At 67.1% G+C, this 54,695-nt stretch carries 53 protein-coding genes, 1 tRNA gene and 1 riboswitch; of the genes, 31 read left to right on the plus strand and 23 right to left on the minus strand.

Features of this window, described 5'->3' with window-relative positions; all coding sequences use genetic code 11:
• Positions 1-504: 504 nt before the first annotated feature.
• The 7 genes from carB to FHD67_RS14960 all read right to left on the minus strand — a co-directional run bounded on the left by carB (position 505) and on the right by FHD67_RS14960 (position 7,188).
• Positions 505-3,843 carry a carbamoyl-phosphate synthase large subunit gene (gene carB / locus FHD67_RS14930; RefSeq protein ID WP_139599161.1) on the minus strand — a complete coding sequence of 1,113 codons (3,339 nt, stop codon included), beginning with the start codon at positions 3,841-3,843 and terminating at the stop codon, positions 505-507.
• A gap of 139 nt (positions 3,844-3,982) precedes the next feature.
• The gene (locus FHD67_RS14935; protein WP_176695146.1) at positions 3,983-4,756 is read right to left on the minus strand and encodes a DUF1217 domain-containing protein; all 774 of its coding nucleotides are present in this window, start codon (positions 4,754-4,756) and stop codon (positions 3,983-3,985) included.
• A 7-nt stretch (positions 4,757-4,763) separates the two neighbouring features.
• Positions 4,764-5,168 carry a flagellar biosynthesis repressor FlbT gene (gene flbT / locus FHD67_RS14940; protein ID WP_045982339.1) on the minus strand — a complete coding sequence of 135 codons (405 nt, stop codon included), beginning with the start codon at positions 5,166-5,168 and terminating at the stop codon, positions 4,764-4,766.
• The gene (flaF, locus tag FHD67_RS14945) at positions 5,165-5,530 is read right to left on the minus strand and encodes a flagellar biosynthesis regulator FlaF (RefSeq protein ID WP_176695147.1); all 366 of its coding nucleotides are present in this window, start codon (positions 5,528-5,530) and stop codon (positions 5,165-5,167) included. The genes flbT and flaF overlap by 4 nt, the downstream gene beginning before the upstream one ends.
• Positions 5,531-5,616: 86 nt before the next feature.
• The gene (locus FHD67_RS14950; protein WP_045982357.1) at positions 5,617-6,459 is read right to left on the minus strand and encodes a flagellin N-terminal helical domain-containing protein; all 843 of its coding nucleotides are present in this window, start codon (positions 6,457-6,459) and stop codon (positions 5,617-5,619) included.
• A gap of 169 nt (positions 6,460-6,628) precedes the next feature.
• The gene (locus FHD67_RS14955) at positions 6,629-6,946 is read right to left on the minus strand and encodes a hypothetical protein (RefSeq protein ID WP_046000601.1); all 318 of its coding nucleotides are present in this window, start codon (positions 6,944-6,946) and stop codon (positions 6,629-6,631) included.
• Positions 6,943-7,188: a rod-binding protein gene (locus tag FHD67_RS14960; RefSeq protein ID WP_046000600.1), complete on the minus strand. Its 246-nt coding sequence runs from the start codon at positions 7,186-7,188 to the stop codon at positions 6,943-6,945. The genes FHD67_RS14955 and FHD67_RS14960 overlap by 4 nt, the downstream gene beginning before the upstream one ends.
• Positions 7,189-7,292: 104 nt before the next feature.
• Here FHD67_RS14960 and fliK point away from each other — a divergent pair, with 104 nt between their 5' ends.
• Positions 7,293-8,555, plus strand: a complete 1,263-nt coding sequence (fliK, locus tag FHD67_RS14965; protein ID WP_139599164.1) for a flagellar hook-length control protein FliK — start codon at positions 7,293-7,295, stop codon at positions 8,553-8,555.
• Positions 8,556-8,564: 9 nt separating this feature from the next.
• Positions 8,565-9,233, plus strand: a complete 669-nt coding sequence (locus FHD67_RS14970) for a flagellar hook capping FlgD N-terminal domain-containing protein (protein ID WP_045982334.1) — start codon at positions 8,565-8,567, stop codon at positions 9,231-9,233.
• A 117-nt stretch (positions 9,234-9,350) separates the two neighbouring features.
• On the opposite strand, the gene cbbR is transcribed toward FHD67_RS14970, so the two are convergent.
• Positions 9,351-10,283, minus strand: coding sequence for a LysR family regulator CbbR (gene cbbR, locus FHD67_RS14975; RefSeq protein WP_139599166.1), 933 nt, complete (start codon positions 10,281-10,283; stop codon positions 9,351-9,353).
• Between the two features lie 98 nt (positions 10,284-10,381).
• On the opposite strand from cbbR, the gene FHD67_RS14980 reads away from it, so the two are divergent.
• From FHD67_RS14980 to FHD67_RS15015, 8 genes are all read left to right on the plus strand, one after another.
• Positions 10,382-11,260 carry an FIG domain-containing protein gene (locus FHD67_RS14980; protein WP_139599167.1) on the plus strand — a complete coding sequence of 293 codons (879 nt, stop codon included), beginning with the start codon at positions 10,382-10,384 and terminating at the stop codon, positions 11,258-11,260.
• 7 nt (positions 11,261-11,267) lie between these two features.
• Positions 11,268-12,140 (plus strand): phosphoribulokinase, encoded by an 873-nt coding sequence (locus FHD67_RS14985; protein WP_046000597.1) that lies wholly within the window; start codon positions 11,268-11,270, stop codon positions 12,138-12,140.
• Between the two features lie 21 nt (positions 12,141-12,161).
• Complete coding sequence (locus tag FHD67_RS14990) at positions 12,162-13,622, plus strand: form I ribulose bisphosphate carboxylase large subunit (protein ID WP_218062322.1); 1,461 nt, start codon at positions 12,162-12,164, stop codon at positions 13,620-13,622.
• Between the two features lie 12 nt (positions 13,623-13,634).
• Complete coding sequence (locus tag FHD67_RS14995) at positions 13,635-14,054, plus strand: ribulose bisphosphate carboxylase small subunit (protein WP_045982330.1); 420 nt, start codon at positions 13,635-13,637, stop codon at positions 14,052-14,054.
• Positions 14,055-14,128: 74 nt separating this feature from the next.
• Positions 14,129-15,055 (plus strand): CbbX protein, encoded by a 927-nt coding sequence (gene cbbX / locus FHD67_RS15000; protein WP_425467276.1) that lies wholly within the window; start codon positions 14,129-14,131, stop codon positions 15,053-15,055.
• 28 nt (positions 15,056-15,083) lie between these two features.
• Positions 15,084-15,767, plus strand: a complete 684-nt coding sequence (rpe, locus tag FHD67_RS15005) for a ribulose-phosphate 3-epimerase (RefSeq protein WP_046000595.1) — start codon at positions 15,084-15,086, stop codon at positions 15,765-15,767.
• A gap of 138 nt (positions 15,768-15,905) precedes the next feature.
• Entirely contained in the window at positions 15,906-16,685 is a 780-nt protein-coding gene (locus FHD67_RS15010; protein ID WP_045982353.1) for an SDR family oxidoreductase, read from the plus strand.
• Positions 16,686-16,749: 64 nt separating this feature from the next.
• Positions 16,750-17,829, plus strand: a complete 1,080-nt coding sequence (locus FHD67_RS15015) for an ABC transporter ATP-binding protein (protein WP_139599168.1) — start codon at positions 16,750-16,752, stop codon at positions 17,827-17,829.
• Here FHD67_RS15015 and FHD67_RS15020 read toward each other — a convergent pair.
• Positions 17,826-19,535 carry a glycosyltransferase family protein gene (locus FHD67_RS15020; RefSeq protein ID WP_139599169.1) on the minus strand — a complete coding sequence of 570 codons (1,710 nt, stop codon included), beginning with the start codon at positions 19,533-19,535 and terminating at the stop codon, positions 17,826-17,828. The genes FHD67_RS15015 and FHD67_RS15020 overlap by 4 nt on opposite strands.
• Positions 19,536-19,682: 147 nt before the next feature.
• Positions 19,683-19,772, plus strand: a riboswitch (glycine riboswitch).
• A gap of 158 nt (positions 19,773-19,930) precedes the next feature.
• Here FHD67_RS15020 and gcvT point away from each other — a divergent pair.
• The 6 genes from gcvT to FHD67_RS15050 all read left to right on the plus strand — a co-directional run bounded on the left by gcvT (position 19,931) and on the right by FHD67_RS15050 (position 26,861).
• Positions 19,931-21,046, plus strand: coding sequence for a glycine cleavage system aminomethyltransferase GcvT (gene gcvT, locus FHD67_RS15025; RefSeq protein WP_139599170.1), 1,116 nt, complete (start codon positions 19,931-19,933; stop codon positions 21,044-21,046).
• A gap of 11 nt (positions 21,047-21,057) precedes the next feature.
• Positions 21,058-21,417 (plus strand): glycine cleavage system protein GcvH, encoded by a 360-nt coding sequence (gcvH, locus tag FHD67_RS15030; protein WP_084693814.1) that lies wholly within the window; start codon positions 21,058-21,060, stop codon positions 21,415-21,417.
• A gap of 97 nt (positions 21,418-21,514) precedes the next feature.
• Positions 21,515-24,349: an aminomethyl-transferring glycine dehydrogenase gene (gene gcvP, locus FHD67_RS15035; protein ID WP_139599171.1), complete on the plus strand. Its 2,835-nt coding sequence runs from the start codon at positions 21,515-21,517 to the stop codon at positions 24,347-24,349.
• Positions 24,350-24,482: 133 nt separating this feature from the next.
• Positions 24,483-24,842 (plus strand): hypothetical protein, encoded by a 360-nt coding sequence (locus FHD67_RS15040; protein ID WP_139599172.1) that lies wholly within the window; start codon positions 24,483-24,485, stop codon positions 24,840-24,842.
• A gap of 5 nt (positions 24,843-24,847) precedes the next feature.
• On the plus strand, positions 24,848-26,725 hold the full coding sequence (locus tag FHD67_RS15045; protein WP_139599173.1) for a pyrroloquinoline quinone-dependent dehydrogenase: 1,878 nt from the start codon (positions 24,848-24,850) through the stop codon (positions 26,723-26,725).
• Between the two features lie 60 nt (positions 26,726-26,785).
• A tRNA-Ala gene (locus FHD67_RS15050) sits at positions 26,786-26,861 on the plus strand.
• A gap of 16 nt (positions 26,862-26,877) precedes the next feature.
• On the opposite strand, the gene FHD67_RS15055 is transcribed toward FHD67_RS15050, so the two are convergent.
• The 12 genes from FHD67_RS15055 to FHD67_RS15110 all read right to left on the minus strand — a co-directional run bounded on the left by FHD67_RS15055 (position 26,878) and on the right by FHD67_RS15110 (position 40,868).
• Positions 26,878-28,107, minus strand: a complete 1,230-nt coding sequence (locus tag FHD67_RS15055) for a calcium-binding protein (protein ID WP_139599174.1) — start codon at positions 28,105-28,107, stop codon at positions 26,878-26,880.
• 148 nt (positions 28,108-28,255) lie between these two features.
• The gene (gene argC / locus FHD67_RS15060; RefSeq protein WP_139599175.1) at positions 28,256-29,173 is read right to left on the minus strand and encodes an N-acetyl-gamma-glutamyl-phosphate reductase; all 918 of its coding nucleotides are present in this window, start codon (positions 29,171-29,173) and stop codon (positions 28,256-28,258) included.
• A 69-nt stretch (positions 29,174-29,242) separates the two neighbouring features.
• Entirely contained in the window at positions 29,243-29,572 is a 330-nt protein-coding gene (locus FHD67_RS15065; RefSeq protein ID WP_045982321.1) for a DUF779 domain-containing protein, read from the minus strand.
• Entirely contained in the window at positions 29,569-30,624 is a 1,056-nt protein-coding gene (locus tag FHD67_RS15070; RefSeq protein ID WP_045982351.1) for a DNA topoisomerase IB, read from the minus strand. The genes FHD67_RS15065 and FHD67_RS15070 overlap by 4 nt, the downstream gene beginning before the upstream one ends.
• 82 nt (positions 30,625-30,706) lie before the next feature.
• Positions 30,707-32,233 carry an aldehyde dehydrogenase gene (adh, locus tag FHD67_RS15075; protein ID WP_046000587.1) on the minus strand — a complete coding sequence of 509 codons (1,527 nt, stop codon included), beginning with the start codon at positions 32,231-32,233 and terminating at the stop codon, positions 30,707-30,709.
• A gap of 117 nt (positions 32,234-32,350) precedes the next feature.
• A complete protein-coding gene (locus tag FHD67_RS15080; protein WP_246071314.1) occupies positions 32,351-33,322 on the minus strand; it encodes a GAF domain-containing protein in 972 nt (323 codons plus the stop codon).
• A gap of 76 nt (positions 33,323-33,398) precedes the next feature.
• Positions 33,399-34,622 (minus strand): ABC transporter ATP-binding protein, encoded by a 1,224-nt coding sequence (locus FHD67_RS15085; protein WP_139599176.1) that lies wholly within the window; start codon positions 34,620-34,622, stop codon positions 33,399-33,401.
• 16 nt (positions 34,623-34,638) lie between these two features.
• Positions 34,639-36,180 (minus strand): alpha-amylase family glycosyl hydrolase, encoded by a 1,542-nt coding sequence (locus FHD67_RS15090; protein WP_052715245.1) that lies wholly within the window; start codon positions 36,178-36,180, stop codon positions 34,639-34,641.
• Positions 36,177-37,310 carry a carbohydrate ABC transporter permease gene (locus tag FHD67_RS15095; RefSeq protein WP_045982319.1) on the minus strand — a complete coding sequence of 378 codons (1,134 nt, stop codon included), beginning with the start codon at positions 37,308-37,310 and terminating at the stop codon, positions 36,177-36,179. Before FHD67_RS15095 ends, FHD67_RS15090 begins: the two co-directional genes overlap by 4 nt.
• The gene (locus FHD67_RS15100) at positions 37,310-38,305 is read right to left on the minus strand and encodes a carbohydrate ABC transporter permease (protein WP_046000585.1); all 996 of its coding nucleotides are present in this window, start codon (positions 38,303-38,305) and stop codon (positions 37,310-37,312) included. The genes FHD67_RS15095 and FHD67_RS15100 overlap by 1 nt, the downstream gene beginning before the upstream one ends.
• 61 nt (positions 38,306-38,366) lie before the next feature.
• Positions 38,367-39,722, minus strand: coding sequence for an ABC transporter substrate-binding protein (locus FHD67_RS15105; RefSeq protein WP_046000584.1), 1,356 nt, complete (start codon positions 39,720-39,722; stop codon positions 38,367-38,369).
• A gap of 87 nt (positions 39,723-39,809) precedes the next feature.
• The gene (locus tag FHD67_RS15110; protein WP_139599177.1) at positions 39,810-40,868 is read right to left on the minus strand and encodes a quinoprotein relay system zinc metallohydrolase 2; all 1,059 of its coding nucleotides are present in this window, start codon (positions 40,866-40,868) and stop codon (positions 39,810-39,812) included.
• Positions 40,869-41,015: 147 nt separating this feature from the next.
• On the opposite strand from FHD67_RS15110, the gene pqqA reads away from it, so the two are divergent.
• The 11 genes from pqqA to FHD67_RS15165 all read left to right on the plus strand — a co-directional run bounded on the left by pqqA (position 41,016) and on the right by FHD67_RS15165 (position 49,356).
• Positions 41,016-41,108, plus strand: a complete 93-nt coding sequence (pqqA, locus tag FHD67_RS15115) for a pyrroloquinoline quinone precursor peptide PqqA (protein ID WP_042250260.1) — start codon at positions 41,016-41,018, stop codon at positions 41,106-41,108.
• A gap of 78 nt (positions 41,109-41,186) precedes the next feature.
• Positions 41,187-42,068, plus strand: coding sequence for a pyrroloquinoline quinone biosynthesis protein PqqB (gene pqqB / locus FHD67_RS15120; RefSeq protein ID WP_139599178.1), 882 nt, complete (start codon positions 41,187-41,189; stop codon positions 42,066-42,068).
• Positions 42,065-42,817 carry a pyrroloquinoline-quinone synthase PqqC gene (gene pqqC, locus FHD67_RS15125; protein ID WP_139599179.1) on the plus strand — a complete coding sequence of 251 codons (753 nt, stop codon included), beginning with the start codon at positions 42,065-42,067 and terminating at the stop codon, positions 42,815-42,817. The genes pqqB and pqqC overlap by 4 nt, the downstream gene beginning before the upstream one ends.
• Entirely contained in the window at positions 42,814-43,107 is a 294-nt protein-coding gene (gene pqqD, locus FHD67_RS15130; protein ID WP_046000581.1) for a pyrroloquinoline quinone biosynthesis peptide chaperone PqqD, read from the plus strand. The genes pqqC and pqqD overlap by 4 nt, the downstream gene beginning before the upstream one ends.
• Positions 43,104-44,240, plus strand: a complete 1,137-nt coding sequence (pqqE, locus tag FHD67_RS15135) for a pyrroloquinoline quinone biosynthesis protein PqqE (RefSeq protein WP_045982312.1) — start codon at positions 43,104-43,106, stop codon at positions 44,238-44,240. The genes pqqD and pqqE overlap by 4 nt, the downstream gene beginning before the upstream one ends.
• Before the next feature lie 4 nt (positions 44,241-44,244).
• Positions 44,245-45,039 carry a quinoprotein dehydrogenase-associated SoxYZ-like carrier gene (locus tag FHD67_RS15140; RefSeq protein ID WP_139599180.1) on the plus strand — a complete coding sequence of 265 codons (795 nt, stop codon included), beginning with the start codon at positions 44,245-44,247 and terminating at the stop codon, positions 45,037-45,039.
• 120 nt (positions 45,040-45,159) lie between these two features.
• Complete coding sequence (locus FHD67_RS15145) at positions 45,160-45,867, plus strand: response regulator transcription factor (protein WP_045982310.1); 708 nt, start codon at positions 45,160-45,162, stop codon at positions 45,865-45,867.
• On the plus strand, positions 45,867-47,018 hold the full coding sequence (locus FHD67_RS15150) for an FIST N-terminal domain-containing protein (RefSeq protein ID WP_139599181.1): 1,152 nt from the start codon (positions 45,867-45,869) through the stop codon (positions 47,016-47,018). Before FHD67_RS15145 ends, FHD67_RS15150 begins: the two co-directional genes overlap by 1 nt.
• Entirely contained in the window at positions 47,005-48,327 is a 1,323-nt protein-coding gene (locus tag FHD67_RS15155; RefSeq protein ID WP_052715243.1) for an ATP-binding response regulator, read from the plus strand. The genes FHD67_RS15150 and FHD67_RS15155 overlap by 14 nt, the downstream gene beginning before the upstream one ends.
• 85 nt (positions 48,328-48,412) lie before the next feature.
• Complete coding sequence (locus FHD67_RS15160) at positions 48,413-49,018, plus strand: hypothetical protein (protein ID WP_139599182.1); 606 nt, start codon at positions 48,413-48,415, stop codon at positions 49,016-49,018.
• Complete coding sequence (locus tag FHD67_RS15165; RefSeq protein ID WP_127897576.1) at positions 49,015-49,356, plus strand: hypothetical protein; 342 nt, start codon at positions 49,015-49,017, stop codon at positions 49,354-49,356. The genes FHD67_RS15160 and FHD67_RS15165 overlap by 4 nt, the downstream gene beginning before the upstream one ends.
• A gap of 10 nt (positions 49,357-49,366) precedes the next feature.
• On the opposite strand, the gene ubiB is transcribed toward FHD67_RS15165, so the two are convergent.
• Both ubiB and ubiE read right to left on the minus strand, forming a co-directional pair.
• On the minus strand, positions 49,367-50,899 hold the full coding sequence (gene ubiB, locus FHD67_RS15170) for a 2-polyprenylphenol 6-hydroxylase (RefSeq protein ID WP_139599183.1): 1,533 nt from the start codon (positions 50,897-50,899) through the stop codon (positions 49,367-49,369).
• A gap of 4 nt (positions 50,900-50,903) precedes the next feature.
• Positions 50,904-51,650, minus strand: coding sequence for a bifunctional demethylmenaquinone methyltransferase/2-methoxy-6-polyprenyl-1,4-benzoquinol methylase UbiE (gene ubiE, locus FHD67_RS15175; protein ID WP_139599185.1), 747 nt, complete (start codon positions 51,648-51,650; stop codon positions 50,904-50,906).
• A 75-nt stretch (positions 51,651-51,725) separates the two neighbouring features.
• Between ubiE and mutM the strand changes: the two genes are divergently transcribed.
• The 4 genes from mutM to FHD67_RS15195 form a co-directional block, all read left to right on the plus strand.
• Positions 51,726-52,571, plus strand: a complete 846-nt coding sequence (gene mutM / locus FHD67_RS15180; protein ID WP_046000575.1) for a bifunctional DNA-formamidopyrimidine glycosylase/DNA-(apurinic or apyrimidinic site) lyase — start codon at positions 51,726-51,728, stop codon at positions 52,569-52,571.
• Between the two features lie 69 nt (positions 52,572-52,640).
• Complete coding sequence (locus FHD67_RS15185; RefSeq protein WP_046000574.1) at positions 52,641-53,417, plus strand: enoyl-CoA hydratase; 777 nt, start codon at positions 52,641-52,643, stop codon at positions 53,415-53,417.
• A gap of 157 nt (positions 53,418-53,574) precedes the next feature.
• On the plus strand, positions 53,575-53,844 hold the full coding sequence (rpsT, locus tag FHD67_RS15190) for a 30S ribosomal protein S20 (RefSeq protein WP_045982305.1): 270 nt from the start codon (positions 53,575-53,577) through the stop codon (positions 53,842-53,844).
• A 543-nt stretch (positions 53,845-54,387) separates the two neighbouring features.
• Positions 54,388-54,695, plus strand: a 308-nt coding sequence (locus FHD67_RS15195) for a DnaA N-terminal domain-containing protein (RefSeq protein ID WP_281282459.1), incomplete at its 3' end; no start/stop codon positions are given.

The following is a 54,695-nucleotide window of genomic DNA, read 5'->3' on the forward strand; positions in this document are numbered from 1 at the left end:
CACCCGCACAGAAACTGAAAATGGCTGCGTGAGTTCTACGACCAAACCCCGTTAAAACGGGGAGGATTACCCTACGAGGCTGTTCTGAGGATACAACAGTCTGAATTTGGCTCGATTTTTTCTCAAGGCACACAAAAAACACTCACCACGGGAAAAAAATTGGGTTCTCAAAGTCGCGCCTCCTTCGAGAAGGTCGCGCGCATCGCATCAGCAGACGATGCAGCCGTCAATCGGACGATCTGCCGAGCTTTGGTTGAATCGGGCTTAATATCAAGCTTTGATGTCGAAGTAGCGTTACCCGGCAAATATGCCGTCCGGTCTGACATTTTGGCTCAAACCGAGGGTGGGCCAATACGCATTGAGATGATGTGGCGAACAAGGACAGGTCGCGCGGACATTGCCAACTACACACTCAAGAAGCTGGAGGTATATGGAAAAGCTATTGGTCTTCTTGATTAAACGTGCCGTTCGCCGGGTAGGGATGCCCCTGCCCGGCAGTTAACTTCAAGCCTGCAGCGACCTCACGCCGACTTCCCCTTCCTCCCGGGACTTGATCGCTGCCACGGCGGCGATGCTGCCTGCGGCCGTGGTGAAATAGGGGATCTTGTCGTAGAGGGCAACGGCGCGGATGTCGCGGCTGTCGGCGATGGCCTGGACGCCCTCGGTCGTGTTCAGGACCATCGCGATCTCGTCGTTCTTGAGGCGATCGACGATGTTCGGGCGGCCTTCATAGACCTTGTTCACGCGGGTGGACGCCACGCCCTGCGCATCCAGGAAATCGGCGGTGCCCGAGGTTGCGACCAGATCGAAGCCCATCGTCACCAGGTCGCGGGCGGCTTGCGCCAGGGCGGGCGTCTTGTCGGCATCCTTGACGGATAGGAAGACGCGGCCGGTGGTCGGCAGGTCGGTGCCCGCGCCCATCTGCGCCTTGAGGAAGGCGCGCGCGAAGTTGCGGTCCCAGCCCATGACTTCGCCGGTCGAGCGCATTTCCGGGCCCAGAAGCGTGTCGACGCCGGGGAAGCGGGCGAAGGGCAGCACGGCCTCCTTGACCGAGAACCAGGGTGTGATCGGGTCGGCCAGCGTCATCGGGTCGGCAAAGGGCAGGTCGGTTTCCGGGCCAACGCCTTCGGGATAGGGCGCACGTGCGGGGAAGTTCGACATGGGCTCGCCCGCCATCAGCCGCGCGGCGATCGAGGCAATGGCGCTGTCCGTGGCCTTGGCGACGAAGGGCACGGTGCGGCTGGCCCGCGGATTGACCTCCAACACGAAGATCTCTCCGTCCTTCAGGGCGAACTGTACGTTCATCAGGCCTTTGACCTTGAGCGCACGGGCCATGGCCGTGGTCTGGACCTTGAGTTCCGCGACGGTCGCCGCATCCAGCGTATGGGGCGGCAGCGAACAGGCACTGTCGCCCGAATGGACGCCGGCCTCCTCGATATGCTCCATGATGCCCGCGACATGGACGGTCTCGCCGTCGCACAGGGCGTCGACGTCGACCTCGATCGCGCCGGACAGATAGCTGTCCAGCAGGACCGGACTTTTCCCGCTGACCGTCACGGCCTCGGTGATGTAGCGGCGCAGGTGGTCCATGTCGCGCACGATCTCCATCGCGCGGCCGCCCAGGACATAGGACGGGCGGATGACCAGCGGAAAGCCGATACGCTCGGCGATCTCGATGGCTTGGGCGTCGCTGCTGGCGATGCCGTTGATCGGTTGCTTGAGGCCCAGATCCTGCAGCAGGCGCTGGAACCGCTCGCGGTCCTCGGCCAGGTCGATGGCGTCGGGGGTCGTGCCCAGGATCGGGATACCCTCATCCTGCAGCGCATTGGCCAGCTTCAGCGGCGTCTGGCCACCGAACTGGACGATGACGCCGTGCAGGGTACCGTTCTGCTGTTCGGTATGCAGGATCTCCAGCACGTGTTCGAAGGTTAGCGGTTCGAAATACAGCCGGTCCGAGGTGTCGTAATCGGTGCTGACTGTTTCTGGATTGCAGTTGATCATGATCGTCTCGTAGCCCGCCTTCGTCAGCGCATAGCAGGCGTGGCAGCAGCAATAGTCGAACTCGATCCCCTGGCCGATGCGGTTCGGACCGCCGCCCAGGATGACGACCTTTTTCGCGTCGGTGGGGCGGGATTCGCATTCCACGTCGCCCATCGCAGGCGCCTCGTAGGTGGAATACATGTAGGGGGTCTGGGCCTCGAACTCGGCCGCGCAGGTGTCGATGCGCTTGAACACCGGACGGATGTCCAGGTTGCGCCGGGCGCGGCGGGCCGTGGTCTCGTCGGTCTTGGTCAGGTGGGCCAGACGGGCATCGGTAAAGCCCATCATCTTGATGCGGCGCATCCCGTCGGCATCGGTCGGCAGGCCGTTCTCGCGGATCTGATGCTCGACATCGATGATCTCGCGGATGCGGGCCAGGAACCACGGGTCAAAGCTGGTGACGCGGTGGATCTCGTCATCGGACAGGCCGAACCGCATCGCCTCGGCGATGACGCGGATGCGGTCGGGGGTGGCCTTGGACAGGGCGGCGATGACGGCGGGCTTGCCCTGCTCGGACGCGCCCTCGATGGCGATCTCGTCCAGGCCGGTCAGGCCGTTCTCCATCGAGGCCAGCGCCTTCTGCAGCGATTCGTGGAAGCTGCGGCCGATCGCCATGACCTCGCCCACGGACTTCATCGCGGTGGTCAGGTCGGGCTTGCTGCCCGGAAACTTCTCGAACGCAAAGCGCGGGATCTTGGTCACGACATAATCGATGCTGGGCTCGAAGCTCGCGGGCGTGACGCGGGTGATGTCGTTGTCCAGCTCGTCCAGCGTGTATCCAACCGCCAGCTTCGCGGCGATCTTGGCGATCGGAAAGCCGGTGGCCTTGGAGGCTAGCGCGGACGACCGCGATACGCGGGGGTTCATCTCGATCACGACCATGCGGCCGTCGGCGGGGTTCACTGCCCATTGCACATTGGAACCGCCAGTCTCGACGCCGATCTCACGCAGGACCGCGATGCTGGCCGTGCGCATGATCTGGTATTCGCGGTCGGTCAGGGTCAGGGCCGGGGCGACGGTCATGCTGTCGCCGGTATGCACGCCCATCGGGTCGATGTTCTCGATCGCGCAGACGATGATGGCGTTGTCGTTGCGATCCCGCACGACCTCCATCTCGTATTCCTTCCAGCCCAGCAGGCTTTCGTCGATCAGAACCTGCGCCATGGGCGAGGCGTCCAGGCCCGACCGGACGATGCGTTCGTAATCGTCGCGGTTATAGGCCACGCCGCCGCCGGTGCCGCCCAGGGTGAAGGCCGGGCGGATGATCGCGGGCAGGCCGATCTCCTCCAGCGCGTCCATCGCCTGGCTGACGCCGGCATTGATGTCGTATTTGCCCGATGCCAGCTTGGGGGCGGCGATGATCGTGGCCTTGGGATTCTCCAGGCCGATGCGGTCCATCGCCTCGCGGAACAGCTTGCGGTCCTCGGCCATCTCGATGGCGCTGCGCTGCGCGCCGATCAACTCGACCCCATAGCGGTTCAGCGCGCCGCTGTCGGCCAGGGCCAGCGCGGTATTCAGCCCGGTCTGACCGCCCATCGTCGGCAGCAAGGCGTCGGGGCGTTCCTTGGCAATGATCTTTTCGACGATCTCGGGGGTGATCGGCTCGATATAGGTGGCATCGGCCATTTCCGGATCGGTCATGATCGTCGCCGGGTTCGAGTTCACCAGGATGACCCGGTAACCTTCCTCGCGCAGCGCCTTGCAGGCCTGGGCCCCGGAATAGTCGAACTCGCAGGCCTGCCCGATGACGATGGGCCCTGCCCCGATGATCAGGATCGACTTGATATCGGTACGTTTCGGCATGGTTCTGGCCCCCGGGCTGGTCGTGCATCGATCGCGGCAAATCGTCCGGGGTTATAGCCAGCCACGCCTTGGGCGCAAGGTGCGGCGGGCCGCTGGCGCGTGGAAATCAGGCTTTGCCCGCCGCCAGGGTGACGCAGGGTCAGAAGTTCTGCAACAGGGTCAGCGCCGCGCTGTAGCGATTGGCCGTCGGCGATGTGGTCAGCTGCGATCGCGCCATGAAGGTCTGGATCAGCTTCTCCACGTTCTCGGGCTTGGAAATGTCCTTGAAGCTGGAACTGCCCAGCAGCCTCTCCGAAGCCTTAGTGTATTCCTCCAGCTGGCGGTCGATCGGCAGTCGGGCATAGTTGTCGCCGAACCCGAACGCGCCCTGAAAGACCTTGCGCAGTGGGGCGTTGCCGATGACCTCGAACCACAGGGTCCGGTCGGTCGAGGTGCGGCCTGCCAGCTCCTGCACCTCGCGCCGGGCATTCAGGCTAAGACGCAGGTTGTCGTCGCTTTCACCGATGCGCCGTTCGAATTCACGCTGCACAAAGGCGGTGCTGATGGTGTCGGCCAGATCCTTGGCGGGCTTCGTCGACCCAAAGCCCATCGCCTCGTTCATGCGCAGATAGCGCTTGTCGGCCAGACGGTTGACCAGCGACGACTTGTCCGCGGGATCGCTTTCCAGAACCTTCTGGATGAAGGCCTTGTTGGGCAGGTCCGCCTCCAGCCCGAAGGCCGAAAGCGTTGTGCTCAAAAGGCGGTAATCCTTGACCAACTCCTCGGCCTTGGTGGTGGCCGCGATGTTGTCACGAAAGTAGGTCGTGCTGCGCTGAACCACAGGGTCGCGGGCAACGGATTCGATCTGCCGGGCCTCGGTTCGCTGGACGATCTTCCAGCCCAGCAGACCCGTGGCGCCGACAGAGATGGTCATGATACCCTCACGTCCGGGCGGCGGCGAACAGCCGCGCCTCACGAGGCAGCAGATCGCGCAGCTTGCGCAATGCCTGATAGGCGTTCGCATCGACCGCGGCGGCACTGGCCTCGGCCAACAGCAGGCGGCTGTCGCGATCGTCGAACACCTGGCTCAATTGTTCGATGGCGATCAGCAACTGCCGGCGGCCCTCGGACGGTTCGGCATCGCCGGACAGGATCATCTGCGCGACATACATCGCGCGTGACACCGGCGTCTGGGCGCTGTCGGGGTGGATCGCATCGCGCAGGCGCAGGACGTTCACATTGGGCGTCTTGATCGCGATCTTGGTGCGACGGTCGCCGTTCTCGATCACCGCGCCGTTGATCAGCACGCGTTCGTTCGGTGCCAGCTTGAGGACGAGGCCGCTCATGGTGCGCCCTCTCCGCGCAGACCGCGCATGACGGTCATGTTGATGTCGATCAGCGGATCGGTCTGGGCGCTGCCCGCCATCACGGCCTGACCGTGGCGGATGGCAAATCCCGCCAACGAAATCAGGCCGGCCTTGACCTGGTCAGGCAGCCCGTTACCGGGATCGGCAAGGTCGGTTGCCAGGATCGTCCACAGTTCGGAATTCTTGTGCACCGCCTGGATGGTATCGGTGTTGTCGGCCTTTCGCGGGGCCTGCCGCAGCATGCGCGTGACGCGCGAGAAGATGTCGTACTCCGCATCGCGCGGAGAGCGGATGGCGGATGTCCTGTAGCCATGTTCGGTCAGTGGCGTTACCGCGTTCAAGATCGTGCTTCCCATTCTGGAGTGTGATCAGGGGCTGAATGATATTCAGAGGGTGGCGGGCGCCCTTGGGGCGCCCGCCGGTCTTATCAGCGGAACAGCGACATGACGGCCGACGGCCCCTGGTTGGCGATCGACAGCGCCTGGATGCCCAGCTGCTGCTGCGTCTGCAGGGCCTGAAGGCGAGCCGACGACTCCTCCATGTCGGCGTCGACCAGCGAGCCGATGCCGGTTTTCAGCGAGTCCGACAGCTTGCCCACGAAGCTGGACTGGTCAGAGATCCGCTTGCCGGCCGAACCCAGATCGGCGGCACCCTGAACAGCGACGTCGATCAGGGCCTCGATCTCGCCGATCGCGGTTTCGGCCGAGGCACGGTCGGTGACCGCGGTCAGACCGGCGACATCCAGGCCTGCCTCGAAGTCGACCGAGTCGACCTCGATGTTGGCAGCACCGGTGGCCACGGTGCCGTTGGTGCGGTCCAGCGAACCCAGAACCGTGAAGGCGGTGTTGGTGCCGGTCGGGTTCGTCTTCAGCAGGTTGACGCCGTTCAGCTGCGTCCCCTCGATGATCGCGGTGATCTGCTCGACCTTCTTCGCCATATCCGTCTGGATCTTGCCGAAGTCAGCAGCGTCGTTGGCACCGCCGATCGCCAGGTTCTTCATCTCCTTCAGCAGATCGGTGATCTGCTCGGCGCCAGCGCGGGCGGTTCCCACCACGGCGTCGGCTACGTTCAGGTTCGACTGGATCGTCTTGAATGCCGATTGGTCGGTTTCCATGACTTTCGAGATCGCCCAGACGGCAGCGTTGTCCTTGGCGTTCGCGACGGTCTTGCCGGTCGCGATGTCGGACTGGGTTTTACCCAGCTGCGAGTTGATGCTCTTCAGGGTCTGCAGCGCGACCATGGCGCTGTTGTTGGTCAGAATGCTGGACATGGTGTCCTCCAATATAAGGTGCTTTGCACCCAGTTTGCATCTTGTGGCCTTCTGACCTGTCGGGCGGTTGCCCTTGCCATTTCCCTGGCATGTCCCCGGTTTAGCGGCCGGTTATTGACAACTAGTGAATATCGGCCCTCCTCTCAAACAAACCTTCCGACGCATTTTATCAAAACCTTTGCGGTGCATTCGCGCGGGTTTCATTCACGTGGCGCTGACCCAGGGAATCATAGGTCTGCAGGCTGCGCGCGGCCTGGACGATGGCGCGCACCTGTTCGGCCGCCTGCTGCGCGCCCTTGAGCGAGGCCTGTGCCAGCGTGCGCAGGTCGGCCAAGGCGGGCTCCAGCAGATCACGGGTGGGGGTGTCGATGCCCCTGCGCGCGGCGATGCGGGTCAGTTCGTCCAATCCTGCCAGCGCGGCCTGTGCATTTCCGGCCATCAGCGCGCCGCGGATCTGGGCCACCTGGCGGGTCAGGGCGCGGCTCATGCGCGGCCCTCCAGCATGGCGGCAAACCCCAGGTCCAGGCGTTCCGCCAACAGCCCCGCATGTTCGCGCGTCAGGAAGCTGGAGAACTGCTCCTCTCCGGCGCCGCCGGAAAAGGCGCCTTCGGACGGGCCGGGGCCGCAATATTTCAGCATCTCCTCCAGAAATGCCTGTTCAAGTTGATTCGCGACGGCCACGGACGAGGGCTTTTGAGCCGCCGTGGGAATAATCGGTTCGATCTGCATTCTGTCCCCGCTGCATATGACGATAGGATTCAAAATATCGGGGCGTCGTAAATAATTGGTAAGGAATAAGGACTAATCAGGAAAAAACCCAAAGAGGCTTTTTCATGGCTGACATCCAGATCATATCGCCCATGCCCGCCCGCGCCGATGTCTCCGTCGATGCGGCGACACCTGTTCCCGTGACGGGCGAATCGGGTTTCGATGTCTGGTCGGCTGGCGCGATGGTACCAGCCGCCCCGACGGCCGCGGTGCCGGCACCACCGCAGGACCCGCTTGCGGCATGGCTAGAGCAGCAGATGGGCTTCAGCGGAGAGTTCAGCGCACCGCCCGGTACCGATCCCGCGATCGAGGCGCTGGCGGCAGGCCTTCCGCAGCTGCCAGCGCCCGAGATTGACGAATCAGCCAACATTCAGGGCGGTGATCCTTTGGCCAGCCTGCTGCCCGTGGACGCACGGACATCCGATGCGAGCCTGATCGGCGATGCGGTTCCAACGGCACCGCAATCGACCGACCCGACGACCCCTGCTGCGACTGATCCCGCGGACGCGCCGGCTGTGCAGACCGCAGTCGCGCCGACCACGACCCCCATCGTCGCTGCAGGCGTCACGCAGCAGGCCGCCAACCCGGCCCCCACCCTGCCTGGGGCAAACGCCGCACAGGTGGCCCCGGTCCATGGCGGCGGCCAGCCTGTCGCGCCGGCGCGCCCGGGCCGTCCGATCACGGCGACCGAGAGCGCCGCGACCGCCCGTCCCGTCGATGCCAGCCCGAGCAACGCCGCCCCGCCCCCGGTCGACCGGGCGGCACCGGACCGTCCGGCGCCAACGGTGGCCCGCGACCCGATCACTGCCGCTCGGTCCGAGATCGCCCTGCCCGCAGGCCTTGCGGAGACCTTGGCCGAATTGCCGTTCGGCACCGATTCGCACACCCCCGCCGCCGCACGGGCCACTGCCGCTGCCGGGTCCGGCTGGCAGGCTGCGTCGCACGATCCGCGCCCCGTGCTGCAGCAGGTCACCGACGCGCTGGTCAGCACCCGTGGCGACCGGACCGAGATCGCCCTGTCCCCCGAGGAGCTGGGCCGCATCCGCCTGGTCATGTCGGGCCCAGATCGCGGCCAGATCACCATCTGGGCCGAGCGCCCCGAGACGCTGGACCTGGTGCGCCGCAACGCGGACCTGCTGACGCAGCAGCTAGCCGATGCGGGCGTGTCCGCGGGCAGTCTGGATTTCCGCCGCGACGACCGCAGCGACAGCCAGCCTGCGCAGGGCCGTGCCAGCGATGACGACGACATTCCCTTTTCGGCCGCCCCCTTGCGGGTCCGCATGTCGCCCACCGCGTTGAGCGACCGCCGCCTGGACATCAGATTATAGGAGCCTTTCATGGTTGACGCGATCACCAGCCCGACAGTGACCATTCCCGCGGCCACCCCCTCTGCGGCAGGCGCGGGCGGGTTCGCAGGCGCCGGCGCGGGAGGGGACTTTCAGACGTTCCTGACCATGCTGACCGCGCAGCTGCAGAACCAGGATCCCCTGAACCCTATGGAAAGCACAGACTTTGCGATCCAGCTGGCGACGTTCGCCGGGGTCGAACAGGCGGCGCTGAGCAACAAGTTCCTGGAGCAGATGGCCGGGCAGGCGGGTGGTGCGGGCATCGCGGGCTGGATCGGCAAGGAGGGGCGGACCACCGCCCCGGTCTGGTTCGGCGACGACGCCATCACCCTGGACGTGGTGCCGCATTCCCTGGCCGACAGCGTGCAGCTGGTCACCCGCGACGCGCAAGGCCGCGAGGTGACGCGCGAGGAGATCGGCCCCGGAGAGGGCCAGATCGACTGGCTGGGCCGCAGCGCCGACGACACCAAGCTGCCTGACGGGCTGTACAGCTTTACGTTGGAGAGCCGGCGCGGCGGCGAGATGATCCTGGAGAGCAAGGTCGGCGCCTACGCCCGCATCGTCGAGGCGCAGTTCGACGCCAGCGGTGGGCGGGTCGTGTTCGAAGGCGGCGCCTCTGCCCCGGCGGGAGAGGTCACGGCCCTGCGCGACGCCGGCTGACGGATCAGCGTTAAGAGGCGGTGTCGGTGGATTAGGGGAACGGCCCGCCATAGCGGCCGGCCGTTCGTATTTGCCCGGGCGACGGCCGCACGACAACACGACCCGGAACCGGCAAGATCAGCCGCGCCCCTCCAGACGCGGCAGGAAGCTGCCGCCAAGACCCGCGATGGCCGCGCGGATGCGTTCGGTGGCCGGACTGGGCGCGCGGTCGGCGCGGTGCAGCAGGTACCAGCTGCGCTGGATGGGCAGGCCGATGGCCTGCAGCGCAACCAGGCGGCCGGTGCGCAATTCCTCCGTGCAGGTATGCTGAGAGATCAGCGCGATCCCCAGGCCCGCGATCACCGCCTGCTTAATCGTCTCATTCGTGCCCATCTCGGTCGCGCGCCAGGGCGTACCTTCGCCGATGCGGTCCAGAAAGCGGGTCATCAGGATGCGGGTGCCGGACCCCTCCTCGCGCGACAGGAAGGTCTGGGACAAGAGGTCCATCGGCATCACCGGGTCCTGGGCCGCCAGCGGATGGTCGGGTGCCGCGATGATGATGTGCGGATGCGGCCCGACGGGGGCGGCGATCACGGCGGGTTCGCGCGGCGGGCGGCCCATGATCGCCAGGTCCAGCTCATCCGCGGCCAGCGCGGCCAGGATCGCGTCGCGGTTGCCGATCCGCAGCGTCACCTCGATCCGCGGCAGGGCGCGTTGCAGCGTGGCGACCAGGAACGGCGCGAAATACTTGCCGGTGGACACCACCCCCAGGACCACGTTGCCGCTGTGCCCCTGGGCCAGGGACGCGACCTCGCGCCCAGCGCGGGCCAGTGCGGTGGCGATCTGGGCCTCTGCCATCAGCAGGGCACGACCCTGTGCGGTGGCGCGAAACGCCCCGTGCTCGGCGCGCTGCAGCAACGGCGCCCCAGCCAGATCCTCCAGCGATTTCAGCTGACTGTGAATGGCGGGCGGGCTGAGGCCCAGCTGCGCCGCGGCCAGGGTCAGGCTGCCGCTGTCGGCGACCGCGCGCAGGGCGCGCAATTGGCGCAGGGTGACGGCATCATGGCGCATCTTAAGTTTTCCTGAATGCGTCTTTCACCTTATTAAATTTTCCGAAACGTGGGCGCCTGTCAATGTCCCCTGGCAGCACTCGTGCCGGGGAGGGGACGATGACCGAAGCGACCATCGACACGGACCTGATCCCGGCCGATCTGCACGCCTGCCTGGATGATCTGGCGCGCCACCTGGCCACCGGGGCTGCGCTGCGAGGCAAGGGGCTGCGCTGGATCAGCCGGGCGGATCAGGCCACGCCCGAAGGGGGCGATCCGCGGGGCGCGCTGGCCTTGGCCATCGCGCATTCGCCGCCCGACCAGCCTGATGCCAATGCCCCCACGGGCACCCTGTTCGCGATCTTCGACGCGGCGGCCACGGCCGAGGACAGCTTTCTGCGCCCCGCGCGGCAGATGCGGGCGGCGGGATACGTGATGCACGGACCGCGCTGCCTGATGGTGCTGACCTGCGGCGACGGCGTGCAGGTGCAGGCGCTGGACGGGTGGGCCTTCGCCATCGAACGGGCGCGGGCCACCCTGCCCGACACCGTGCGCGACCTGGCCATCGACATGTCGCAGTACCGCCACTGGCCCCGCCCCGTGCGGGCCTATGTCGACGACTGCCTGGCCGGCGTTCAGGGCCCGCGCGGACGGACCATCGACCTGCGCTGGACCCCGTCGCTGGTGGCCGAGGCGCATCGGATCCTGATGCGCGGGGGCATCTACCTTGCGCCCGCGGATGCGCGGTCGGGGCATGCGCGGGGCAGCCTGTCGATGCTGCACCAGGCGGCGCCCATCGCGTTCCTGATCGAACAGGCCGGGGGACGGGCGACGGACGGCGCGCTGCCGATCCTGGACGCGGTGATCACCGGGTTCGACAGCCGCACGCCGCTGGTCTTCGGCTGCGTCGACAAGGTCGACCGCGTCGCCGCCTATCACGATCTGCCCGAGGCCGAGGTGTCGGCCCTGTTCGGCCATCGCGGCCTGTTCCGCACCTGAGGACGCCATGAGCCACAAGCATCCCATCATTTCGGTCACCGGCAGTTCGGGCGCGGGCACCACCACGGTCAAGTCGACCTTCGACCAGATCTTTCGCCGCGAGGGCATCACCGCCGTCAGCATCGAGGGCGATGCCTTCCACCGCTATGACCGCGCCGCGATGAAGGCCGAACTGGCCGCGCGGCTGGCCGCGGGCGACGCGACCTTCAGCCATTTCAGCTTCGACGCCAACGAACTGCAGGCGCTGGAGGAGATCTTTCGCGTCTATGGCGAAACGGGGCGCGGCCAGACCCGCCATTACGTCCATGACGACCGCGAGGCGGAACGCTGGGGCACCCCGCCCGGCACCTTCACGGACTGGGCCCCCTTTCCCGACGGCAGCGACCTGCTGTTCTATGAGGGGCTGCACGGGGCGGTGGCCAACGACAGCGTCAACCTGGCCGCGCTGGCCGACCTGAAGATCGGCGTGGTGCCGGTGATCAACCTGGAATGGATCCAGAAGATCCACCGCGACAGCGCCCAGCGCGGCTATTCGACCGAGGCCGTGACCGACACCATCCTGCGGCGCATGCACGCCTATGTGCACTGCATCTGTCCCCAGTTCACCCAGACCGACATCAATTTCCAGCGGGTGCCGGTCGTCGACACGTCGAACCCGTTCATCGCCCGCTGGATCCCCACCGCCGACGAAAGCCTGGTGGTGATCCGGTTCCGCAACCCGAGGGGCATCGATTTTCCCTATCTGACCCAGATGATCGACGGATCCTGGATGAGCCGCGCCAACTCGATCGTCGTGCCCGGCCCAAAGATGGACCTGGCGATGCAGCTGATCCTGACGCCGATGATCCTGCGCCTGACCCATGACGCCAAGCGCGCCTGACCCTTTCACGGAGGACTGACCATGAACGAGATGCCAGCCAAGTTGGACGCGAAAAAGCGGTACTCTGCCGGGGTGCTGAAATACGCGCAGATGGGATACTGGGAGCCGGACTATACCCCCAAGGACACCGACATCATCGCGCTGTTCCGCATCACGCCGCAGGACGGGGTGGACGCGGTCGAGGCCGCGGCGGCGGTGGCGGGCGAAAGCAGCACCGCGACCTGGACCGTGGTCTGGACCGACCGGCTGACCGCCTGCGACAAGTACCGCGCCAAGGCCTATCGCGTGGACCCCGTCCCCAACGGCCGCGGAGAGTTCTTTGCCTACATCGCCTATGACCTTGACCTGTTCGAGGGGGGCAGCATCGCCAACCTGACCGCGTCGATCATCGGCAACGTCTTCGGCTTCAAGCCGCTGAAGGCCCTGCGGCTGGAGGACATGCGCCTGCCCGTGGCCTATGTGAAGACGTTCCAGGGTCCCGCCACCGGCATCGTGGTCGAGCGCGAGCGCCTGAACTGCTATGGCCGCCCGCTGCTGGGTGCCACGGTCAAGCCCAAGCTGGGCCTGTCGGGCCGGAACTATGGCCGCGTCGTCTATGAGGCGCTGAAGGGCGGTCTTGATTTCACCAAGGACGACGAGAACATCAACAGCCAGCCCTTCATGCATTGGCGGGACCGGTTCCTGTACTGCATGGAGGCGGTGAACCGCGCCAGCGCCGCGACCGGAGAGGTCAAGGGGACGTACCTGAACGTCACCGCCGGCACGATGGAGGAGATGTACGCGCGGGCCGAGTTCGCGAAATCGCTTGGGTCGGTGATCGTGATGATCGACCTGGTGATCGGGTACACCGCGATCCAGTCGATGGCCAAATGGGCGCGCGACAACGACATGATCCTGCACCTGCACCGGGCCGGGCATTCGACCTATACCCGCCAGCGCAGCCACGGCGTCAGCTTTCGCGTGATCGCGAAATGGATGCGCCTGGCCGGCGTCGATCACCTGCACGCAGGCACCGTCGTGGGCAAGCTGGAGGGCGATCCGGCGACCACCAGGGGATATTACGACATCTTCCGCGAGGAGCGGAATCCCATGGCGCTGGAGAACGGGATCTTCTTCGACCAGGAATGGGCCAGCCTGAACAAGATGATGCCGGTGGCGTCGGGCGGCATCCATGCCGGCCAGATGCACCAGCTGCTGCATTACCTGGGCGAGGATGTCGTGCTGCAGTTCGGCGGCGGCACGATCGGCCACCCCCACGGCATCGCCGCCGGCGCGCAGGCCAACCGCGTCGCGCTGGAGGCGATGGTATTCGCGCGCAATTCGGGCCGCGACATCTGGAACGAGGGCGAGGACATCCTGCGCGACGCCGCCCGCACCTGCACGCCGCTGAAGCAGGCCCTGGATGTCTGGAAGGACGTCAGCTTCGACTATGCCTCGACCGATGCGCCCGATTTCGCGCCCACCCCCGAAGTGTCCCACTGAGGAGCCAGAGCCATGAAGATGACCCAAGGCCAGTTCAGCTTTCTGCCCGACCTGTCGGATGACGACATCCGCGTGCAGGCCCAGTACGCCATCGACAGGGGCTGGGCGGTATCGGTCGAATACACCGACGATCCGCATCCCCGGAACACCTATTGGGAGATGTGGGGCCACCCGATGTTCGACAATCCCGACGCCGCGGCGGTGGTGTTCGAGGTCAACGAATGCCGCAAGGTGCATGGCGGGGTCTATATCCGCGTCATCGCCTTCGATGCCTCGCCCGGATGGGAATCGATCCGCATGGCGATGATCGTGAACCGACCGGCGGTGGAACCGGGCTTTCGGCTGGTGCGCCAGGAGGGCGAGGGCCGGACGGTCCGATACAGCATCGAGAGCTATGCCATGCGCGAGCCCGAGGGCGCCCGCTATCCCTGAGAGGTTGCTCCTCCGCAGGGCCAGGTCCGGGCGGTGTCCTCCCATCGCCCGGACGCATTCCATGAAAGAGGTGCATGATGACCGAAGACGTCCCGACCCATGTCGACCTTGCCCAAGATTTTGCCGACAGCGGCGTGGCCGAGGTCCTGGCCGAACTGGACCGGGAGCTGGTGGGCCTGGCCCCCGTCAAGGCGCGCATCCGCGAGACGGCGGCGCTGCTGCTGGTCGACCGGGCGCGGCGGCGGCTGGGCCTGGCGACCGAGACGCCGACCCTGCACATGAGCTTCACCGGCAATCCCGGCACCGGCAAGACGACCGTTGCGCTGAAGATGGCCACGCTGCTGCACAGGCTGGGCTATGTCCGCAAGGGGCACCTTGTGACCGTCACGCGCGATGACCTGATGGGCCAGTATATCGGCCATACCGCGCCCAAGACCAAGGAGGTCCTGAAGAAGGCGATGGGGGGCGTGCTGTTCATCGACGAGGCGTATTACCTCTACCGGGCCGAGAACGAGCGCGACTATGGGCAGGAGGCGATCGAGATCCTGCTGCAGGTGATGGAGAACAACCGCGACGACCTGGTGGTGATCCTGGCGGGCTATGGCGACCGGATGGACCGGTTCTTTGCCTCGAACCCCGGGTTCCGGTCGCGGATCGCCCATCACATCGAGTTTCCGGACTACAGCGACGACGAGCTGCTGCACATCTGCGAAGGCATGCTGGCGCGGCAGAACTATCGCCTGGACGACGCGGCCCGCACCGCGATGGGCCAGTACATCGCCGCGCGGCGCACGCAGCCGCATTTCGCGAACGCCCGGTCGATCCGGAACGCGCTGGACCGCGCCCGGCTGCGGCAGGCGAACCGTCTGTTCACCGAGGCGCAGGGGCCGCTGGACGCCGCCGCCCTATCCACGCTGAGCGCGCCGGACATCCGCGCCAGCCGGGTCTTCGACGGCGGTCTTGACGTGGACCGCGCCAGCAGGCAGGCCGCAGCGGAGTGAACCCCGCCCGAACAGACTGGAGAGCGCCATGGATTTCGACCGCACGATCAAGATCGCCCCATCGATCCTGTCCGCCGATTTCGCCAATTTCGGGGCCGAGATCCGCGCCATCGAGGCGCAGGGCGCCGACTGGGTGCATGTCGACGTGATGGACGGGCATTTCGTGCCGAACCTGACCTTCGGCCCCCCGGCGGTCAAGGCGTTCCGCCCGCATGTCAAGACGGTCATGGACGTGCATCTGATGATCGCGCCGGTCGACGCCTATATCGAGGCCTATGCCGAGGCGGGCGCCGACATGATCACCGCCCATGTCGAGGCCGGGCCGCATCCGCACCGCACCCTGCAGGCGATCCGTGCGACGGGCAAAAAGGCCGGGATCGCGCTGAACCCCGGCACCCCGGTCGAGGCGGTCGAATACCTGCTGGACCTGTGCGACATGGTGCTGGTGATGACGGTGAACCCCGGTTTCGGCGGGCAGAAGTTCATCCACAGCCAGGTCGACAAGATCGCCCGCCTGCGCGGGATGATCGGCGATCGGCCGATCCATATCCAGGTGGATGGCGGGGTGGACCCGGCGACGGCGCCGCTGGTGGCACAGGCCGGGGCCGACGTGCTGGTCGCGGGATCGGCGGTCTTCAAGGGCGGGTCGGTGGACCGGCCCGACGTCTATGGCACGAACATGCGCGCGATCCGCAAGGCCATCGCGGAGTGAGCATGGGGCAAGGGCGGGGCCGTCGAGGCCCCTTCCTTGCCGCGGGGCTGCGCCCCGCCGCGCATCGCCGCCGTCATCGCGTTTGACAATGCCGCCCCGCCCGCGTTTCCTGCGCGTCGAACGCAGAGGGAGAACACGATGGATCTGGGGATCAAGGGCAAACGGGCGCTGGTCTGTGCGGCGTCCAAGGGGTTGGGGCGCGGCTGCGCCGAGGCACTGGCCGAGGCCGGCGTGAACCTGGTCATCAACGCCCGCACCGAGGCCGAGATCACCCGGACCGCCCGCGAGATCGCTGAACGGCATGGCGTCGAGGTCACCCCGGTCGCCGCCGACATCACGACCGAGGAGGGCCGCGCCCGCGTGCTGGCCGCCGTCGGGCACGCCGACATCCTGGTCACCAATGCGGGTGGCCCTCCGCCGGGCGACTGGCAGGACTGGACGCGCGACGATTTCATCCGTGCCATCGACGCCAACATGCTGTCGGCCATCGCCCTGATGCAGGCGCTGGTGCCGGGCATGATGGACCGCGGCTGGGGCCGGGTCGTGAACATCACCTCGGCATCGGTGCGGTCGCCGATCTCGGTGCTGGGGCTGTCCAACACGGCGCGCACCGGGCTGACCGGGTTCGTGGCCGGCATGTCGCGCCAGGTCGCCGGCAAGGGCGTCTGCGTGAACAACCTGCTGCCCGGCATCCACGCGACCGACCGCGCCGACAGCCTGGATGGCGGCGTGGCGTCCGCGCAGGGCATCACCGTCGATCAGGCCCGCGCACAGCGGCAGGCGACCATCCCCACCGGCACCTATGGCACGGCTGCCGATTTCGGCGCGACCTGCGCGTTCCTGTGCAGCCAGCAGGCGCGGTTCATCGTCGGGCAGAACGTGCTGCTGGACGGCGGCGCGTTGAACGTCACGGTCTGAGGCCCTGTTGCGAGGCGGGGGCGCGCCTGATACGCAACCCCGACCAAAACGCCAAGGATCGCCCGTGACCGTGCCCCCCCGCCTGGAAGTTCAGGGACTGACCCGCCGATTCGACGGGCAGGCGGTGGTGGACGATGTCAGCTTCCAGGTCGAGGCGGGCCAGGTGGCCTGCCTGCTGGGCCCGTCGGGCTGCGGCAAATCGACCACGCTGCGCATCGTGGCAGGCGTCGACATGCAGGACCGGGGGCGGATCTTCGTCGACGGCCAGCTGGTCTGCGACACCCAGTTCCGCATCCCGCCCGAACGCCGCGCGATCGGGCTGATGTTCCAGGACTTCGCGCTGTTCCCGCATCTGCCCGTGCGCGAGAACGTGGCATTCGGCCTGGCCGGCGGCTGGAAGTCCAACCGCGACCGCGTGGCCGAGCTGCTGGACCGCGTGCGCATGACCGCCCATATCGACAGCTATCCGCATGAGCTGTCCGGCGGAGAGCAGCAGCGCGTGGCCCTGGCGCGCGCCCTGGCCCCGCGGCCGCGCGTCCTGTTGATGGACGAGCCGTTCAGCGGCCTGGACGAGCGCCTGCGCGACGGCATCCGCGACGAGACGCTGGCCCTGCTGAAGGATGAGGGCACCGCCGTCCTGCTGGTCACCCACGAGCCGCACGAGGCGATGCGGATGGCCGACCAGATCCTGCTGATGCGGGGGGGCCGGATCGTGCAGCAGGGTGCGCCCTACAACCTCTACAACGCACCGGTGGACCGGCTGGCGGCGGGGTTCTTCAGCGACATCAACGTGCTGACGGGACGGGTGCAGGGCGCGCTGACCGACACGCCCTTCGGCCAGTTCCTGACGCCCGGCCTGCCCGAGGGGGCAGAGGTCGACATCGTCATCCGGCCCCAGCACCTGAAGATGGATTTCGACCGCGCCGGACAGGGCCCCGCCCCCACCGCCGAAAACGGCAGCGCCGCGCTGGCGCGGGTCACGCGGGCCCGCTATCTGGGTCGCGAATCGCTGGTCGAGTTCGCGACCGATGCGGGCGGCATCGCACTGAACGCGACGGTGCCGGGGGTGTTCCTGCCGCCTGCCGGGACGCCGATGTGGCTGATGCTGCGCCGCGACCGGGTCTTCGTCTTTCCGCGCCGCTAGTCCTGGCCCGTGGCGCGGCGGTAATCGGCAAGCACCTGTGCCAGATGCAGCCTGCGCCCGGCTGGATCGGCCAGGGCATGGCACAGCCTGCGCGCCTTGCGCGACATCTGCCGGCAGGCGTCCGGGTTTGCGCGGGCCCAGGCCAGCCGGTCAGGCAGGTCGGACCCGTCCTGCGCCATCGGAATGACGTGGACCCAAGGCCGGAACAGCCGCCCCGCAAAGCTTTCCCAGCCGTCATCCTGGCGGATCACCACCGCGTGGCTGTTGACCAGGGGCAGGAGGTCGGCATCCCCCTCGGAGCCGGACAGGCACAGGGCGTGGCGCGGCGGCCGGGGCGACGCCTGCGGCGCAGGCGGGCGCAAGCCGCCGCGGTCCAGCGCCCGCGCGACCCGCGCATCGGGGATCAGCGCCAGGTCGACGCCGTCGCGTCCTGCATGGTCGGTCAGGAACCGCCAGCGCGACATCCGCGGCAAGGCATCGACCGCCTGTGCGAAGGCGTCGGAGCCCGGCGCGTTGGTCAGCAGGGCGGTGATCGCGCCCTCGGCCGTCAGGCGGTCGTGATGGCCGGACAACGTTCCGCGCCACCCCGCCACGTCGGCGCGGTCCTGCCATGCGGGGTCATCGCCCGCGGGTGCGCCTGGAAAGCCGTCATTGCCGATGCGGTGCAGCCAAGGCGCGGGCCACAGGAACACGTTGCGCGCCCCCGTGCGGCGCAGGCTGGCGATCAGCGGTCCGTCGGCGGGATCGTCCGGTCCGCTGCCCGCGAAGGTCGCGGGGCGCATGTCCAGCCAGTACCGCCCCCGATCTGTCAACGCGGCGATGTCATTGGCCACTGCCGCCGCCCGCAGCAGGCCGGGGCGCTGTGCGGCCAGATAGAACCGCCCGTCCGGCCCGCGATGCAGCGGCAGGTCGGCCCCGTCGGCCGTGCGCAGGCGGCCCTGATCCATGTCCAAGCACAGCGCCTGCGCATGGGGCGGGCGGTCGACCGTACCTTTCTGCCGCAGGCGGGCGGGCGCGGCCAGCCGGGCCAGGCGCGCCGCCAGCCGGGCGCGACGGTCGGGGTCGATGTCGATGCCGGGAACCCCCGTCTGCATCATCGCCAGCACCCGCGGCAGGTTCGCGCGCCGGGCCTGGCGCACCCCCGTGCCCGGCAGGGCGGGCAGGTGCGGCAGGTCGTACCAGGGCGACAGGGCGCGGCGGTAATCCTCGGGGGCGGCCTGGTCGATGTCGATGTCGATGAAGGTGGGACGGCCCGCGAAATGCGCCCGCACGGCGGACAGGTGGTCGGCCCAGTCCCGCGCCCAGATGTCGCCCAGATCGCCCAGGGAAACGCCCAGATTGGCCGCGATGCTGCGGGCATAGGCGCCGCCCCGGTGCAGATAGCGGCTGGCGATCCAGTCCTCGACCCGGCGGGTGTTCAGCAGGAAGACCGAACCGGGATAGTGACGGTCCAGCAGGGCGAATTCGCGGAACCCCTCGATCACCGGCATGTTCAGGAAGCGCACCGATTCCATGTCGGTGAAGGCCGTGACGCTGTCCGCCCATCGCGCCAGCGGCCGGGCACCGGTCAGCCTGGCATAAGCGATGTCATCGGCCAGCGCGCCTTCCAGCCAGTGTGCAGCCGGGATGCGGTTCAGGTCGAACAGGCGCGCGATGAAGGTCGTGCCGCATTTGTTGAAGCCGATCTGGAAGAACTTGGGCGGCATGGGCGACCTGTCCGGGGGCAAGCCGCGACGATGCGCATGGGGGCGGGGCCTGTCAACGTCTGCCCGGCCCTTGGGCGGAAAGCGCCGCTTTGACGCACGGCTGCGACAAAGGTCTTGCCTTGCCGCAAGGGGGCGGCTAGCACCGAGGGCAGGAATTCGGGAGACACCGGCGCTGCGCCGGGGCCGAAGGAGAAGCCGCCCCGGCAAGCTCTCAGGCAAAAGGACCGTCTTCCCCAAGAACTCTGGAGAGTGGCCGAGAGGCCCGCCGAAGGGATAACGATCTCAGGCGCCCAAGTCCCGACAGGGGCACCGGCACGGACAGAGGGGGCATCGACGCACGGGGGCATTCCCCGTCCAACCGATGCCGGCTGCCCGGCAGACACGCAGGAGGCCAGATGGCCGAGACGAGCCGCCGGACCGGTCTTTACGACCTTCATGTCGAACAGGGTGCCCGCATGGTGCCCTTTGCGGGCTGGGACATGCCCGTGCAGTACCCGATGGGGGTGATGGCCGAACATCTGCACACCCGTGCGCAGGCCGGGCTGTTCGACGTCAGCCACATGGGACAGGTGCTGGTCACCCCTGATGATGGCGACATGGCCACCGCCGCCGCGGCGCTGGAGACGCTGATCCCCGCAGATGTCGTGGGCCTGGCGCCCGGGCGGCAGCGTTACGGCCTGTTCACCAACGATGCGGGCGGGGTCCTGGACGACCTGATGTTCGCCAACCGGGGCGATCATTACCTGCTGGTCGTGAATGCGGCCTGTGCGGAACAGGACATAGGGCATCTGAGCGGTCTGGCGGGCGTGACGGTGACGCCGGTGACGGATCGCGGGCTGGTGGCGCTGCAGGGGCCGCAGGCGGAGGCGGCGCTGGCCCGGCTGGTGCCGGGGGTCGCGTCGATGCGATTCATGGACAGCACCGCGCTGGACTGGGATGGGGCGACGCTTTGGGTGTCGCGGTCGGGCTATACCGGAGAGGACGGGTTCGAGATCTCGGTTCCCGAGTCCCGGCTGGAGGACTTCGCGCGGGCGCTGCTGGCAGAGCCCGAGGTGGCGCCCATCGGTCTGGGGGCGCGCGACAGCCTGCGGCTGGAGGCGGGGATGCCGCTTTACGGTCATGACATGGACGGGGGCGTGACGCCCGCGCAGGCGGCGCTTGGCTGGTCGATCCCCAAGGTGCGTCGCGCGGGTGGCGCACGGGCGGGCGGGTTTCCCGGCGCCGACGCGGTGCTGGCCGAACTGGGATCGCCCGCCGTCACCCGCCGCGGGCTGCGCCCCGAGGGCCGCGCACCGATCCGTGAGGGAGTCGCGCTGTTCGCCGATGACGGGACGCCCATCGGGACGGTCGGTTCGGGCGGCTTCGGACCGTCTGTGGGCGGCCCGATCGCCATGGCCCGCATTCCCGCCGACATCCCCGAGGGCGCCACGATCCAGGCGGAGCTGCGCGGCAAGCGCATGCCCCTGACGGTCTGCGCCCTGCCCTTCGTCACCCCATCCTATAAACGCTGAAGGACCTGATCATGCTGAAATACACCGAAGACCACGAATGGCTGCGCGCCGAGGGCGACGAGATCGTCGTGGGCATCACCAAGCATGCCAGCGAACAGCTGGGCGACGTGGTGTTCATCGAGCTGCCCGAGGAGGGGCGCGAGGTGTCCGCCGGCGACGAGATCGTGGTGATCGAGAGCGTCAAGGCCGCGTCCGACATCACGGCCCCGGTAGCGGGCACGATCACCGCGGTGAACGAGGCGCTGTCGGACAGCCCCGGCGACGTGAACGGCGATCCGATGGCCGCCTGGTTCTTCCGGATCAAGCCCACGGATGCCGGTGCGTTGGACGGGTTCATGGACGAGGCCGCCTACAAGGCGCTGGTCGACTGAAGATCGACCGCCGGCCGGGGGTTTCACCCCCGGACCCCCAGGGTATTTGAACAAAGAAGAAGGGCCGCCGCCGCGCGTGCCCGGCAAGGAGGCCAGGATGAGCCGCTGGACGTCCACCGACTACAACCCCGACGATTTCGCGAACCGCCGGCATATCGGCCCGTCCCCGGTCGAGATGGCCGAGATGCTGAAGGCGGTCGGGGCCGACAGCCTGGACCAGCTGATCGAACAGACCGTGCCCGCGGCGATCCGCCAGTCGGATGCGCTGGACTGGCCGGCGCTGTCCGAGGCCGGGCTGCTGGCACGCATGCGTGAGGTGGCGGACAAGAACCGGGTGATGACCAGCCTGATCGGTCAGGGTTATTACGGCACCGTCACACCCCCCGCGATCCAGCGCAACATCCTGGAGAACCCGGCCTGGTACACGGCCTATACCCCCTATCAGCCCGAGATCGCGCAGGGGCGGCTGGAGGCCCTGCTGAACTTCCAGACCATGGTCGCGGATCTGACCGGGCTGCCGGTGGCGAACGCATCGCTGCTGGACGAGGCGACCGCGGCGGCCGAGGCGATGGCCATGGCGCGGCGGCAGTCGAAGTCCAAGGCAGACGCGTTCTTTGTCGCCCATGACCTGCACCCGCAGACCATCGCGGTGATCGAGACGCGGGCGGCGCCTTTGGGCATTCGCATCATCAAGGGTTCGGTCGATGATCTGGTGGCGGATCAGGTCTTTGCCGCGGTGTTCCAGTATCCCGGCACCTATGGGCATGTCCGCGACCTGACCGCCGAGATCGAGGCGCTGCATGCCGCGGGCGCGCTGGCGATTGTCGCGACCGACCTTCTGGCGCTGTGCGTGCTGAAGGAGCCGGGCGCGATGGGTGCCGACATCGCCGTCGGATCGTCGCAGCGCTTTGGCGTACCGATGGGCTATGGCGGGCCGCATGCGGCCTTCATGTCCTGCCGCGACGCGCTGAAGCGGGCGATGCCGGGGCGCATCGTCGGAGTTAGCATCGACAGTTCGGGCAATCAGGCGCTGCGCCTGTCCTTGCAGACGCGCGAGCAGCATATCCGCCGTGAGAAGGCCACCAGCAATGTCTGCACCGCGCAGGCGCTGCTGGCGGTGATGGCGGGATTCTATGCGGTGTTCCACGGGCCGGTGGGCCTGCGTGCCATCGCGCAGCGGGTGCATCTGCACGCGGTGACGGTGGCCGATGCCCTGCATGCGGCGGGGGCCGAGGTCGCGCCGGAGGCGTTCTTCGACACCATCACCGTCAAGGTGGGCGTGGGACAGCAGGGCATCATGGCCGCCGCGCGTCATCGCGGCATCAACCTGCGCAAGGTGGGCCGCGACCGCGTGGGCATCAGCGTGGACGAGACGACCGATGCGGGCGTGATCGTTCGCCTGCTGGACGCGTTCGGGATCACCGATGCGGCACCGGCGGCGACCGCACCCGCGATCCCCGAAGCGCTGCTGCGCGAGAGCGAGTACCTGACCCATCCGGTCTTCCACATGAACCGCGCCGAGTCCGAGATGATGCGCTACATGCGCCGTCTGTCGGACCGGGACCTGGCGCTGGACCGGGCGATGATCCCGCTTGGCAGCTGCACCATGAAGCTGAACGCCGCGGCCGAGATGATGCCGATCACCTGGCCCGAGTTCGGCGCGCTGCATCCCTTTGCGCCGGCGGATCAGGCGGCGGGGTATCACGAGGCCATCGCGGACCTGACCCAGAAGCTGTGCGTGATCACCGGATACGACGCCTTCTCCATGCAGCCGAACAGCGGCGCGCAGGGGGAGTATGCCGGTCTGCTGACCATCCAGGCCTATCACAAGGCGCGGGGCGAGGAGCGTGACATCTGCCTGATCCCGGTCTCGGCGCATGGTACGAACCCGGCATCGGCGCAGATGTGCGGGATGCAGGTCGTGGTGGTGAAATCCGCCCCGAACGGCGACATCGACCTGGAGGATTTCGCCGACAAGGCGGCCAAGGCGGGCGACCGTCTGGCGGCGGTGATGATCACCTATCCCAGCACGCATGGCGTCTTCGAGGACACGGTGCGGCAGGTCTGCGACATCACGCATGACCATGGCGGGCAGGTCTATATCGACGGCGCGAACATGAACGCGCTGGTCGGCCTGGTGAAGCCGGGGGAAATCGGCGGCGATGTCAGCCACCTGAACCTGCACAAGACCTTTGCCATCCCGCATGGCGGCGGCGGTCCCGGCATGGGGCCGATCGGGGTCAAGGCGCATCTGGCGCCCTTCCTGCCCGGCGATCCGCAGGGTGGCGAAGGCGCCGTGTCGGCGGCGCCCTATGGGTCGGCGTCGATCCTGCTGATCAGCTGGGCCTATTGCCTGATGATGGGCGGCGAAGGCCTGACCCAGGCCACCCGCGTGGCGATCCTGAACGCGAACTATATCGCGGCGCGGCTGGCCGGGGCCTATCCGATCCTGTTCATGGGCAATCGCGGCCGGGTGGCGCATGAGTGCATCATCGACACGCGGCCCTTTGCCGAACATGGCGTGACGGTGGACGACATCGCCAAGCGCCTGATCGACAACGGCTTCCACGCCCCCACGATGAGCTGGCCGGTCAGCGGCACGCTGATGGTTGAGCCCACTGAGAGCGAAACCAAGGCCGAGATCGACCGTTTCATCACCGCGCTGCTGGCAATCCGCGACGAGATCACCGACGTGGCCGAGGGTCGCATTGCCGCGGATCAAAGCCCGTTGCGCCACGCGCCGCATACGGTCGAGGATTTGGTCCGCGATTGGGACCGCCCCTATTCGCGCGAACAGGGCTGTTTCCCGGCAGGTGCGTTCCGCGTGGACAAGTACTGGCCGCCGGTCGGTCGCGTGGACAATGCCCATGGCGACCGCAACCTGATCTGCACTTGCCCGCCGCTGGAAGCCTATGCCGAGGCTGCCGAATAGGCGATGCCAGCCCCCAGGGCCCGAAATCCGGGCCTTGGGGGGAACCCTGCCCCGCCCCGGGCATTGCCCTTGCATGTCACGATCTGACACGGCCCCGTGATCGCGCCGGTCAGACCCCATGCCAGAGGTCCCGATGCCCGACACCCTGCCCCCCGCCCACCGCGCCCGAGAGGAGCTGGTCGCCAATCTGATGGCGGTCCCTGCCGTGATCGGCCTGGTCCTGGCCGTCCTGGCCTTCTTCCAGCGCGGATCGGGCATCACCGGAACCGCCGGCGCCGGGCTGGCCATCCTTGGCATGGTCGCGCTGAGCATTGCCGCGCTGCTGGTCGGGCGTCTGTCGCCGGGCCGGTTCCGCACCTTCGTCGCGGTGATGATCCTGATCGGGGGGCTGCTGACGCTGATCTGCGCGTGGTTCCTGATGCAGGGCTGGCTGATGCTGGCCATCGCGCTGACACTGGCCCTGTGGCTGATCTTCATTCTGGTCGCGAGGTAACCGCCATGATCCGCATCCTTCCCGCCCTGATCCTGCTGGCCCCCGCCGCCCATGCACAACAGACCGAATGGACCGGTTTCCACGGAAACGGCATGGCGCAGAAATACAGCGCCTCCACCCAGATTACCCCCGAGAACGTCGGCGATCTTGAAATGGCGTGGGAGATCCACACGGGGGATGTCTCCGACGGGTCGGGCGATATTCCGGGCACGGTCTGGTCTGCGACGCCGATTCTGGCCAACGACCTGCTGTATGTCGGCACGCCCTTCTATCGCATCCTGGCCGTTCATCCCGACACCGGAGAGATCGCCTGGACGTATGAGCCCGACGACACCACGCTGGAGCCCCTGTCCCAGCCCGAACTGAAGAACCGCGGCGTGACCTATTGGGAGGGAGAGGGCGACGGACCCTGCGCCCGGCGGGTCTATATCGGCACGATGGACGCCGAACTGCATGCGGTGGATGCCGATACCGGGGAACTGTGCGCCGATTTCGGCGAGGGCGGGATCCTGGACGTGAACCAGTGGAACAAGCCCGACGCGAACTTTCCGCTGTCGCAGCTGCAGCCGCCCACCGTCTTTCGCGACAAGCTGCTGCTGGGTTGGGCGGGCAAGGACTGGCACGACGCAGCGAACCCCCTGGGGTCGGTCTTTGCCGTCGACGCGCGCACCGGCGAACTGGACTGGACCTTCCATTCGATCCCCGAGGATTACGACGGCGTGACCGGCACCTCGAACGTCTGGACCGCCATGTCGGTCGACGAGGAGAACGGTCTGGCCTTCCTGCCCGTCTCCAGCCCCAGTGCGGATTTCTATGGCGGGACGCGCACCGACCCGATCCCCCTGGCGACCTCGGTCACCGCGGTGAATGGCGACACCGGAGAGGTCGTGTGGTCGCGCCAGTTGGTAAACCACGACATCTGGGATTACGACACCGTTGCGGCACCAACCCTTGTGGATATCCCCGGTGAGGGGGGCAGCACCCCCGCCTTGGTCCAGCCGACCAAGATGGGCTATGCCTTCGTTCTGAATCGCCTGACCGGAGAGCCGATCTTTCCGATCGAAGACACCCCCGTCCCCGCGACGGATGTCGAGGGAGAGGTCTCGTCCCCGACGCAGCCCATTCCGACCCTGCCGAAATCGCCCATCGGCGATGACTGGGGCGGCGTGTTCGGCTTGGCCGACATCGCGTCCTTCGGCTATTGCTCGCACAAGTTCGACGAGCTGCGCTATGAGGGCCGTTACACTCCGCCCAGCCTGGAAGGGACGCTGGCCTATCCGGCCACAGCGGGCGGCTTTCAATGGGGCGGCGGCGCGGTCGATCCGGAAAGCGGCATCCTCTATATCAACAGCTCTCGCGTGGCGCAGATCTATCAGCTGATCGAGCGCGAGGATTACGACACCATGACCAGCGGCGGCAGCGAGGCCGAGGGCGGCCTGTTCCCGATGACCGGCACGCCCTACGGGTTCAGCCTGACCAACTTCCTGAACCCGATCGGCATGCCCTGCTGGAAGCCACCCTATGGTCTGATGTCCGCCATCGACCTGAAATCGGGTGAAACGCTGTGGGAGCGTCCCTTTGGACAGACGCAGCAATGGGGCTTCTACATGCCGGAAAGCTGGGGTTCGCCCACCATCGGCGGGCCGGTCGTGACGGCGTCCGGGCTGATCTTCATCGGCGCGTCGATGGACGCCCGGGTGCGCGCGCTGGACGCCGCCACCGGCGACGTGTTGTGGAAGGCTCAGGTCGACGCCCCGGCCGTGTCGATCCCCGCGGTCTATGATCATGATGGCCAGCAATACGTGGTCTTTGCCGTCGGTGGCAATTCCATCATCAAGCCGCAGGTGGCCGATCAGCTGATCGCCTTCACCCTGCCCAAGTGATGAACAGGGCGGCGCGGCCCACTTGACAAACCGCGCCGCCCACGCGATCAAAACAGCGTTGGGGTCGTAGCTCAGTTGGTAGAGCGCGTCGTTCGCAATGACGAGGTCAGGGGTTCGATTCCCCTCGGCTCCACCAGATCCGGATCATCCGTCTACAGAATGAAATCTGCCTCGGTCAGCGACAGCTGGCCTGACAGGCGGATCATCCCGTCCACGCGGCCATCTCCGTTCGCGTCCATCATCACACGCGTCACGCTGGTCTGCGGGACATACTGCACCATCAATTGTGCACCCTGCCCGGGCTCGAAGCTGTCGGTCATGTGGAACGCCTGGTTTCCGGGGGTCCGCCAGTCCGCATCGATGCCGGACAGGTCGATTCGATCGCTGCCGCGCCGGAAATCAAGGATCAGGTCGGTCTGGGCGCTCTGGCTGTCGGCCATCGACCCGAAGACGAACGTATCCGCCCCGACGCCCCCGGTCAGCAGATCCGCCCCCTGTCCGCCGATCAGGGTGTCGTTGCCCGCTCCGCCCGCCAGCCGATCCGCCCCCTGCCCGCCATGCAGACGGTCATTGCCGAACCCGCCCTCCAGCGTGTCGTTGCCCGCGCGCCCTTCCAGCCGATCATTGCCCGCGTTGCCACGCATCAGGTTTCCCTGCCCGTTGCCCAGCAGCACGTCATGGCCGGCGCCGCCTTCGGCATTCTCGACCCCGCGGATGATGTCCAGGCCATGGCGGGTGTCCTGCCGCCCGGTCACCGCCAGGTCGATGTGGCCACCCGTGGCGCCCTGCAGGACGACCGTATCGACGCCCGAACCGCCGTCGATCACGTCATTGCCCGCATCCATCAGCACCCGGTCCAGGCCGGCGCCGCCATACAGCGCGTCATGGCCGATCCCGCCGCCAAGGATGTCGTTGCCGCCATTGCCGTACAGCGTATCGTCGCCCGCCATCCCGAAGGCGCGGTCGTCTTCGAAGCTTAGGGTGAAGACGTCGTTGCCAGACAGCATCCGTTCGATGATCCGCTGATCATCGACACGCGAGAATGTCATGGACGCGTTGTAGATATCTGCCAGCGGCACCCTCAGCTGGTCGATCTGCCATTGATCGTAGTAATGTCCGCCAATATTGGCGGCCCCGCCGATCAGAGTGACGGTTCCACCCGTGATGTCCCCACCAGTCACACGAAAGCCGCTGCCGCCGAAGACTGTCGCAAAATCGTAGCCGCCGCTGTAATAATCTACCAGCAGGACGTCCTCGAACTGCTGTCCGTCATAATTGAAATAAAGATTGTCAAAGAATTCGACATTGAACGCATCGTAATACAACACGCTGAGATCAAAGTTCGTGATGTCGAAACCGGAATACGCCTGCACGCGCGCCATCGTTAACCCCTTGCAAAACAACCATGAAAATCGGCTCTGCCCCGTTCATGTGCGGGGACAGAATGGCATTCATTAACGACGTCGCACGACAGGCGTCAAAACCTATCGCGCAACGTCGTTAACGTTTTCGCAAGGATTGCGTGGCGCGTCAGAGGCTGGTGCCCTCGGGCAGGCCCAGCATGATGTTCATGTTCTGGACCGCAGCGCCCGATGCGCCCTTGCCCAGGTTGTCCAGCACCGCGACAATCGTGGCGCATCCGGTCTCATCGTCGCCATGCACGCTGATGCGCAGCACGTTGCTGCCGTTCAGCGCGGTCGGGTCGATGCGGGCGCCGATCTGGTCGGCGGGCACGACCTGCACGAAGGCCTCGTTCGCGTAATGATCGGCCAGCGCCTGGTGCAGGGCCGCGACGCTGCGGTCGTCATCCAGCTGCAGCGGCAGCTGGACCGCCATGCCCTGGGCAAAGTTCCCGACCGAAGGCGCGAAGACCGGCTGCAGCAGCAGGCCGCCATGGGTCATGATCTCGGGGATGTGCTTGTGGCGCTGGTCCAGGCCATAGATGAAATGCACGGGCGCGGTGCCCGCCTCGAAATCCGCGACCATTGCCTTGCCGCCGCCGGTATAGCCGCTGACGGCGTTGATCGACAGCGCCTCGGTCTCGTCGATCAGGCCGGCAGCGACCAGCGGGGCCACGATGGCGATCGCGCCGGTCGAATAGCAGCCCGGATTGCTGACCAGCCGCGCGGCGGCGATGCGCTCGCGCATCTCGGGGGCCAGTTCGGGAAAGCCGAAGACCCAGTCCGGATCGATCCGGTGCGCGGTCGAGGCGTCGATCAGGCGCACGTCCATGTCGGCCGTCAGGGTCACGGCCTCGCGCGCGGCGGCGTCCGGAAGGCACAGGATCGCGACATCGGCCTGCGCAAAGCAGTCGGCGCGGGCCTGCGGGTCCTTGCGCATCGCGGGGTCCAGCTGGACCAAGCGGATGTCGTCGCGTCCCAGCAGGCGGTCGCGGATCTGCAGGCCGGTGGTGCCGGCCTCGCCATCGATGAAGACGCTGTGGGTCATGGGGCAAGCCTTTCGCAGGTGTCGCCCGTGTCTAGCGCAGCGCGGCCTTGGTCACAACGCTGCTTGGCGCTAGATGCTGCACATCTCTGACCGGGTCAGGAACCGCTTCTCGCGACCGTTGTCCAGACTGAACATGCCGCCCCGCCCCGGCACCACGTCGATGATCAGGTCGGTATGGGCCCACGCCTCGGCCTGGCTGGCCGAAATGTAGAAGGGCGCGCCGCCGATCTCTCCCAGCTGCACGTCGCGTTCGCCCACGCGGAAATCGCCTTGGGGATAGCACATCGGCGACGACCCGTCGCAGCAGCCGCCCGACTGGTGGAACAGGACCGGGCCGTGATCGGCCACGATCTCGGCGATCAGTTCCAGCGCGGCGGGGGTGGCGGTGACGGTGCTCATGTCTTCAGCCTTTTCTTGAGGAACCGCAGGACCTGCGTCTCTTCGGGGCGCAGGTCAGTCTGGGTCAGGGTGTCGTCGATCGTGTCCGCCAGCTCCAGCCGCAACTCGTCGGCCAGATAGGCGTCGATGATCTGGGGGTGCACATAGCACTGGCGGCAGATGGTGGGCGTGTTGCCAAGCCGCGCAGCAACCGATTCAATGGCATCGCGCACGTTGCGCTTGGCGGCTGCCTCGCTGTCGGCCTTCTCGTATTCGGCCAATGCAAGGGCGGCCAGGACCGTGCCGGTCCAGGTTCGGAAATCCTTGGCGGTGACCTGCCGCCCGGTGATCTGGCGCAGATAGTCGTTCACCTCGGTCGAGGTGACCTGGCGGCGCGTGCCGTCGTCGTCCACATATTGGAACAGGTGCTGGCCGGGGATCTCCTGCACGGCACGGATGATGCGGGCAACGCGGCGGTCGCGCAGGCCCAGGTTCCATTCCTTGCCCGACTTGCCCTTGAACTTGAAGCGGACCTGATTGCCGTCCAGCGTGACATGCCGCATCCGCAGCGTGGTCAGCCCGTGCGACTTATTCTCGCGCGCATAGCGGGTGTTGCCCACGCGGATCATCGTGTTCTCCAACAGGAACACGATGGTCGCCAGAACCTTCTCCACCGGCAGGCCGCGGCGCGACATGTCGGCATCGACCTGCGCGCGCAGCTGCGGCAGGCCGCGCGCGAAATCCAGCATGCGATCGTACTTGCTGCTGTCGCGCAGCTCGCGGAATTCGGGGTGATAGCGGTACTGCTTGCGGCCCTTGGCGTCGCGCCCGGTCGCCTGGATGTGGCCGCGCGGATCGGGACAGATCCAGACGTCGACATAGGCGGGCGGAATGGCCAACGATGCCAGCCGCTTGCGTTCCGCCTTGTCGGTGATGGTGCGCCCGTCCGGTCCCTTGTACGAGAACCCCTTGCCCGACCGCTGGCGCGTGATGCCCGGCATGTCGTCGTTCACATAGGTCAGGCCCGCGCTGATCGCGGCGTCCTCGGGGTCGATGATGCTGTCCTTGGGCATGGCGCGCTCCGCAGGTGGCGTCTGGCCCAACGCCGCGGGATCGGTGCGGGTTGCGGGCGACCCGAAGGCCGCCCGCATCGCGTTAGAAGAAGCCCAGCTTCTTGGGGCTGTAGCTGACCAGCATATTCTTGGTCTGCTGATAGTGGTCCAGCATCATGCGGTGGTTTTCACGCCCGATGCCCGACTGCTTGTAGCCGCCGAAGGCCGCGTGGGCCGGATAGGCGTGATAGCAGTTGGTCCAGACCCGGCCCGCCTGGATCGCGCGACCGAAGCGGTAGCAGGTGTTCGCATCGCGCGACCACAGTCCCGCGCCAAGACCGTAGAGCGTGTCATTGGCGATCGACAGCGCCTCGTCCTGGTCCTTGAAGGTGGTCACGGACACGACTGGGCCAAAGATCTCCTCTTGGAAGACCCGCATCTTGTTGTGGCCCTTGAAGACCGTCGGCTTGATGTAGAAGCCGCCCGACAGCTCTCCGCCGTGATCCGCGGCCTCGCCGCCGATCAGCACCTCGGCGCCTTCCTTGCGACCGATGTCGAAGTAGGAGAGGATCTTCTCCTTCTGCTCGCTCGAGGCCTGCGCGCCGATCATCGTCGCGCTGTCGCGCGGGTCGCCCTGCACGATGGCCTCGACGCGCTTCAACGCGCGTTCCATGAACTGGTCATAGATCTTCTCGTGGATCAGCGCGCGCGACGGGCAGGTGCAGACCTCGCCCTGGTTCAGCGCGAACATCACGAAACCCTCGATCGCCTTGTCGAAGAAATCGTCATCCTCGCGGCAGACATCCTCCATGAAGATGTTGGGCGACTTGCCGCCCAGTTCCAGCGTGACCGGGATCAGGTTCTCGGACGCGTACTGCATGATCAGGCGGCCGGTGGTGGTTTCCCCGGTGAAGGCGATCTTGGAGATGCGCGGGTTCGACGCCAGCGGCTTGCCCGCCTCCAGGCCGAAACCGTTCACGATGTTCAGCACGCCCGGCGGCAGGATGTCGGCGATCAGCTCGGCAAAGACCATGATCGTGGCCGGGGTCTGTTCCGCGGGCTTCAGCACCACACAGTTGCCGGCGGCCAGCGCGGGTGCCAGCTTCCAGCAGGCCATCAGCAGCGGAAAGTTCCACGGGATGATCTGACCCACCACGCCCAGGGGCTCGTGGAAATGGTACGCGATGGTGTCGTTGTCGATCTCGGAGATGCCGCCCTCCTGCGCGCGCAGGACGCCCGCGAAGTAGCGGAAATGGTCGATGGCCAGCGGCAGGTCGGCGGCCATCGTTTCGCGGATGGGCTTGCCGTTGTCCCAGGTCTCGGCGGTGGCCAGCAGCTCCAGGTTCGCCTCCATCCGGTCGGCGATCTTCAGCAGCGCGTTGGACCGATCGGTGGTCGAGGTGCGGCCCCAGGCCCCCTTGGCCTTGTGCGCCGCGTCCAGCGCAGCCTCGATGTCATCGGCATTGGACCGGGCGATCTCGCCGATCTCGGCCCCGGTGATGGGCGTGGTGTTGGTGAAGTAGCGGCCCGACTTGGGCGCCGTCCATTCGCCACCGATGAAGTTGTCATAACGGCGGGCAAAGGGCATCACGCCCACGCCCTTGAATTCGTGCGTCTGGTCGTTCGGCATCGGTTCCTCCTCCTCGGGATGTCAGCCCCCGGATCTCCCGGTCCGGGTATGGGCAAAGCGTCGGACAGCGCGTGATTCGTCGCAACCGCCGATCCACGCCGCAGCGCAGAAGCTGTCTCACATGTGAGACAGTCCCCCGTGATTTTCACCAAGCCCAAGGCGCGCCATGCGCCTGTACATCGTCGCCCGCCCGATCCCAAGCGCGCGCGCGGCCGCCGAAACGTTGCCCTGCGCGCGGGCCAAGGCGCGCATCACGGCGGCGCGTTCGGCCCGGTCGAACCCGGTCAGGTCGTCCTGGCGCCCCAGCAGGTCGGCGGCCGGGCGCGGGCGGATCGCACCCTCGCGCTCCAGCCCCAGGACGCGACGGGCGGCGCGGGTGGCGCCGATGGCCAGGTCATCCTTGTCCACCGCCAGCAGCACCGCCTGTTCGCCCTGATCGTCCGAGGCCACGACGATGCGCGCGTCGGGAAACGACATCCGGAAGAACAGCGATTCGATCGCCCGGGCGGTCTGCGCCACCTGCGCCGAGATCAGCCGGTTGTAGCGTTCGGTCTGGTCCGCGCGCGCCGAACTGACGTCCAGCGCGGCCAGCAGCCGCCCGTCCGGTCCCCAGATCGGCGCGTCCATGCAGGACATCGCGGTGTTGAGGGTACGGAAATGTTCGTCACGGTGGATGGTCACCTGCCGACCCTCGGCCAGGCAGGTGCCGATGCCGTTGGTGCCCTGCGCGGCCTCGGACCAGTCGGCGCCCTGCCACAGGCCCCAGTCGCGGAACTGCTGGGCGTCGGCATCCGACACCCGCTGGTCCAGCACGATGCCATGCGCATCGGTCAGCAGCACGTTGCAGCCCGACAGGCCGACCAGGTTGTACAGGTGGTCCAGCTGCGGTCCGGCGACGTTCAGGAAGGCCTGCATCGCCTGATGGCGGTCGGCCAGTTCGCTGTCGGACAGGCGATCCGGGCGGCGGCGGTCGGCGGGGTCCAGCCCGTGCTTCAGCATGGACCGCCGCCAGGATGCGGCCAGCGCCGAGGTGGCGCTGCGTGACTGCGACTGCGCGGCCACAAGCTCCGCGTGGTTGCGTTCGGTCATGGTCTCCCCCTCAGGATGGGGAAAGTATAGCACGGTTTGCGGGGCGCGATCTGCGACTTTGGTCGCGCCCCGGGGCTCAGCGTACCGGGCCCTCGGGGATGACCATCCCGTCCATTGCCCGGTCCGGACCGCGATCCGACTGCGCGGGCGTGCCGCCCATGCTGCCCGAGGGCGCAGCCATGCGCGGCTGATAGGGCGGCAGGCGGTCGGCGCCGTCCCGGTACAGCAGTGATTGTCCTTTGTGGAACAGGTGCAGCGCATGGGGATCGGCGGTCAGCCGGACCCGCTTGCCCTTCAGGTCCGGGTGGATGCCCGGCAGCTTGGCGGTGATCGGCGCGGTCTCGGCCCCGGTGCCGAAGTACAGCAGCGTGACCTCTCCCAGGGCCTCGGTCAGATCGACGGTCCCCTCGAAGACCGGGGTGCCGTCGGTCTCGCGCATGTCCTCGGGGCGGACGCCCAGGTTGACGACCATGCCTTCGTCGCCGGCACGGGTCGGGATGGCGACCTGCGCCTCTAGGCCCACGTCCAGCGCGACGGTGGTCATGGCGCCCACGGTCTTGACCCGCCCGGGCAGCAGGTTCATCGCCGGGCTGCCGATGAACTGGGCCACGAATTCGGTCATCGGACGCTCGTACAGCTCCAGCGGCGCGCCGACCTGGGCGATGCCGCCGCCGGCCAGCACCACGATGCGGTCGGCCAGGGTCATCGCCTCGGTCTGGTCGTGGGTGACATAGATCATCGTGCGGTCGGGCATCGAGGCCTTCAGCTGCGCGATCTCGATCCGGGTGGCGACGCGCAGGGCGGCGTCCAGGTTCGACAGCGGTTCGTCGAACAGATAGACCTTGGGGTCGCGCACGATGGCCCGCCCGATGGCCACGCGCTGACGCTGGCCGCCCGACAGCGCCTTGGGCAGGCGGTCCAGATAGGGCGTCAGCTGCAGCATCTTGCCGGCGCGGTCGGTGGCGGCCTGGATCTGCTCCTTGGACTGGCCCGCGATCTTCAGCGCGAAGGCCATGTTGTCGCGGACCGTCATGTGCGGGTAAAGCGCATAGGACTGGAACACCATCGCGATGCCGCGCTGGCTGGGCGGGATGTCGTTCATCACCTGCCCGCCGATCTTCAGCTCTCCCCCGGTGATCTGCTCCAGGCCCGCGATCATGCGCAAGAGCGTGGATTTCCCGCAGCCGGACGGCCCGACAAAGACGATGAACTCTCCGGAACGGATGTCCAGGTCGATGTCCCTCAGCACCTGCACGTCGCCATAGGACTTGGCGACGTCCGTCAGTTTCAGATCGGCCATTTGCGGTCTTCCTCCCCTACCCTTCGATGATCTGGACCTGCCACGGCATCAGCCCGCCCGCATCGTCGTCGGACAGGTTGGCGCGGATCAGCAGGGTCTGCTTGTCGTCACGGCGGCGGAAGGACAGCACCGGCCCCTCGGCCTTGATGTCTGTCATGTTTCCGCAGCGCAATGCGCTGTGCTTGCGGCGCAGGCCGACCGCCCAGCGATAATGGTGCAGCATGGACTGGGCGTCGGCCTCCTGGCTGACGACGGTGCGCTGCAGATGCGTATGCGGCACCGGCAGCCAGGGCTGGCTGGTCGAGAAACCGCCGTTCACGCCCATGTCCCAGACCATCGGCGTCCGGCAACCGTCGCGGCCCTTGAACTCGGGCCAGAACTCTATGCCATAGGGATCGCGCAGATCCTCGAAGCGCAGCTCGGCCTCGGGCAGGCCCAGTTCCTCTCCCTGGTACAGGCAGACCGACCCGCGCAGGCATAACAGCACCGTCGCATAGGCCTTGGCCGCCTGGTCCGGCAGGTTCCAGCGCGTGACGTGGCGCACCACGTCATGGTTCGACATGGCCCAGCAGGGCCAGGCGTTGGGCGCGATGTCGTGCAGCTTGTCGAACACCTCGACCACGCGCGCGGCGGGCAGGTCGTCACCCGACAGGAAGTCGAAGACATAGGACATCTGCACCCGGCCCGGCACGCCGGTATACTCCTCCAGCAGTTCCAGCCCGCGCTCGCTGTCGCCGATCTCGCCCACGACGGCGGCGCCATAGGGCACCAGCGCCTGGTGGAACCGTTCAAGGAAGGCCAGGTTCTCGGGCTGCGATTTGCTGAAGCGGTGGCTCTGGTGGTTGTAGGGGTTCACGGCGGGGGCCGTGTCCGACTTGCGCAGTTCCGGCGCTAGGGGCGGGTTGTCGCGCAGCTGGGCGTCGTGGAAATAGAAGTTGATCGTGTCCAGCCGGAAGCCGTCGACGCCCTTGTCCAGCCAGAACCGCGCCATCTCGATCAGGGCGTCCTGGACGGCGGGGTTGTGAAAGTTCAGGTCCGGCTGCGACGACAGGAAGTTGTGCAGGAAATACTGTTCCCGCCGCGCATCCCACTGCCACGCGCTGCCGCCGAAGATCGACAGCCAGTTGTTGGGCGGGGTGCCGTCCGGGCGCGGGTCCGACCAGACATACCAGTCCGATTTCGGGTTGTCGCGGCTGGCGCGGCTTTCCTTGAACCAGGGATGCTGGTCCGAGGTATGCGACATCACCAGGTCGATCATGACCTTCAGACCCAGCTCGTGCGCGCTTTGGACCAGCCAGTCGAAATCCTCCATCGTGCCGAAGATCGGGTCGATGCCGCAGTAATCGCTGACGTCGTAGCCGAAATCCTTCATCGGAGAGGTGAAGAACGGAGAGATCCAGACCGCATCGACCCCCAGGGACGCCACATAGGGCAGACGCTGGGCGATGCCCGCCAGATCGCCCGTGCCGCTGCCGGTCGTGTCCTGAAAGCTGCGCGGGTAGATCTGATAGATGATCCCGCCCTTCCACCAATCCGTCGTCTGTTCAGTCAAGTTCATCCACCTTTCACGGAGCCGGCCAGCAATCCGCGGACCAGATATTTCTGCATGGCAAAGAACACCAGCAGCGGCACCGCTATCGAGATAAAGGCCGAAGTTGCAAGGATCTCCCATTCACCTCCGCGCGATCCCATCAGCTCTCGTAGCAGGCCCGTCATGACCAGCTGTTCGCGCGTGTTGCCCAGGAACACCGTGGCCACCAGCAGGTCGTTCCAGACCCACAGGAACTGGAAGATCGCGAAACTGGCCAGGGCGGGGAAGGACAGCGGCAGGATGATCCGGCGGAAGATCTGGAATTCGGTCGCGCCGTCGACGCGGGCGCTCTCGATGACCTCTCGTGGCAGGCCGACCATGTAGTTTCGCAGCAGATAGACCGCCAGCGGCAGGCCGAACCCAGTATGCGCCAGCCAGATGCCCAGGTATCCCTTGCCGATGCCCAGTTCGTTGTGCAGCCGCAGCAATGGGATCAGCGCCACCTGCAGCGGCACGACCAGAAGCCCCACCACGCAGGCCGTCAGCAGGGCCCGGCCCGGAAACTGCATCCAGGCCAGCGCATAGGCCGCAAAGGCCGCGATCAGGATCGGGATGACGGTGGCGGGGATCGTCACCGTCATGGTGTTCATGAAGGCGCGCCCCAGCCCGCCTGCGGTCAGAACCCGGGAATAGTTGTCGGTCGTGAAGGCCGGCGGCGACAGGGTTGTGGTGAAGATCCGTTCACCGCGCCGCATCTCGAAGGGCTGGGCCGAGGTCATGCGATAGCTGCCGTCCTCGGCCACGGTCAGATCGATCCCCGGCTCCAGCTCGACGGTGTCGCCGGGGGCGTTGGCATCGGGCTGGCGCGCGCTGGTGCCCCAAGCGGTCAACTCCTGCGTGCCCTCCAAAGCGCTGCCTTGGATCACATAGAGATCGCCCTCCTGCACCTGGTCCTCGGCCGTGCCCGAACGCACGAAACCGGTCTGCACCGAGCCCGAGAACGACTGCCACCACCCCGAGGTCGAGATCTGGTCGCGGTCGCGGAACGACGACACGAACAGGCCCAGCGTCGGGATCGTCCACAGCAGCACCAGCAGGAAGGCCGCGATGTTGACCGCCCAGGCCAGCGACGACTTCTGTCCAGCCATCCCCTCCATCAGCGGACCTCCTTGCGTGCGTTGTAGATATTCCAGACCATGATCGGGGTGACCAGGATCATCAGGACGATGGCGATGGCCGACCCGCGCCCGTAATCGGGCGTGCCGCGGAACATCCAGTCATACATCAGGTTCGCCAGCACCTGCGTGCCCCATTGCCCGTTGGTCATGACGAAGACGATGTCGAAGACCTTCAGCACGACGATAGTGATGGTGGTCCAGACCACCGCGATGGTGCCCATGATCTGCGGCACCTTGATCTTGAAGAACACCTGAAGGGGGGATGCGCCGTCCAGAATGGCGGCCTCGATCGTCTCCTCGGGGATGCCGCGCAGGGCGGCCGACAGGATGACCATCGCGAAGCCAGTCTGGATCCAGACCAGCACGATCATCAGCAGAAGGTTGTTCCACACCGGCAGGGTCAGCCAGATCTGCGGCTCTCCACCCAGCTGGGTCACGATCCAGTTCAGAAGGCCGATCTGCGTCTCGCCCGAGGCGCGGTATTCATAGATGAACTTCCAGATCACGCCCGCGCCGACAAAGCTGATGGCCATGGGCATGAAGATCAGCGACTTGCCGATGTTGCCCCATTTCAGCCGGTCGGTCAGCTGCGCAGCCAGCAGGCCGAACAGCGTGGACAGGGCCGGCACGACCAGCAGCCAGGCCATGTTGTTCAGCATGGATTCCCGGAACTTGCCGTCGTTCACCAGCCAGACATAGTTGTCCAGGCCGACGAACTGCGATCCGTTCGAATTGAACAGCGACCGCCAGAAGCTGTCCAGCACCGGATAGACCAGATAGGTCGTCAGGAACAGGATCGCGGGCCCCAGGAACAGCCAGGGGCGGATCTGGTTCGCCCGCCGGATGTTGTCGCCCGCCTGCGCCCCGCGCGGCGGATAGATGCGGTCCAGCAGCCAGTTCGACCCCCAGAACCAGGCCACGCAGCCAAAGACCCCGATCGCGATCGTGCTGACCGCCAACCACAGCAATTCCATTCCCGGTCTCCCCCCTGGATCATGGGGCGCGGCGACGTCGCGGCCGCCGCGCCGGTCGTCGTCAGTTCAGCGAAGCCCAGCTGGCCTGGATCTTGTCCGCGACGTCCTGTGCCGAGGCGCCGCCGACGAAATCGATCATCCCGGTCCAGAACGCCCCCGCGCCGATCGCGCCGGGCATCAGATCCGACCCGTCGAACCGGAAGACCGTCGCGTCCAGCAGGATCTGCCCCATGCGGCGGACGGTCGGATCGTCATAGGCCTCGACATTGGCGCCGGTATAGGGCGTGACGAAGCCCTGCTGCGCCATCCAGATCTCGTGCGCGACGGGGGTCTTCAGGAACTCGACGAAGGCCATCGCGGCGGGGTTGTCCGACAGGACCGCGAACATGGTGCCGCCGCCCAGGACGGGCTGGCCCAGGTCACCCGATGCGGGCGCGGGCATGTAGAAGAAGTCGGCATCCTCCCCCACGACCGTGCCCTCAGGGAAGAAGGTCGTGATGAAGCTGGCCTGACGGTGCAAGTAGCAGGCGGGCGGGCTGTCGAACAGGCCGGCGGGGCTTTCGCGGAAATCGGTCGCGCTGACCGATCCGACGCCGCCCGCGACGAAATCGGGGTTCTTGGCGAACCAGCCGAACTCGTCGATCGCGGCCACGACCTTGGGGTCGTTGAACGGCATCGCATTGGTCGTCCAGGCGTCGTAATCCTCGGGCGTGGCAGTGCGCAGCATCAGGTCCTCGACCCAGTCGGTCGCGGGCCAGCCGGTGGCGCCGCCCGATCCCAGGCCGATGCACCAGGGGGTCTCTCCCTCCTCGGCGATCTGCTCGGTCAGGGCCTTCAGGTCCTCGTAGGTCTCGGGGATCTCATAACCGGCATCCTCGAAGTTCTCGGGGACGTACCAGACCAGCGACTTGACGTCGGCCTTGTACGGGAAGGCGTACAGTGCCTCGGTCCCGTCGGGGCCCGCATAGGTGCCCAGCGCCGCCCAGCTTTCGCCCGCGGCATAGTTGTCGGTCAGCCATTGCGCCGTCTCCTCGCCAAGGGGGCGCAGGAAGCCCTTTTCGGCCAGATCCGAGGCCAGGCCCGGCTGCGGAAAGACCGCGACATCGGGGGGCGATCCGGCCTCGCTGTCGATGACGATCTGCTGCTCGAAGCTGTCGGAACCGGAATAGTTCGCCTGCGCGCCGGTCGCCTCGTTGAAATAGGCGATGACCGACTGGAACAGCTCCTGGTCGCCGCCCAGCCAGGGGCCCAGAATGTTGAAGCTCTGCCCCTCAAGGTCGGAATGCGCGGCTTTGAACTCGTCCAGGCTGGCCCAGTTGATGCGGTCGTCGCTGCCCGGTTCGATCACCAGCTGCGCCTGCGCGCTGCCCGCGGTCAGCGCGATGATCGCAGCGGTCGTGTACAATGCGGTTTTCAAGTCTTCCTCCCTGAAAGTCCCCGGACCTGTTTCGCCCGGATGTTAACGCGAACATTTGCCAGTTCTGGCGAACCTGTCAAACGCTTCTCATTCCCATTCCAGTTCCTTGTAGGCCGCGGTTGCGTTCCGCGCCACCGTCTCTGGATAGGAATTCCATGAATTCTGCATCGGCTGCAATGCATTGGCGATGGCGGGCACGGCCTGCGACAGGGGCAACCCGTCCTGAATGGCCCGGCGCGTCGCGGTCGCAAGCGCTTTCAATAATGCGGTCTGGGGTGCCGATGCGTCAGCCCATGATTCGCTGGCCGGTCCGTGTCCGGGCACGATCAAGCCTGCGCCGCGTGCCGGGTCGCTGTCCAGCCATTCCAGCCATCCCAGCAGCGATCCGTCCACCACCGGCGTCAGGTCCCGGAACAGCAGATCGCCGGTGAACAGCGTATTCGTCCTGCGGTCCAGCACGGTCAGGTCGCTGTCGGTATGGGCCGCGGGCCATGCCCGCAGTAGCAGGGACCGATCGCCCAGGTCGATCTGGCGGCGGTCATCGACCAGGTCGTCGGGCATGACCACCTGCGTGCCGATCCAGTCCGGGGCCGGGTAAAGACCAACCAGCGCGTCAAGATACCCCGCCGCCCGCGCCTGAAGCGCCTGCGGCAGGGCGTGATGCGCGGTGATGCGGGCCCCGACCTCGGACAGCACCTGCGCGCCCAGCACGTGGTCTGGATGCATGTGGGTCAGGATCAGGTGCTGCACCGGAAGGTCGGTGATCCTCCGGATCGCCACATAGAGGTCCTGCGCCTGCGCCCGCGACACGCCCGCATCGATCACCGCGACCGCATCGCGGCCGATGATCACCCCCAGGTTGGCGATGCGCCCGTCCGGGGTCTCCTCCATCTGGTGAGAATCGCCGAAATGGACATGAACGCCCCGCGCGACCTGCTGCAGGTCCAGCGCCGGAAGATCGGCATTGGCGCGGCATTCCGGCGCACTGCCGGTCAGTTCGGGCCGCGCGGCCAGCCACGCATCCGCGACCTGCGCGGCCTGCGTTCGGCACCCCTGGGCCGTCGCCGAATCGCCCTGGGGCAGCAGAACCTGGCCGCATTGATCGGCGGCCATCGCCAGACAGACGCCCAGAACCAGGTGAAACATCGTCCTTCCGTCCCCTTTTGCGGCCCGTCTTCACGAAATGGTCACGACCTTGCGACCTTTGTCGTGTTGATTCATCCTGTCTCTATACTAGATTTGAATCCAGTCGCCTTCTGTAGCGGCGCCACCGGCATGTAGGAGGAGCACAACATGGCCTGGACCAAACCTATCCTGACCGAGATCGCTTGCGGCATGGAAATCAACATGTACGCACCCGCCGAGGACGAGCCCGTCCTGTTCTGAGCCTGTACCGCAGGCAGGAATGCGGCCCCGTCCGAACTCGTTCGGGCGGGGCTTTCTTATCGTAAGGCACGACACCCGATGCGGATCATCATCCTTGGGGCGGCGGCGGGCGGTGGCCTGCCGCAATGGAACTGCGGCTGCGGCAATTGCGACGCGGCCCGCGCGGGACGTATTTCGTCGATGACCCAAAGCTCGATCGCGGTCAGTGCCGATGGGCGCGACTGGGCCATCCTGAACGCATCGCCCGATATCCGGGCGCAACTGGCAGCGACGCCGGCGCTGCACCCGTCCGGCCCGCGGACCATGCCGCTGCGGTCGGTCCTGGTGACAAATGGCGACATCGATCACGTGGCCGGGCTGCTGACGCTGCGCGAAAGCCAGCCCTTCGATCTGTTCGCGACGCAGGCGATCCATGATGCGCTGGCGGCGAACCCGATGATGGCTGCGGTGAACCCCGACTTTGTCCCGCGCCGGACCGTCGCGCTGGACCAGACGATCCCGCTGACCCCCGGCCTGACCGCGACGCTGTTCGCCGTGCCAGGCAAGGTGCCACTGTATCAGGAGGGCGCCACGGTCGAGACCGGCCTGATCGGTGAGACCACCGTGGGGGTTGAGCTGCGCAGCGCGGACCGGCGCGCGTTCTACATCCCCGGATGCGCGGACATGCCTGACTGGCTGCGCGACCGCGTCGCGGGGGCGGATGCGCTGTTCTTCGATGGCACCCTGTGGGACGACGACGAGATGATCCGCATGGGTCTGGGCCGCAAGACCGGCCGCCGCATGGGGCACATGGCGGTGACCGACACGATCCCCGCCCTGGCCGACACGCCGATTGGCCAGCGCATCTTCGTGCACATGAACAATTCGAACCCGCTGACCGACCCGGACAGCCCGCAGGCGGCTCAGGCCGCGGCACAGGGCTGGCAGGTCGCCCGCGACGGAATGGAGATCACGCTGTGAAGGACGTCCAAGCCACCGCCCAGTCCCGCGAGGATTTCGAGGCCCGCCTGCGCGCCATCGGCGCCGCGCGCTATCACGACCGTCACCCGTTCCACGCCCGCCTGCATGGCGGCCAGTGCACCCCTGATGAGGTGCGGGCTTGGGTCATCAACCGCTGGATGTACCAGTCGCGCATCCCCATGAAGGACGCGGCCTTCATGAGCCGGGTCGAGGATCCCGACCTGCGCCGCGCCTGGCGCAAGCGGATCGAGGATCACGACGGCGGTCAGACCGAGGGCGGCGGCATCCGCCGCTGGCTGGCCTTGGCGCAGGCGGTGGGGCTGGACCCGGACTATGTCGCGTCGGGCGTGGGCATCATGCCGGCGACACGGTTCGCGGTCGAGGCCTATGTCCGCTTCGTGCGCGACATGCCCCTGCTGGACGCGGTGGCGGCCAGCCTGACCGAACTGTTCGCGCCCCGCATCCATGCGCAGCGGATCGAGGGTCTGCTGCAACATTACGATTTCGCCGATGACAGCAGCCTGTCCTATTTCAAGAAACGCCTGACCGAGGCGCCCGAGGACGTCAAGTTCGGCCTGGACTATGTCCTGGCCCATGCCGACACGCTGGAAAAGCAGGACGCAGCCGCCGCCGCGCTGACCTTCAAGACCGACGTGCTGTGGGCCCAGCTGGACGCGCTGTGGCACGGCTATGTCGAGGGGCGCACGCCCCCCGGGGCCTGGCGGCCCGGAGAGGGGATGCGCGCATGACCGCATTGATCGGACCCGACGACATCCCCTATCTGCCGCGCGGCGTGCGGCTGCAGGGCGACCGCGTGCGCGGCATCCGCGTGCTGCAGGCCCCGGAACGCGCGATGCAGCTGGACCAGATCGGAGAGGCGATCCTGTCCGAACTGGACGGCGCCCGCAGCCTGGACCGGATCGTGCGCGACCTGGCCGCGCGCTATGACGCGCCGGTGGACCAGATCGGCGGCGACGTGAGGGACTTCCTGACCGGGCTGATCGAACGGCGCATGGTCTTTGTCAGGGACAGCGCATGAAGGATCAGCAGCACCAGCCCCGCGACCTGGACGGCAACCCCGTCACCCCCGGCCTGCCCATGGCGATGCTGGCCGAGGTCACACACCGCTGCCCCCTGGCCTGTCCCTATTGCTCGAACCCCGTCGATCTGGTCCGCGCGTCGCGCGAGATCGGCGCCGACGACTGGGGCCGGGTGTTCCGCCAGGCTGCCGATCTGGGCGTGCTGCAGGTCCACATCTCGGGCGGTGAACCCGGTGCGCGGCGCGATCTGGCGCAGATCGTGGGCCATGCGCGCGACGCGGGGCTGTACGTGAACCTGATCACCTCTGGCATCGGCATCACCCGTGACCGGCTGATCGAACTGGACCGCGCGGGCGTCGATCATGTCCAGCTGTCGCTGCAGGGCATCCGCCCCGACATGGCCGACCGGATCAGCGGCCATCCGGGGTCCTGGGACAAGAAGATGGCCTTTAGCGACTGGGTCACCGAGATCGGCTTTCCGCTGACCATCAACGCCGTCGTCCACCGCCAGAACATGGACCGCCTGCCCGACATGATCGATCTGGCTGAACGCCTTGGCGCCCGGCGGATCGAGGTGGCGACCGTTCAGTTCCACGGATGGGCCGACCGCAACCGGGGCGCGCTGATGCCCACGCGCGAACAGGCCGAATTCGCGCGACAGGTGGTCAACGCCGCCCGCGTCCGGCTGCGTGGGCGGATGGTCATCGATTATGTCCCCGCCGATCACCATGCGGTCTATCCCAAGGCCTGCATGGGGGGCTGGGGCTCGACCGGGCTGAACGTCGGGCCTGATGGGACCGTGCTGCCCTGTCATGCCGCCCAGACCATCGACTGGATGCGCTTCGAGAACGTGCAGGAGCGGTCGCTGTCCGACATCTGGCACCTGTCCGACAGCTTCAACGCCTTCCGCGGCACGGCGTGGATGCCGGAACCCTGCCGCGGCTGCGACCGCAAGTCCGTCGATTTCGGCGGCTGCCGCTGCCAGGCGATGGCGCTGGCCGGCGACGCGCGGGCCACGGACCCGGTCTGTTCGAAATCTCCGCTGCATGCAGGGGTCGTGGCACGCGCCGAGGAGGACGCCGCCGCCACGACCACCGAATTCGTCTATCGGAGGATGTCCAAGGGAGGATGAGGCAATGAGACTGTGGCTGACCCTGACGGCGGCGCTGCTGGCCGCGCCCGCGATGGCGCAGGACAACGCGCTGCAACCATCGCCCACCTGGGAGGATCTGCGCGGGGCGGTGATGGACTTGGACAGCGATCCGCCGCAGGACGCGACGGTGCTGGACCTGGATGCACCGACCCGTGCCCATGACGCGGCCATCGTGCCCATCCGTCTGACGCAGGCGGCCGACGCCCCCGCCATCGACGCCCTGACCCTGGTCATCGACGAGAACCCTGCCCCCGTCGCCGCCGAATACGCCTTTGGTCCCGCGCTGATGCCCCTGGATTTCGAGGTGCGCGTCCGGGTCGACAGCTATTCCGACGTCCGCGCCATCGCGACCCAGGCTGACGGCACGCAGGTCATGGCCGGGCGCTTCGTCAAGGCCGCGGGCGGCTGTTCGGCGCCGGCGGGCAAGGACATGGCCGCGACCAAGGCGACCATGGGCCAGATGCGCTGGCGCAGCGAGGTTCAGGACGGAGCGGAGATCGGCACGCTGATGATCCGGCATCCGAATTTTTCGGGCCTTCAGCGCGACCAAGTGACGCTGCTGAACATCCCTGCCCATTTCATCGACCGCCTGGACGTACGCCAGGGTGACGCACTGCTGTTCTCGATGGCGGCGGGGATCTCGGTCAGCGAGGATCCGGTGTTCCGCTTTCGCTATCAACCGGATGGCCAGCCGATCAACATCCGGGTCGAGGATACGGACGGCAATGTCTGGACCGAAAGCTTTCCGCCGGGCGAACGAACGGTCAACAAAAGCTAGATCGCCATCCGACTTTCGTCGCAGCATGGCGCTTGCTTTATGTGCACCCTGCCCTAGACTGCGGTCACGGCGGCACCCTTGAGGAGGGGTTGCAGCCGGCAGAACCCAGGGAGGAATGCCATGACAGCAGCCGCCATGCAGGCGCGTCCCGTGCCGTCAGCGCGACCCACCGCCGACCAGGTCCGCGAGATCCTGATCGTCGACGACCACCCGCTGATGTGCGATGCGCTGGCACTGACGCTGAAGATCAGCTTTGGCCTGAAGAATGTCCGCACCGCACGCAGCCTTGGCGCCGCGGTGGAACAGATCCGCGTGCAGGGTGCGCCCGACGCCGTGATCCTTGACCTGAACCTGCCCGACGCGCGCGGCGCCGAGGGCATCGTGACCCTGCGCCGCCAGCTTCCGGGCGTGCCGATCACCATGATCTCGGCCGATCTGGAGGGGGCGATGATCTCGACCGCGATGGCGGCCGGGGCACAGGGCTATATCAGCAAGTCGCTGTCGCGCGAGGCGCTGGTCGACAGCCTGCGCCGCATGTGGGAGGGCGAGCACGTCACCCCCGACGGATACCAACCCGATCAAGACAGCGCGGACGACGACGCGAAGGCCGAACTGGCGCGGCGCTTTTCGTCACTGACGCCGCAGCAGATGAAGATCCTGCGGCTGATCTGCAAAGGCAAGGCCAACAAGGAGATCAGCTACGAGCTGTCGATCGCCGAGGCCACGGTCAAGACCCACATCACGGCGATCATGTCCAAGATCAACGCCCGCCGCCGCACGCAGGCCGTGCTGCTGGCCAACTCGATCCGGCTGTTCGAGGCCGGCTGATGAACACCGACCCGGCTGCGATGGAGGGCGCATCCGGGCCGGTCGCTGTGCAGGCCGACCGCGGCGGGACCGACATGGTCCCGACCTTGCTGGACGGCCTGCGCGGCACCAATCCCGCCTTGGTCCTGCTGTTCGGCGCGCAGGCGGACGACCTGGCCGCGCTGCAGTCCGGGCTGGCCCCCCACCTGCCGCCCGATTGCGTGATCGCCGGATGCTCGTCCGCCGGAGAGATCGGGCCGCAGGGCTATGCCAGCGACAGCGTGGTGGCGATCGGGTTTCCCGCGCGCCATTTCCGCGCCGCGTCCCTGCTGCTGCCGGACCTTGCCGCGCTGCCGGTGTCGGAATGGATGGCGCAGCTGCGCCAGATGGCGCGCGATTTCGGCCCCGACCCGGCGCGGCACCTGTTCGGCCTTCTGCTGACCGATGGCCTGGCCGGACAGGAGGACGCGCTGGTCGCCACGCTGGACGCGGCCCTGCCCTCGGTCCCGGTGCTGGGGGGGTCGGCTGGCGACGGTCTGGATTTCCGCCGCACCTCGCTGCTTGCGCAGGGCGCCGTGCGGTCGGGCGTCGCGGTCTTCCTGCTGGTCGAGACCGACCTGACCATCCGCGAGGTCACGTTCGCCCATTTCAGCCCCACCCCCACGCGCGCGGTGGTCACCGCCGCCATTCCCGAAAAACGCCGCATCCTGGAGCTAAACGCCGAACCCGCGGCGCAGGAATATGCCCGCCTGACCGGGTTGCGCCGCGCCGACCTGACGCCCAGCGAATTTGCCCGCCACCCCCTGCTGCTGCGCATGGGCGGGCGCCATCACGTGCGCGCCATCAGCGCCATCACAGACGACGACGGCCTGTCGCTGATGTCGTCCATCGACACCGGCACCGTCCTGACCCTTGGCCGGTCCGAGGATCTGATCCAGGGGTTTTCCGACCTGCTGGAGGCGCTGCCCACGCCGCCGCTGATGGTGCTGGCCTTTGACTGCATCCTGCGCCGGCTGGCGCTGGAACGCGCGGGGCTGACCGACCGGATGTCGGACCTGTACCGCCGTCACCGCGTTGCGGGGTTCAACACCTATGGCGAACAGCACAGCGGCATGCATGTGAACCAGACATTCGTGGGCCTGGCCTTCATGAGGTCCGATGATGTTGCGTGACGACGATCCGCCCGACCGGCAGATCGCCAAGCTGACCCGTATCAACGCCGTCCTGATCGACCGGATCGACCGGCTGGAAGAATCACGCGGGTCCGCATGGTCGATGTTCCAGGCCGCCGTCGCGCTGGAGCAGGAGGTGCTGGCCCGCACGCGTGACCTGGAACGCGCGATGGCCGACCTGTCGCAAAGAAACCGCGAACTGGCCGTGGCCCGCGCCCTGGCCGAGGAGGCGAACCGGTCCAAGACCCGTTTCCTGCGCGCAGCCAGCCACGACCTGCTGCAGCCCCTGTCGGCGGCGCGGCTGTTCCTGTCAGCGCTGACCGACACGCCGATGGACCCGCACCAGACCGAACTGACCGACCGGCTTGGCAGTGCCTTCGAATCGGTCGAACAGCTGATGCATGCGGTGCTGGACATCTCGCGGCTGGACAGCCAGCGGATCGAGTTCAACCGACAGCCCGTGCCGCTGGACGACCTGTTCCGCAGGCTGGCGGCCGAATTCGCGCCCGTGGCGCAGGCCAAGGGGTTGCGGCTGCGGTTCATGCCCACGACCGCGGTCGTGGACAGCGACCCGATCTTCCTGCGCCGCATCGCGCAGAACCTGGTGTCGAACGCGATCAAGTACACCCATCGCGGCGGCGTCGCGGTGGGTGCGCGGCGCAAGGGGGCGATGTGCTGGCTGTCGGTCTATGACACCGGGATGGGCATTCCGGCCGTGGACCGCAACCGCATCTTCGACGAGTTCCAGCGCCTGACCCATGACAGCGCGACGCCCGGCATGGGGCTGGGCCTGTCCATCGTGCGCCGGGCCTGCGCCAAGCTGGGCCATCCGATCAGCCTGTCGTCCGAGGCGATGCGCGGCACGGTGTTCCGCGTCGGCCTGCCCCTGGTGCAGGCGCTGTCGGACACGCCGCGCCTCGCCGTCGCGCCGCTGCCCGCGCTGCGCGGCCGCGTGGCCTTGGTGGTCGAGAACGACCCCGAGATGCGCCGTGCCTATCAGATGATCCTGCGCAACCGGCTTGGCATGGTGCCCCGCATCGCGGGCGACACGGCCGAGGCGCTGGCCACGATGGGGGACGAACCCCCCGACGTGATCCTGGCCGATTACCACCTGGAGAACGGCGACACCGGGTTTGCCGCAATCGAGGCGCTGCGCGCCGCATCCGACCGGCCGGTGCCCGCGGTGATGGTGACGGCGCATCGCGATCCGGCGATTTCGCGGCGCTGCGCCGCCATGGGTATCCACCTGCTGGAAAAGCCCGTCAGTCCGCCCGACCTGGCCGAGATTCTGGGGCGTCTTCTGGCCTAAGACCAAGGGGGGATGCGGCCGCCGCCGGGGCTTGCGCCGCCGCCCGTCCCGCGCCCATCATGCCCCAACGTTTGGGAGGACGACCATGACCCGCGCCTTTGCACTTGCCCTGATGCTGGGGCTTGCCCCCCTGCCCCTGATCGCGGCCGAGGCCGGCGACGCGGTCTTTGCCGAACGGGGCCCTTGGGATCTGGGCGACAGGACGCTGGAATGGCAGATGACCGTCACGGGCCCGATGGCCGAGGGGTTCCGCCCGACCGAGGACGGCCGCATCACCCTGTCCCAGGACATCGACCCCAGCGATCAGCAGCCGATCCTGGAACTGACCCAGAAGGCCGGGCCGATCGACCGCACGATCGGGCCGTTCCCGATCTCTTCGGGCGATCCGGTCCTGACCTTCTTCCTGGAGCAGACGACCCGCGACATGGCCGCGCTGACCGGCGGCAGTCCCTTCTACATCCGCAACCGCATGAAGGAGGCGCTGTTCCGGGGCGGAGAGGTCACGGCCACCGACGGCGGCATCACGGCCAGCTTTCAGCCCTTCATCGCGGACAAGAATGCAGAACGCATGCACGGCTTCCAGACGCTGACGCTGACCTTCGTGATGGCCGCGCCGGACGAACCCATCCGCGAGCTGCGCGCCGAAACCGATGCCGCGGCGGGTTATCGCAACGAACTGGTGCTGCAATGATCCGCGCGGGCGCCTGTGCGCTGGCGCTGGCCCTGACGGCGGCCCCCGCATCGGCGCAGGCAGTGAACGATTATCCGACCAATGCGCGGGTCGAATACGCCTTTGCCTGCATGGCGACCAACGGGCAGACGCGCGACATGCTGGACCGCTGTTCCTGCGCGATCGACCGCATCGCCGAGGTGCTGCCCTATGCCGATTACGTCGGCGCGGAAACCATCCTGCGGATGCGCCAGACCACCGGAGAGCGGTCCGGCATGTTCCGCGGCATGGCCGCCCTGACCGAGACCGTGGCCACCCTGCGCCGCGCCGAGGCCGAGGCCGAGATCATCTGTTTCTGACCGCCGCGCCCTACAGCGACAGGCCGATCCCCGCCCCCGCCGCCAGCGCCAGGATCGCGACCAGCAGCAGCGTCCCGGAACTGCGCGGCTGGATCAGGGTCAGGCGCGCCTCCTCGGGGTGGGCGCGTTCCCACAGGGCCTGCTCGATCATCCGCGGCAGCAGCGGGCCGTACCGGCCCACGGTCTGCGCGATATGGGTCAGGTCGCTGATCGCGGCCTTGGGGCCGACACTGGCCTTGATGTAATCGGACACCACCGGCTTGGCCGCGTCCCAGATGTTCAGCTGCGGGTCCAGCGACCGGGCCACGCCCTCGACCACGACCATGGTGCGCTGCAGCAGGATCAGCTCTGTCCGGGTGGGCATGCCGAAGCGTTCCGTCACCTCGAACAGATAGGACAGCAGGTTGCCCATGCTGATGCGGCTGGCATCGGCACCGAAGATCGGCTCGCCCACGGCACGCAGGGCGCGGGCAAAGGCGGCCTCGTCGCGGTCGCGGGGGACGTATCCGGCCTCGAAATGCACGCGCGCGACCAAGCGGTAATCGCGCTGGATGAACCCATACAGGATCTGGGCATAGACCCGGCGGGTGTATTCGTCGATCTCTCCCATGATGCCGAAGTCATAGGCGATGATGTCGCCGTTCGCCGCCACCTTGAGGTTGCCGTGATGCATGTCAGCGTGGAAGAACCCGTCGCGCAGCGCATGCGACAGGAACAGCTGGATCACCCGGCGCGCCAGTTCGGTCGTGTCGTGACCGGCGGCGATCAGCGCGTCGCGGTCGCCCATCGGCAGCCCCTCGGCCCAGTCTGCGGTCAGCACGCGACGCGACGACAGCGCCCAATGCGGCATGGGGATCTGAAACCCCTCGTCCCGCGCCGTGTTTTCCGCGAATTCCGACGCGGCCGCGGCCTCCAGGCGCAGGTCCTGTTCGCCGGTGACCGTCTGTTCGAAATGGCGCACCACGTCGCGCGGCCGCAGGCGGCGGGTGCCGGGGGACAGAAGCTGGATCAGGCGGGCGCCGAAATGGAACGCGTCGATGTCGCGCTTGAACGCGGCCCCGATGCCGGGACGCACGACCTTGACGGCGACCTCGCGCCCCGTCTCGCGGACGCGGGCGCGGTGGACCTGCGCGATCGAGGCGGCGGCGACGGGTTCGGAAAATTCGCTGAACAGCTGGTCGACCGGGGCGCGCAGCTCGGCCTCGATGGCCTTCTTGGCCAGGTCGGTGGGAAAGGGCGGCAGGCGGTCCTGCAGCATGCGCAGCTGCCCGGCCATTTCGGGGCCCACGACATCGGCGCGCGTCGACAGGATCTGCCCGAACTTGATGTAGGCCGGCCCCAGCGCGGTGATCGCCCGGGTGATCGGCGGCAAGGTCGGATCGCCCTTGTAGCCCAGCCAGCGGAAGGGCCAGCCCATGACCCGCGCGGCCAGGCGCAGGCGGATCGGCGCATCGACCGCGTCCAGGACGGCGGCCATCGCACCGGTCCGTTCGAAGGTCGCACCTGTCCTGATCAGACGCAAGATGTTGTGGGGACCGCGCATATGCCTACAATTTCCAGCCGGAATGCAGGGCGGCGATGCCCATCGACAGGTTGCGCCACTGCACCCGGTTAAATCCCGCGTCACGGATCAGGGCGGCAAAGCTGTCCTGGTCGGGAAACTTGCGGATCGATTCGACCAGGTATTGATAGCTGTCGCGATCACCCGTCACTGCCTGCCCCATCGCCGGGATCACGTTGAAGCTGTAGCGGTCATAGGCCCATTGCATCGCCGGCACCGGGATCTGGCTGAACTCCAGCACCATCAGACGGCCGCCGGGCTTCAGCACGCGGTACGCCTCGGCCAGCGCATCGGGAATGCGCGTCACGTTGCGGATGCCGAAGCTGATCGTGTAGCGGTCAAAGCTGTTGTCGGCAAAGGGCAGCGCCATCGCATCGCCCGTGACCCAAGCCAGCCGGTCCGCCTTGTCGACGGCATCGGCACGCTTGCGCCCCTCGACCAGCATGGATTCGGTCATGTCGCAGACCGTGACCCGCGCGCCCGGCGCCCGGTCCAGGAAGCGGAAGGCCACGTCGCCCGTGCCCCCCGCCACGTCCAGCAGGTGCTGCCCGTCGCGCGGCGCCAGCCAGTCCATCAGCGCGGTCTTCCAGATGCGGTGGATGCCGACGCTCATCAGGTCGTTCATCACGTCGTATTTCGACGCGACCGAGGAGAAGACCTGATGGACCATGCCGGCCTTCTGATCCTCGTCCACGGTCTGAAAGCCGAAATGGGTCTGCCTGTTGTCCGTCATGCGCTTGCCGTTTGCCTGTTCCATTGCCAGATAGGTCCGGCGTGCCGCGCGCACAATGCGACGAAAGGAACCCGATTGCCAGAACTGCCGGAAGTCGAGACCGTTCGCCGCGGCCTGCTGCCCCATCTGGAAGGCGCGCGCATCGCCCGCGCCCAGATCAACCGCCCCGACCTGCGCTGGCCCCTGCCGGTGGACCTGATGCAGGTGCTGACGGGCGCCACCGTCACCGCGCTGCGGCGGCGGTCGAAATACCTGCTGGCCGACCTGGAAGGGCGCGGCACGGTCCTGTGGCACCTGGGCATGTCCGGCCGCATGCTGGTCGAAGGTGCGGGCCTGGCGGGGTTCCACCGCGATCCGGGCATCCATGCGCGCCACGACCATGTCGTGCTGACCACGGATGCGGGAACGACCGTCACCTTCAACGACGCGCGACGGTTCGGCATGGTCGACCTGATCCGCGAGGGCGCGTCCCATCCCCTGCTGGATCATCTGGGCCCGGAACCCTTCGACCCGGTCTTCACGCCCGCCTATCTGCAGGCGGCCTTTGCCGGTCGGCGGGTGCCGGTGAAACAGGCGCTGCTGGATCAGCGCATCGTCGCGGGACTGGGCAACATCTATGTCAGCGAATCGCTGTGGCGCGCAGGCATCGATCCGCGCCGGGCGGCGGGACGGATCGGAGCCGCACGCATCGCGGCGCTGGTGGGCCATGTCCGCGATGTGCTGACCGACGCGATCGCCGCGGGCGGGTCCAGCCTGCGCGATCACCGGCAGGCCAGCGGAGAGCTGGGCTATTTCCAGCACAGCTTCCGCGTCTATGACCGGGCGGGCCAGCCCTGCCTGCGGGACGGATGCGGCGGCACCATCGCGCGGATCGTGCAATCGGGGCGGTCGTCCTTCTACTGTCCCGCCTGCCAGAGGTGAACGATTGGACGACTGCGCGGGCCTCTGCTAGGACGGGGGCCACGCAATCTGCCAACGAGGTCCAAGCCTATGGCTTATGAAACCATCATCGTGGAGATCGAGGACGAGGTCGCCCTGATCCGGCTGAACCGCCCCGAGGCGCTGAACGCGCTGAACGCCACGCTTCTGGACGAGCTGTCGGCCGCACTGTCGGATGCCGACCGCAACGACAAGGTCCGCTGCATCGTCCTGACCGGCAGCGAAAAGGCCTTTGCCGCCGGCGCCGACATCAAGGAGATGTCGACCAAGACCTTCGTCGAGGTCTACGAATCCGACCTGTTCGGCGCTCAGATCGAGGCGATCACCCGGGTCCGCAAGCCGATCATCGCCGCCGTCAGCGGATACGCCCTGGGCGGCGGATGCGAACTTGCGATGGTGTGCGATTTCATCATCTGCGCCGAGAACGCCAAGTTCGGCCAGCCCGAGATCAACCTGGGCGTCGTCGCGGGCATCGGGGGCACGCAGCGCCTGACGCGGTTCGTGGGCAAGTCCAAGGCAATGGACATGAACCTGACCGGCCGCTTCATGGACGCCGCAGAGGCCGAGCGGTCCGGTCTGGTCAGCCGCGTCGTGCCCACACCCAAGCTGATTCCCGAGGCGATGGCCGCCGCGCGCAAGATCGCCGAGAAGTCCCAGATCGCCACCAAGACCGTCAAGGAGGCCGTGAACCGCGCCTATGAGACGACGCTGCGCGAAGGTCTGCTGTTCGAGCGCCGGTCCTTCCATGCGCTGTTCGCGACCGAGGACCAGAAGGAGGGCATGGCCGCCTTCCTGGAAAAGCGCGAGGCGCAGTTCCGCGACAGATAAGGGTTTTCTTTTCGGCAAGGCTGGCCTATACGCCCCGACTTACATGCGTGTGGGCCCGCTTTGGCAAGAATCATGTCCGTCCCGAACGGGGACGGCGCCATGGGGCTTTTGCACGTTCGAAATTTAGACATGCAACTGACCCGATAGGAAGACACCCATGGCCAACACGCCCCAGTCCAAGAAACGCGCCCGCCAGATCGAACGTCGCACCGACGTCAACAAGGCCCGCCGTTCGCGCATCCGCACCTATATCCGCAAGGTCGAAGAGGCCATCGCCTCGGGCAATGCCGATGCGGCCGCGCTGGCGCTGAAGACCGCGCAGCCCGAACTGATGCGCGGCGTGACCAAGGGCGTCGTGCACAAGAACACCGCGTCGCGCAAGATCTCGCGCCTGGCGGCCCGCGTGAAGGCGCTGTCGGCCAACTGATCCACAGGCCCCACGGGGCCCTGAGACACGCGTTCCACGCCCTTCGGGGCACCGGAATACAGCATCGGGTGCAGGCGAAAGCCCTGCGCCCGACTTGCGTTTCTGCACCTGCGACATTTTGAAAAATCGAACGAATTCAAGCAATTCAGAAAATTGTTAATCGAGTCAAAGGCATCGCAGATTCGCTTGGACCAAGTTGCTGTCAAGCGCAGAGTTCGGTTGCAGCTATCCACAAGCTGGGGCTAGTTTCCTCCTTGCGATTCACGTCGCTTGGGGACGGGCCGGGCCCTGTGGACAGATCTTCGGATCCGTCCGGGACGACGGCCGGGCCGCGAAGAACACCTCTTCCGCCTTCGGGTTCACGACATCCGGCTGCCACCGGGTGTCCGGGGACCTGTGTCCAGGACCGAAAACGGGCTGATGCCCCTTGATCGACCGCGGTCGCGGTCGCGGGGGCAGCGTTTTTGCGTGCCACCCGGATGACGTGAATTCTGTCCCGTCGGATCAACCGGCGGGGATTGGGGACAGACGGGAAACGGGACGATGATGGACAAGATCTGGGGTCAGGCATGCGCCGAGCTGGAACAGAGCGTGGGGCCGAACAACTACAACCACTGGATCAAGCCGCTGCGCCTGATGGCGATCGACGACGGGGCCGCGCGATTCGTCAGCCCGACGCGCTTCATCTCTGACTGGGTCGGGCGTCACTTTGCCAAGGACATCATGGCGGTGCTGACCCGCCATGGCGCCCCGGTCGAGCGTCTGCGCTTTGACGTGGGCAGCGCCGCGGCGCGCCCCTCGGCCCAGGCCACGGCCCCCGCGGGCCAGCCGGCCGAGGCGCCGACCACCCG

The sequence above is a fragment of the Paracoccus haeundaensis genome (assembly GCF_006239215.1).
GTDB classification, from domain to species: Bacteria; Pseudomonadota; Alphaproteobacteria; order Rhodobacterales; family Rhodobacteraceae; genus Paracoccus; species Paracoccus marcusii.

What these genes read in the sequence shown, in the direction of transcription:
- FHD67_RS15185 (WP_046000574.1), top strand. Translation starts at nt 52,641, where the DNA reads ATGGCTTATGAAACCATCATCGTGGAGATCGAGGACGAGGTCGCCCTG.
- FHD67_RS15165 (WP_127897576.1), top strand. Translation starts at nt 49,015, where the DNA reads ATGATCCGCGCGGGCGCCTGTGCGCTGGCGCTGGCCCTGACGGCGGCC.
- pqqE (WP_045982312.1), top strand. Translation starts at nt 43,104, where the DNA reads ATGAAGGATCAGCAGCACCAGCCCCGCGACCTGGACGGCAACCCCGTC.
- FHD67_RS15070 (WP_045982351.1), bottom strand. Translation starts at nt 30,624, where the DNA reads ATGCCCAAGGACAGCATCATCGACCCCGAGGACGCCGCGATCAGCGCG.
- FHD67_RS14950 (WP_045982357.1), bottom strand. Translation starts at nt 6,459, where the DNA reads ATGTCCAGCATTCTGACCAACAACAGCGCCATGGTCGCGCTGCAGACC.
- pqqD (WP_046000581.1), top strand. Translation starts at nt 42,814, where the DNA reads ATGACCGCATTGATCGGACCCGACGACATCCCCTATCTGCCGCGCGGC.
- FHD67_RS15095 (WP_045982319.1), bottom strand. Translation starts at nt 37,310, where the DNA reads ATGGAGGGGATGGCTGGACAGAAGTCGTCGCTGGCCTGGGCGGTCAAC.
- FHD67_RS15010 (WP_045982353.1), top strand. Translation starts at nt 15,906, where the DNA reads ATGGATCTGGGGATCAAGGGCAAACGGGCGCTGGTCTGTGCGGCGTCC.
- FHD67_RS15160 (WP_139599182.1), top strand. Translation starts at nt 48,413, where the DNA reads ATGACCCGCGCCTTTGCACTTGCCCTGATGCTGGGGCTTGCCCCCCTG.
- FHD67_RS15065 (WP_045982321.1), bottom strand. Translation starts at nt 29,572, where the DNA reads ATGAGCACCGTCACCGCCACCCCCGCCGCGCTGGAACTGATCGCCGAG.
- gcvT (WP_139599170.1), top strand. Translation starts at nt 19,931, where the DNA reads ATGGCCGAGACGAGCCGCCGGACCGGTCTTTACGACCTTCATGTCGAA.
- FHD67_RS15085 (WP_139599176.1), bottom strand. Translation starts at nt 34,622, where the DNA reads ATGGCCGATCTGAAACTGACGGACGTCGCCAAGTCCTATGGCGACGTG.
- FHD67_RS15100 (WP_046000585.1), bottom strand. Translation starts at nt 38,305, where the DNA reads ATGGAATTGCTGTGGTTGGCGGTCAGCACGATCGCGATCGGGGTCTTT.
- FHD67_RS15040 (WP_139599172.1), top strand. Translation starts at nt 24,483, where the DNA reads ATGCCCGACACCCTGCCCCCCGCCCACCGCGCCCGAGAGGAGCTGGTC.
- fliK (WP_139599164.1), top strand. Translation starts at nt 7,293, where the DNA reads ATGGCTGACATCCAGATCATATCGCCCATGCCCGCCCGCGCCGATGTC.
- FHD67_RS14990 (WP_218062322.1), top strand. Translation starts at nt 12,162, where the DNA reads ATGAACGAGATGCCAGCCAAGTTGGACGCGAAAAAGCGGTACTCTGCC.
- adh (WP_046000587.1), bottom strand. Translation starts at nt 32,233, where the DNA reads ATGCCGAACGACCAGACGCACGAATTCAAGGGCGTGGGCGTGATGCCC.
- carB (WP_139599161.1), bottom strand. Translation starts at nt 3,843, where the DNA reads ATGCCGAAACGTACCGATATCAAGTCGATCCTGATCATCGGGGCAGGG.
- FHD67_RS15080 (WP_246071314.1), bottom strand. Translation starts at nt 33,322, where the DNA reads ATGACCGAACGCAACCACGCGGAGCTTGTGGCCGCGCAGTCGCAGTCA.
- FHD67_RS15020 (WP_139599169.1), bottom strand. Translation starts at nt 19,535, where the DNA reads ATGCCGCCCAAGTTCTTCCAGATCGGCTTCAACAAATGCGGCACGACC.
- FHD67_RS15145 (WP_045982310.1), top strand. Translation starts at nt 45,160, where the DNA reads ATGACAGCAGCCGCCATGCAGGCGCGTCCCGTGCCGTCAGCGCGACCC.
- gcvH (WP_084693814.1), top strand. Translation starts at nt 21,058, where the DNA reads ATGCTGAAATACACCGAAGACCACGAATGGCTGCGCGCCGAGGGCGAC.
- FHD67_RS14935 (WP_176695146.1), bottom strand. Translation starts at nt 4,756, where the DNA reads ATGACCATCTCTGTCGGCGCCACGGGTCTGCTGGGCTGGAAGATCGTC.
- FHD67_RS14985 (WP_046000597.1), top strand. Translation starts at nt 11,268, where the DNA reads ATGAGCCACAAGCATCCCATCATTTCGGTCACCGGCAGTTCGGGCGCG.
- rpe (WP_046000595.1), top strand. Translation starts at nt 15,084, where the DNA reads ATGGATTTCGACCGCACGATCAAGATCGCCCCATCGATCCTGTCCGCC.
- FHD67_RS15140 (WP_139599180.1), top strand. Translation starts at nt 44,245, where the DNA reads ATGAGACTGTGGCTGACCCTGACGGCGGCGCTGCTGGCCGCGCCCGCG.
- cbbX (WP_425467276.1), top strand. Translation starts at nt 14,129, where the DNA reads ATGATGACCGAAGACGTCCCGACCCATGTCGACCTTGCCCAAGATTTT.
- FHD67_RS15055 (WP_139599174.1), bottom strand. Translation starts at nt 28,107, where the DNA reads ATGGCGCGCGTGCAGGCGTATTCCGGTTTCGACATCACGAACTTTGAT.
- FHD67_RS15155 (WP_052715243.1), top strand. Translation starts at nt 47,005, where the DNA reads ATGATGTTGCGTGACGACGATCCGCCCGACCGGCAGATCGCCAAGCTG.
- cbbR (WP_139599166.1), bottom strand. Translation starts at nt 10,283, where the DNA reads ATGCGCCATGATGCCGTCACCCTGCGCCAATTGCGCGCCCTGCGCGCG.
- FHD67_RS15090 (WP_052715245.1), bottom strand. Translation starts at nt 36,180, where the DNA reads ATGAACTTGACTGAACAGACGACGGATTGGTGGAAGGGCGGGATCATC.
- flbT (WP_045982339.1), bottom strand. Translation starts at nt 5,168, where the DNA reads ATGAGCGGCCTCGTCCTCAAGCTGGCACCGAACGAACGCGTGCTGATC.
- argC (WP_139599175.1), bottom strand. Translation starts at nt 29,173, where the DNA reads ATGACCCACAGCGTCTTCATCGATGGCGAGGCCGGCACCACCGGCCTG.
- FHD67_RS15045 (WP_139599173.1), top strand. Translation starts at nt 24,848, where the DNA reads ATGATCCGCATCCTTCCCGCCCTGATCCTGCTGGCCCCCGCCGCCCAT.
- ubiE (WP_139599185.1), bottom strand. Translation starts at nt 51,650, where the DNA reads ATGACGGACAACAGGCAGACCCATTTCGGCTTTCAGACCGTGGACGAG.
- FHD67_RS14955 (WP_046000601.1), bottom strand. Translation starts at nt 6,946, where the DNA reads ATGAGCCGCGCCCTGACCCGCCAGGTGGCCCAGATCCGCGGCGCGCTG.
- gcvP (WP_139599171.1), top strand. Translation starts at nt 21,515, where the DNA reads ATGAGCCGCTGGACGTCCACCGACTACAACCCCGACGATTTCGCGAAC.
- FHD67_RS14970 (WP_045982334.1), top strand. Translation starts at nt 8,565, where the DNA reads ATGGTTGACGCGATCACCAGCCCGACAGTGACCATTCCCGCGGCCACC.
- FHD67_RS15110 (WP_139599177.1), bottom strand. Translation starts at nt 40,868, where the DNA reads ATGTTTCACCTGGTTCTGGGCGTCTGTCTGGCGATGGCCGCCGATCAA.
- pqqA (WP_042250260.1), top strand. Translation starts at nt 41,016, where the DNA reads ATGGCCTGGACCAAACCTATCCTGACCGAGATCGCTTGCGGCATGGAA.
- FHD67_RS14960 (WP_046000600.1), bottom strand. Translation starts at nt 7,188, where the DNA reads ATGCAGATCGAACCGATTATTCCCACGGCGGCTCAAAAGCCCTCGTCC.
- FHD67_RS15150 (WP_139599181.1), top strand. Translation starts at nt 45,867, where the DNA reads ATGAACACCGACCCGGCTGCGATGGAGGGCGCATCCGGGCCGGTCGCT.
- ubiB (WP_139599183.1), bottom strand. Translation starts at nt 50,899, where the DNA reads ATGCGCGGTCCCCACAACATCTTGCGTCTGATCAGGACAGGTGCGACC.
- FHD67_RS14980 (WP_139599167.1), top strand. Translation starts at nt 10,382, where the DNA reads ATGACCGAAGCGACCATCGACACGGACCTGATCCCGGCCGATCTGCAC.
- FHD67_RS14995 (WP_045982330.1), top strand. Translation starts at nt 13,635, where the DNA reads ATGAAGATGACCCAAGGCCAGTTCAGCTTTCTGCCCGACCTGTCGGAT.
- rpsT (WP_045982305.1), top strand. Translation starts at nt 53,575, where the DNA reads ATGGCCAACACGCCCCAGTCCAAGAAACGCGCCCGCCAGATCGAACGT.
- pqqB (WP_139599178.1), top strand. Translation starts at nt 41,187, where the DNA reads ATGCGGATCATCATCCTTGGGGCGGCGGCGGGCGGTGGCCTGCCGCAA.